This is a genomic window from Enterococcus hermanniensis, from assembly GCF_001885945.1.
Lineage (GTDB): Bacteria > Bacillota > Bacilli > Lactobacillales > Enterococcaceae > Enterococcus_A > Enterococcus_A hermanniensis.
Genome location: NZ_JXKQ01000003.1, coordinates 230,686 through 288,356, shown reverse-complemented (window position 1 = coordinate 288,356; position 57,671 = coordinate 230,686). Strand labels below are relative to the sequence as shown.

At 38.9% G+C, this 57,671-nt stretch carries 58 protein-coding genes, 1 pseudogene and 1 other annotated feature (1 of these 60 running past the window's edge); of the genes and pseudogenes, 38 read left to right on the top strand and 21 right to left on the bottom strand.

Annotation, left to right across the window (positions count from 1 at the left end):
- The first annotated feature begins 12 nt into the window (after positions 1 to 12).
- Positions 13 to 247 (top strand) — a binding site (T-box leader).
- Positions 248 to 397: 150 nt separating this feature from the next.
- The 5 genes from RV04_RS05325 to trhA all read left to right on the top strand — a co-directional run bounded on the left by RV04_RS05325 (position 398) and on the right by trhA (position 4,161).
- Complete coding sequence (locus RV04_RS05325; RefSeq protein WP_071857429.1) at positions 398 to 1,222, top strand: MetQ/NlpA family ABC transporter substrate-binding protein; 825 nt, start codon at positions 398 to 400, stop codon at positions 1,220 to 1,222.
- Between the two features lie 92 nt (positions 1,223 to 1,314).
- A complete protein-coding gene (locus tag RV04_RS05320) occupies positions 1,315 to 2,325 on the top strand; it encodes a methionine ABC transporter ATP-binding protein (protein WP_071857428.1) in 1,011 nt (336 codons plus the stop codon).
- A 47-nt stretch (positions 2,326 to 2,372) separates the two neighbouring features.
- Positions 2,373 to 3,035, top strand: coding sequence for a methionine ABC transporter permease (locus RV04_RS05315; RefSeq protein WP_071857427.1), 663 nt, complete (start codon positions 2,373 to 2,375; stop codon positions 3,033 to 3,035).
- A 113-nt stretch (positions 3,036 to 3,148) separates the two neighbouring features.
- A complete protein-coding gene (locus RV04_RS05310; RefSeq protein ID WP_071857426.1) occupies positions 3,149 to 3,436 on the top strand; it encodes a hypothetical protein in 288 nt (95 codons plus the stop codon).
- Between the two features lie 89 nt (positions 3,437 to 3,525).
- Complete coding sequence (gene trhA / locus RV04_RS05305) at positions 3,526 to 4,161, top strand: PAQR family membrane homeostasis protein TrhA (RefSeq protein ID WP_071857425.1); 636 nt, start codon at positions 3,526 to 3,528, stop codon at positions 4,159 to 4,161.
- 35 nt (positions 4,162 to 4,196) lie between these two features.
- Here the strand turns inward: trhA and RV04_RS05300 are convergent, their stop codons facing one another.
- Positions 4,197 to 5,372, bottom strand: coding sequence for an AI-2E family transporter (locus tag RV04_RS05300; protein ID WP_071857424.1), 1,176 nt, complete (start codon positions 5,370 to 5,372; stop codon positions 4,197 to 4,199).
- Between the two features lie 128 nt (positions 5,373 to 5,500).
- Here RV04_RS05300 and RV04_RS05295 point away from each other — a divergent pair, with 128 nt between their 5' ends.
- The 3 genes from RV04_RS05295 to fghA all read left to right on the top strand — a co-directional run bounded on the left by RV04_RS05295 (position 5,501) and on the right by fghA (position 8,218).
- Complete coding sequence (locus tag RV04_RS05295) at positions 5,501 to 6,043, top strand: acyl-CoA thioesterase (protein WP_071857423.1); 543 nt, start codon at positions 5,501 to 5,503, stop codon at positions 6,041 to 6,043.
- Between the two features lie 221 nt (positions 6,044 to 6,264).
- The gene (locus RV04_RS05290) at positions 6,265 to 7,383 is read left to right on the top strand and encodes an S-(hydroxymethyl)glutathione dehydrogenase/class III alcohol dehydrogenase (protein ID WP_071857422.1); all 1,119 of its coding nucleotides are present in this window, start codon (positions 6,265 to 6,267) and stop codon (positions 7,381 to 7,383) included.
- A 1-nt stretch (position 7,384) separates the two neighbouring features.
- Complete coding sequence (gene fghA / locus RV04_RS05285; protein ID WP_071857421.1) at positions 7,385 to 8,218, top strand: S-formylglutathione hydrolase; 834 nt, start codon at positions 7,385 to 7,387, stop codon at positions 8,216 to 8,218.
- A 297-nt stretch (positions 8,219 to 8,515) separates the two neighbouring features.
- On the opposite strand, the gene RV04_RS05280 is transcribed toward fghA, so the two are convergent.
- Complete coding sequence (locus RV04_RS05280; protein ID WP_071857420.1) at positions 8,516 to 11,209, bottom strand: 5'-nucleotidase C-terminal domain-containing protein; 2,694 nt, start codon at positions 11,207 to 11,209, stop codon at positions 8,516 to 8,518.
- Between the two features lie 309 nt (positions 11,210 to 11,518).
- Between RV04_RS05280 and RV04_RS05275 the strand changes: the two genes are divergently transcribed.
- A complete protein-coding gene (locus tag RV04_RS05275) occupies positions 11,519 to 12,184 on the top strand; it encodes a hypothetical protein (RefSeq protein ID WP_071857419.1) in 666 nt (221 codons plus the stop codon).
- A 283-nt stretch (positions 12,185 to 12,467) separates the two neighbouring features.
- Positions 12,468 to 13,616: a hypothetical protein gene (locus RV04_RS05270; RefSeq protein WP_071857418.1), complete on the top strand. Its 1,149-nt coding sequence runs from the start codon at positions 12,468 to 12,470 to the stop codon at positions 13,614 to 13,616.
- A gap of 130 nt (positions 13,617 to 13,746) precedes the next feature.
- Here the strand turns inward: RV04_RS05270 and RV04_RS05265 are convergent, their stop codons facing one another.
- The 4 genes from RV04_RS05265 to RV04_RS05250 form a co-directional block, all read right to left on the bottom strand.
- A complete protein-coding gene (locus RV04_RS05265; RefSeq protein WP_071857417.1) occupies positions 13,747 to 14,835 on the bottom strand; it encodes an iron-containing alcohol dehydrogenase family protein in 1,089 nt (362 codons plus the stop codon).
- Positions 14,783 to 15,772: a bile acid:sodium symporter family protein gene (locus tag RV04_RS05260; protein ID WP_071857416.1), complete on the bottom strand. Its 990-nt coding sequence runs from the start codon at positions 15,770 to 15,772 to the stop codon at positions 14,783 to 14,785. The genes RV04_RS05265 and RV04_RS05260 overlap by 53 nt, the downstream gene beginning before the upstream one ends.
- 554 nt (positions 15,773 to 16,326) lie before the next feature.
- Entirely contained in the window at positions 16,327 to 17,202 is an 876-nt protein-coding gene (locus RV04_RS05255; protein WP_071857415.1) for a cation diffusion facilitator family transporter, read from the bottom strand.
- A 130-nt stretch (positions 17,203 to 17,332) separates the two neighbouring features.
- Positions 17,333 to 18,055, bottom strand: a complete 723-nt coding sequence (locus RV04_RS05250) for a hypothetical protein (protein WP_071857414.1) — start codon at positions 18,053 to 18,055, stop codon at positions 17,333 to 17,335.
- 485 nt (positions 18,056 to 18,540) lie between these two features.
- Here RV04_RS05250 and RV04_RS05245 point away from each other — a divergent pair, with 485 nt between their 5' ends.
- The 3 genes from RV04_RS05245 to RV04_RS13205 all read left to right on the top strand — a co-directional run bounded on the left by RV04_RS05245 (position 18,541) and on the right by RV04_RS13205 (position 19,920).
- Positions 18,541 to 18,933 carry a hypothetical protein gene (locus tag RV04_RS05245; RefSeq protein WP_071857413.1) on the top strand — a complete coding sequence of 131 codons (393 nt, stop codon included), beginning with the start codon at positions 18,541 to 18,543 and terminating at the stop codon, positions 18,931 to 18,933.
- A 355-nt stretch (positions 18,934 to 19,288) separates the two neighbouring features.
- Positions 19,289 to 19,729 carry a GNAT family N-acetyltransferase gene (locus RV04_RS05240; protein WP_071857412.1) on the top strand — a complete coding sequence of 147 codons (441 nt, stop codon included), beginning with the start codon at positions 19,289 to 19,291 and terminating at the stop codon, positions 19,727 to 19,729.
- 29 nt (positions 19,730 to 19,758) lie between these two features.
- Positions 19,759 to 19,920 carry a hypothetical protein gene (locus tag RV04_RS13205; protein ID WP_169818186.1) on the top strand — a complete coding sequence of 54 codons (162 nt, stop codon included), beginning with the start codon at positions 19,759 to 19,761 and terminating at the stop codon, positions 19,918 to 19,920.
- A 65-nt stretch (positions 19,921 to 19,985) separates the two neighbouring features.
- On the opposite strand, the gene RV04_RS05235 is transcribed toward RV04_RS13205, so the two are convergent.
- The 5 genes from RV04_RS05235 to RV04_RS05215 form a co-directional block, all read right to left on the bottom strand.
- Positions 19,986 to 20,393 (bottom strand): hypothetical protein, encoded by a 408-nt coding sequence (locus tag RV04_RS05235; RefSeq protein WP_084405529.1) that lies wholly within the window; start codon positions 20,391 to 20,393, stop codon positions 19,986 to 19,988.
- Positions 20,394 to 20,564: 171 nt separating this feature from the next.
- A complete protein-coding gene (locus tag RV04_RS05230) occupies positions 20,565 to 21,569 on the bottom strand; it encodes an RnfABCDGE type electron transport complex subunit D (protein WP_071857411.1) in 1,005 nt (334 codons plus the stop codon).
- Positions 21,559 to 22,884: an electron transport complex subunit RsxC gene (rsxC, locus tag RV04_RS05225; protein WP_071857410.1), complete on the bottom strand. Its 1,326-nt coding sequence runs from the start codon at positions 22,882 to 22,884 to the stop codon at positions 21,559 to 21,561. Before rsxC ends, RV04_RS05230 begins: the two co-directional genes overlap by 11 nt.
- 106 nt (positions 22,885 to 22,990) lie before the next feature.
- The gene (locus tag RV04_RS05220; protein WP_071857409.1) at positions 22,991 to 23,503 is read right to left on the bottom strand and encodes a Gx transporter family protein; all 513 of its coding nucleotides are present in this window, start codon (positions 23,501 to 23,503) and stop codon (positions 22,991 to 22,993) included.
- A 12-nt stretch (positions 23,504 to 23,515) separates the two neighbouring features.
- A complete protein-coding gene (locus tag RV04_RS05215) occupies positions 23,516 to 23,902 on the bottom strand; it encodes a NusG domain II-containing protein (protein ID WP_071857408.1) in 387 nt (128 codons plus the stop codon).
- A 93-nt stretch (positions 23,903 to 23,995) separates the two neighbouring features.
- On the opposite strand from RV04_RS05215, the gene RV04_RS05210 reads away from it, so the two are divergent.
- The gene (locus RV04_RS05210) at positions 23,996 to 25,021 is read left to right on the top strand and encodes an FAD:protein FMN transferase (protein WP_071857407.1); all 1,026 of its coding nucleotides are present in this window, start codon (positions 23,996 to 23,998) and stop codon (positions 25,019 to 25,021) included.
- Positions 25,022 to 25,070: 49 nt separating this feature from the next.
- On the opposite strand, the gene RV04_RS05205 is transcribed toward RV04_RS05210, so the two are convergent.
- The gene (locus RV04_RS05205) at positions 25,071 to 25,370 is read right to left on the bottom strand and encodes a YrhK family protein (protein WP_071857453.1); all 300 of its coding nucleotides are present in this window, start codon (positions 25,368 to 25,370) and stop codon (positions 25,071 to 25,073) included.
- Between the two features lie 140 nt (positions 25,371 to 25,510).
- Positions 25,511 to 26,860 (bottom strand): MATE family efflux transporter, encoded by a 1,350-nt coding sequence (locus RV04_RS05200; protein WP_071857406.1) that lies wholly within the window; start codon positions 26,858 to 26,860, stop codon positions 25,511 to 25,513.
- A 144-nt stretch (positions 26,861 to 27,004) separates the two neighbouring features.
- On the opposite strand from RV04_RS05200, the gene RV04_RS05195 reads away from it, so the two are divergent.
- Both RV04_RS05195 and RV04_RS05190 read left to right on the top strand, forming a co-directional pair.
- Positions 27,005 to 27,646 carry a TetR/AcrR family transcriptional regulator gene (locus RV04_RS05195; protein ID WP_071857405.1) on the top strand — a complete coding sequence of 214 codons (642 nt, stop codon included), beginning with the start codon at positions 27,005 to 27,007 and terminating at the stop codon, positions 27,644 to 27,646.
- A gap of 169 nt (positions 27,647 to 27,815) precedes the next feature.
- Positions 27,816 to 28,202 (top strand): ASCH domain-containing protein, encoded by a 387-nt coding sequence (locus tag RV04_RS05190; protein WP_071857404.1) that lies wholly within the window; start codon positions 27,816 to 27,818, stop codon positions 28,200 to 28,202.
- A 189-nt stretch (positions 28,203 to 28,391) separates the two neighbouring features.
- Here the strand turns inward: RV04_RS05190 and RV04_RS05185 are convergent, their stop codons facing one another.
- Complete coding sequence (locus tag RV04_RS05185) at positions 28,392 to 29,072, bottom strand: hypothetical protein (RefSeq protein WP_071857403.1); 681 nt, start codon at positions 29,070 to 29,072, stop codon at positions 28,392 to 28,394.
- Between the two features lie 187 nt (positions 29,073 to 29,259).
- On the opposite strand from RV04_RS05185, the gene RV04_RS05180 reads away from it, so the two are divergent.
- The 11 genes from RV04_RS05180 to tnpA all read left to right on the top strand — a co-directional run bounded on the left by RV04_RS05180 (position 29,260) and on the right by tnpA (position 37,538).
- Positions 29,260 to 29,517 carry a type I restriction-modification system subunit M N-terminal domain-containing protein gene (locus RV04_RS05180; RefSeq protein ID WP_245791049.1) on the top strand — a complete coding sequence of 86 codons (258 nt, stop codon included), beginning with the start codon at positions 29,260 to 29,262 and terminating at the stop codon, positions 29,515 to 29,517.
- A gap of 20 nt (positions 29,518 to 29,537) precedes the next feature.
- Entirely contained in the window at positions 29,538 to 29,798 is a 261-nt protein-coding gene (locus RV04_RS13520; RefSeq protein WP_071857402.1) for an SHOCT domain-containing protein, read from the top strand.
- Positions 29,788 to 30,039: a hypothetical protein gene (locus RV04_RS13515; RefSeq protein ID WP_071857401.1), complete on the top strand. Its 252-nt coding sequence runs from the start codon at positions 29,788 to 29,790 to the stop codon at positions 30,037 to 30,039. Before RV04_RS13520 ends, RV04_RS13515 begins: the two co-directional genes overlap by 11 nt.
- Positions 30,036 to 30,344, top strand: coding sequence for a recombinase family protein (locus tag RV04_RS13510; protein ID WP_071857400.1), 309 nt, complete (start codon positions 30,036 to 30,038; stop codon positions 30,342 to 30,344). The genes RV04_RS13515 and RV04_RS13510 overlap by 4 nt, the downstream gene beginning before the upstream one ends.
- Positions 30,345 to 30,497: 153 nt before the next feature.
- On the top strand, positions 30,498 to 30,821 hold the full coding sequence (locus RV04_RS13505; RefSeq protein WP_071857399.1) for a recombinase family protein: 324 nt from the start codon (positions 30,498 to 30,500) through the stop codon (positions 30,819 to 30,821).
- Positions 30,749 to 31,165, top strand: coding sequence for a hypothetical protein (locus RV04_RS13500; protein WP_245791053.1), 417 nt, complete (start codon positions 30,749 to 30,751; stop codon positions 31,163 to 31,165). Before RV04_RS13505 ends, RV04_RS13500 begins: the two co-directional genes overlap by 73 nt.
- Before the next feature lie 118 nt (positions 31,166 to 31,283).
- On the top strand, positions 31,284 to 32,564 hold the full coding sequence (locus tag RV04_RS05150; RefSeq protein ID WP_245791048.1) for a DNA cytosine methyltransferase: 1,281 nt from the start codon (positions 31,284 to 31,286) through the stop codon (positions 32,562 to 32,564).
- Positions 32,557 to 33,795 carry a DNA cytosine methyltransferase gene (locus tag RV04_RS05145; RefSeq protein ID WP_071857397.1) on the top strand — a complete coding sequence of 413 codons (1,239 nt, stop codon included), beginning with the start codon at positions 32,557 to 32,559 and terminating at the stop codon, positions 33,793 to 33,795. The genes RV04_RS05150 and RV04_RS05145 overlap by 8 nt, the downstream gene beginning before the upstream one ends.
- A 111-nt stretch (positions 33,796 to 33,906) precedes the next feature.
- Positions 33,907 to 35,691: an McrB family protein gene (locus RV04_RS13390; RefSeq protein WP_071857396.1), complete on the top strand. Its 1,785-nt coding sequence runs from the start codon at positions 33,907 to 33,909 to the stop codon at positions 35,689 to 35,691.
- Positions 35,692 to 35,702: 11 nt separating this feature from the next.
- Positions 35,703 to 36,938: an LlaJI family restriction endonuclease gene (locus RV04_RS05135; protein ID WP_071857395.1), complete on the top strand. Its 1,236-nt coding sequence runs from the start codon at positions 35,703 to 35,705 to the stop codon at positions 36,936 to 36,938.
- A 156-nt stretch (positions 36,939 to 37,094) separates the two neighbouring features.
- A complete protein-coding gene (tnpA, locus tag RV04_RS05130; RefSeq protein ID WP_071857394.1) occupies positions 37,095 to 37,538 on the top strand; it encodes an IS200/IS605 family transposase in 444 nt (147 codons plus the stop codon).
- A gap of 125 nt (positions 37,539 to 37,663) precedes the next feature.
- On the opposite strand, the gene thyA is transcribed toward tnpA, so the two are convergent.
- The 3 genes from thyA to RV04_RS05115 form a co-directional block, all read right to left on the bottom strand.
- A complete protein-coding gene (gene thyA, locus RV04_RS05125; protein ID WP_071857393.1) occupies positions 37,664 to 38,539 on the bottom strand; it encodes a thymidylate synthase in 876 nt (291 codons plus the stop codon).
- 213 nt (positions 38,540 to 38,752) lie between these two features.
- The gene (locus RV04_RS05120; protein WP_071857392.1) at positions 38,753 to 39,547 is read right to left on the bottom strand and encodes an alpha/beta hydrolase; all 795 of its coding nucleotides are present in this window, start codon (positions 39,545 to 39,547) and stop codon (positions 38,753 to 38,755) included.
- Entirely contained in the window at positions 39,516 to 41,111 is a 1,596-nt protein-coding gene (locus RV04_RS05115; protein WP_071857391.1) for a PucR family transcriptional regulator, read from the bottom strand. The genes RV04_RS05120 and RV04_RS05115 overlap by 32 nt, the downstream gene beginning before the upstream one ends.
- 120 nt (positions 41,112 to 41,231) lie before the next feature.
- Between RV04_RS05115 and RV04_RS05110 the strand changes: the two genes are divergently transcribed.
- Genes RV04_RS05110 through RV04_RS05090 form a run of 5 tightly spaced genes read left to right on the top strand, consistent with a single transcriptional unit; the run spans position 41,232 to position 48,717 of the window.
- The gene (locus tag RV04_RS05110) at positions 41,232 to 44,237 is read left to right on the top strand and encodes a bifunctional FdrA/YlbE family protein (protein WP_071857390.1); all 3,006 of its coding nucleotides are present in this window, start codon (positions 41,232 to 41,234) and stop codon (positions 44,235 to 44,237) included.
- A gap of 16 nt (positions 44,238 to 44,253) precedes the next feature.
- A complete protein-coding gene (arcC, locus tag RV04_RS05105; RefSeq protein WP_071857389.1) occupies positions 44,254 to 45,186 on the top strand; it encodes a carbamate kinase in 933 nt (310 codons plus the stop codon).
- Between the two features lie 32 nt (positions 45,187 to 45,218).
- Positions 45,219 to 46,574, top strand: coding sequence for a citrate transporter (locus RV04_RS05100; protein WP_071857388.1), 1,356 nt, complete (start codon positions 45,219 to 45,221; stop codon positions 46,572 to 46,574).
- Between the two features lie 44 nt (positions 46,575 to 46,618).
- On the top strand, positions 46,619 to 47,842 hold the full coding sequence (locus RV04_RS05095; protein WP_071857387.1) for an amidohydrolase family protein: 1,224 nt from the start codon (positions 46,619 to 46,621) through the stop codon (positions 47,840 to 47,842).
- 17 nt (positions 47,843 to 47,859) lie between these two features.
- Positions 47,860 to 48,717, top strand: coding sequence for an oxamate carbamoyltransferase subunit AllH family protein (locus RV04_RS05090; RefSeq protein ID WP_084405528.1), 858 nt, complete (start codon positions 47,860 to 47,862; stop codon positions 48,715 to 48,717).
- 133 nt (positions 48,718 to 48,850) lie between these two features.
- Here the strand turns inward: RV04_RS05090 and RV04_RS05085 are convergent, their stop codons facing one another.
- Together RV04_RS05085 and RV04_RS05080 are read right to left on the bottom strand one after the other, a co-directional pair.
- Positions 48,851 to 50,176: a sensor histidine kinase gene (locus tag RV04_RS05085; RefSeq protein WP_071857386.1), complete on the bottom strand. Its 1,326-nt coding sequence runs from the start codon at positions 50,174 to 50,176 to the stop codon at positions 48,851 to 48,853.
- Between the two features lie 4 nt (positions 50,177 to 50,180).
- Complete coding sequence (locus RV04_RS05080) at positions 50,181 to 50,855, bottom strand: response regulator transcription factor (RefSeq protein ID WP_071857385.1); 675 nt, start codon at positions 50,853 to 50,855, stop codon at positions 50,181 to 50,183.
- A gap of 243 nt (positions 50,856 to 51,098) precedes the next feature.
- Here RV04_RS05080 and RV04_RS05075 point away from each other — a divergent pair, with 243 nt between their 5' ends.
- The 3 genes from RV04_RS05075 to RV04_RS05065 all read left to right on the top strand — a co-directional run bounded on the left by RV04_RS05075 (position 51,099) and on the right by RV04_RS05065 (position 53,733).
- Entirely contained in the window at positions 51,099 to 52,616 is a 1,518-nt protein-coding gene (locus RV04_RS05075) for an ABC transporter permease (RefSeq protein ID WP_071857384.1), read from the top strand.
- Between the two features lie 116 nt (positions 52,617 to 52,732).
- Entirely contained in the window at positions 52,733 to 53,392 is a 660-nt protein-coding gene (locus RV04_RS05070; protein ID WP_071857383.1) for an ABC transporter ATP-binding protein, read from the top strand.
- Positions 53,393 to 53,409: 17 nt separating this feature from the next.
- Positions 53,410 to 53,733 carry a hypothetical protein gene (locus tag RV04_RS05065; protein ID WP_071857382.1) on the top strand — a complete coding sequence of 108 codons (324 nt, stop codon included), beginning with the start codon at positions 53,410 to 53,412 and terminating at the stop codon, positions 53,731 to 53,733.
- 149 nt (positions 53,734 to 53,882) lie between these two features.
- On the opposite strand, the pseudogene RV04_RS05060 reads toward RV04_RS05065, so the two are convergent.
- Both RV04_RS05060 and RV04_RS05055 read right to left on the bottom strand, forming a co-directional pair.
- A pseudogene (locus RV04_RS05060) lies at positions 53,883 to 54,440 on the bottom strand (YitT family protein); the annotation flags it as partial.
- 122 nt (positions 54,441 to 54,562) lie between these two features.
- Positions 54,563 to 54,916, bottom strand: a complete 354-nt coding sequence (locus RV04_RS05055; RefSeq protein ID WP_071857380.1) for a DUF488 domain-containing protein — start codon at positions 54,914 to 54,916, stop codon at positions 54,563 to 54,565.
- Positions 54,917 to 55,080: 164 nt separating this feature from the next.
- Between RV04_RS05055 and RV04_RS05050 the strand changes: the two genes are divergently transcribed.
- The 3 genes from RV04_RS05050 to RV04_RS05040 all read left to right on the top strand — a co-directional run.
- Positions 55,081 to 56,229, top strand: a complete 1,149-nt coding sequence (locus tag RV04_RS05050; RefSeq protein WP_071857379.1) for a cation:proton antiporter — start codon at positions 55,081 to 55,083, stop codon at positions 56,227 to 56,229.
- Between the two features lie 245 nt (positions 56,230 to 56,474).
- On the top strand, positions 56,475 to 57,212 hold the full coding sequence (locus RV04_RS05045) for a WxL domain-containing protein (protein ID WP_071857378.1): 738 nt from the start codon (positions 56,475 to 56,477) through the stop codon (positions 57,210 to 57,212).
- Positions 57,213 to 57,281: 69 nt separating this feature from the next.
- A protein-coding gene (locus tag RV04_RS05040; protein ID WP_071857377.1) for a WxLIP family cell surface protein crosses the window boundary here: on the top strand, positions 57,282 to 57,671 show its 5' end (the start). Its footprint extends 696 nt past the window's final position; the window shows 390 of its 1,086 coding nt (coding positions 1-390); the start codon lies at positions 57,282 to 57,284; its stop codon lies off the right edge, out of view.

Genomic DNA, 57,671 nt, shown 5'->3' with positions numbered 1-57,671 from the left:
TTTGCTAAACAAAGAAACGTAATGAAGAGAAAAGTATAGATCTTAAAACATTAAAGAGAGTCCGTAATAGGTGAGAGCGGATATGTAGAAGGGTTTAGAAAATGGTCTCTGAACGGGATTGTCGATAGGTAGACAATGACGGGGCAGCGCTCGTTAACAACGCTCAAGTATATTTAGTACTTGTAAAGGCAATAGTTGTGAGATTATTGTAAATAAAGGTGGTAACGCGAGTAAGCTCGTCCTTTTCTGACACATTCAGTGTTGGAAAAGGGCGAGCTTTTTTCTTTGTCTAGATGCTTATTGATAGGTCCTGGTTTTTCATTTGAAAAATCAGGACTGCTTTACAGCCATTATAATTTTAAGGTCAAAAACAAAAATGTAAATTAGGAGGAATAAAATGAAACGATTGGGCAAAGGAATTTTATTAAGTGTTATAGCGTTAAGTGTTGGGGGACTATTAGCAGGCTGTGGTAGCAAAAGTGAAGCCAAACCATTAGATGAAAAATCAGTAACGATTGGTGTGACTTCTGGACCGCACCAACAAATTATGGAAGAAGTAGCGAAACAAGCAAAAAAAGCTGGCATCGATATTAAGATAAAAGCTTTCGATGATTATAATACACCAAATACAGCCTTGAATGATGGGGACTTAGACGGGAATAGTTATCAAACCTTATCATTTTTAAAACAACAAATAGCTGATAAGGACTATAAATTGGAATCAGCGTTTAAAACGGTAGCTTTCCCATTAGGGGTTTACTCTAAATCAATCGACAATTTAAGTAAACTTCAAAACGGAGATAAAGTTGGCGTGCCAAACGATCCAACAAATGAATACCGAGCATTGAAATTATTAGAAAAAGCTGGTGTATTGAAATTAAAAGCTGGGGTTGAAGTGAAAGCAACTAAAAATGATGTCGGTGAAAACCCTAAAAATATTGAAATTGTTGAATTAGAAGCTTCGCAAATCCCATCACAATTAGGTGAATTGTCTGCAGCAGTAATCAATACGAATTTTGCCTTTGGTGCGGGGTTAACAATCAATGAGGATGCAATCTACCACGAGCCGTTAGAAAACAATCCAAATTTTAACGTATTTGCTGTTCGTACAGAAAATAAAGATGACAAGATCATCAAAGAAATCAAAAAATATTATCAATCAGATGAAACGAAAAAGTTTATTGAAGATACCTTTAAAGGTTCTGTTGTTCCAGCTTTTTAGGAGATCAGCGTGATCTACCGGCTCTGTTACTGGTCATTTAAGTAAGAGAGCTGGCAGTAAAAATGTAATCGTAAATAGAAGAGGTGAGCCGAATGATCGAATTAAAAAAAGTTTCAAAAGTGTATCAACAAAAAAAGCGGCGGATCGAAGCAGTGAAAGAGGTCAGTTTAAAAATTGAAAAAGGGGAGATCTTCGGTGTTGTAGGGTATTCAGGAGCAGGAAAGTCAACCTTGATTCGAATGATCAATTATTTAGAGCCGCCCACGACCGGTGAAATCTTAATCAATGGTCAAAATCTAAAAGGACTTAACAAAAAAGAATTATTGTTAACTAGAAGGAAAATCGGCATGATTTTTCAAGGCTATAATCTGCTTTCGACAGCAACGGTTTATGAAAATATTGCTAAACCGTTAAAACTAGAAGGTGTTTCAAAAGATGTAATCAAAGAACGAGTAGCTAAATATTTAGCATTGGTGGGTTTAACCGATCGGAAAGATAATTATCCGGCTCAACTTTCTGGTGGGCAACGTCAACGGGTCGCTATCGCTCGAGCTTTGGCGCATGAACCCGAAATTTTATTATCGGATGAAGCAACAAGTGCCTTAGATCCTGAAACAACTGAATCGATTTTAACGTTGTTAGCGAAAATTAATCAAGAATTGGGAATCACCATCTTTTTGATCACCCATGAGATCGATGTCGTTCAACGAATTTGTGATCGAGTCGCAGTGATGGAAGACGGTCATATCGTTGAAGCCGGCCCGGTGATTGAGATATTTACTCAACCAAAAGAAGAAACGACGAAACGATTTATTGGTGCAAACGATAGTTATGGCGTTCCAGAGGAGGTATTGTCAAGTTACCGAAATACTGGTCGATTAGTACAACTGCAATTTATTGGCGAGGAAGCCACTGAACCGGTCCTATCAAAAGTCGCAAAAGAATTTCCATTAAGTCCAAATATTTTAAGCGGTACGATTGGCTATCTGAAAGAACAACGCCATGGACAATTATTGGTGCAGTTTTCTGGCGGCAGTCCAGAAGATTTTGCAGCGGCAAAAGAATATATCAAATCACAAGGCATTCTTATAGAAGAAATTTGATAGAATGCTTTATAAAAAAATGACAAATGAAAAAGGGAGGATATGAAATGAATGCTTTTTGGAGTCAATGGGGAAATGTTATTATCGAAGGATTAGGTCAGACATTGGTGATGGTTTGTATTGCACTAGCATTATCGATCGTGATTGGAATTCCGTTGGGTGTGTTATTAGTGATCACACGTCCGGGTGGATTAAATAGTAACTTTCCCTTCTATACAGGGTTAAATAGTATCATCAATGTTTTACGTTCGTTGCCATTTATTATTCTACTATTTCTGATTTTGCCATTAACAAAAGTTATTATGGGCACGACCATCGGAGTTCAGGGGGTCTTATTACCATTGATCATTTATACAGCACCGTATTTGGCACGTTTGGTCGAAACTTCTCTATTAGAAGTTGACGGTGGTGTAATCGAGGCTTATCAAGCTATGGGGATCAGTCATTTTCATATCATTTGCAGTGTTTTATTAAGAGAGGCTCGTGGTGGGATCATTCGAGGATTGACGATTGCCATGATCGGATTGATCGGTGCAACGGCGATGGCTGGGTTGGTTGGAGCAGGCGGCTTAGGAAGCATTGCTTATCAATATGGCTTTTTAAGAAATGAGCCGACGATTATGTATACTACGATTATTTTATTGATTATTTTAGTTCAAGTCGTCCAGTCATTAGGGAATGGGATCGCAAAAAGTTTAGATCGTAATTAAAAAGCAAGTGATGGTGTTGGAAGCATAGATTTCCAATACATCATTTGCTTTTTGTTATACTTAAGGTAGAAGGGCTAGACTGATAATCTCAACAAGTAAGGGAGTCTAAAAAGATGAAAGCAAAAGATTTACTGACGGCGATTCAGGTAGATTCAGCCGGTGAATTAAAACAATTATCTTCTTATCAATTTGTTTTTATAAAAGAAGGAGAGCAAGAAACAAATCATTTGGCAGCCAAAATCGAGGCTGATAAAATTATAGTACAAAAAAATTCAGCTGAAAGTTTGCGGCTGAACGGGTTCATCAATTTATTGAATGAAGCCAAGGAGGCAGAAATCTATATCGAAGAAGAATTAGTCTTTGGCTATCGATTAGTGGAGCGAGGAATCATTTTAGGATAAAAATATCCATCTAGTTACGATAACTAGATTGTGTTATTTTGTTAATCGTGATATATTGTCTTTAGAAAGTAATATGAGGTGATAAACGAATGGAAGCACAATTTAGTCGGAAGTATCTAATTACAAATGAAGTGTTGAATGCGGTCACACATGGTGTGGGTGCGCTGTTGAGTATTGTAGGTATTGTTCTGTTGTTGCAAAAAGCGGATAGCCGCTTGCATTATATTTCATTTGTCATCTATGGTGTGTCTTTACTGATGCTTTTTCTAGCGTCGACGCTTTACCATAGTTTGATTTTCACCAAAGCCAATAAAGTGTTTCAAGTCTTTGATCATTGCTCGATTTATCTTTTGATTGCAGGAACGTACACACCGTACTGCCTGTTATACATTCAAGGTGCTTTCGGGATTGTACTACTATCGGTTATCTGGCTGTCTGCGATTGCCGGAATTATTTATAAATGTTTGACGTTAACGAAACAAACATCTGTCTCTAACATTTCGACGATTCTTTATAATATCATGGGCTGGGGCGTAGCGATCGCATTGCCGGTGCTTTATCAAAGTGTCGGTTTAAAAAGTTTACTTTTACTTTTGTTTGGTGGGATTGCTTATTCTGTGGGGTCGCTTTTTTATAGTATGAAAGATCGACGCTTTATGCACGTGGTGTGGCATCTATTCGTGATGCTGGGAGCATTGTTGATGTTCCTATCAATTTATCAATAAGAAAAAGCTGTCCTTTTCAAAAAGGACAGCTTTTTTTATAGGTAATCGTCTTCAGAAAAGCCGGTCTTGCGATAGGCACCTTCATCAGCAAAGTATTTATTGTAACGCTGTTTGAATTTTCGGAAGGTAAAGACGATGAGTAACTTGATCATCGAATAAATCGGAATACCAAAAATAACACCAACTAGACCAAGTAGATCCCCCATGACTAATAGAACAACTAAAATCGTAATTGGATGGATTTTTAATCGGTCACCCATTACCCGAGGAACGACTAGGTCGCCATGCAACAGTTGAACCACAAACCAAGCGATCACGAATTTGACCACCATAAAAGTTGAATCTTGAAAAGCAATGAATAGTCCCGGAAGAAAGGCCAAAAATGAACCGATATAAGGAATAATACTTAAAATCCCTGCTGCCAAAGCAATGACTGTGGCATATTGCAAACCTAGTAGCAAAAAAACACCCCAATAAATCAAGCCAAGTAATAAAGATGCGATGACCTGTCCTTTCAAGAAAGCCCCTAATTGTTGGTTAGCAATCTTGATCAACGCGCTAGAATCTTTTCGGAAGCGTGGGGGGATCATTTCCATGACTGCGTTATACAATTTTTGTGGACTTTGGATCAAGAAGAAGGCGATGATCGGTCCAGTAAATAAGGTGATCGCAGTGCTAGAAACAGCAGAAAAAAGGGTTCCTAATCCTTTTGCCCCATCTTGCCAGTTGTTTCCTAAGTAATTCAACGCTTCTTTAGTTAGCTTATCAATTGAGTTCAGCGCTTCATCCGAAGAAGAGGCAAACGGAGTCGCATCTAAAAAATTTTTGATGGTTTGTTGAAAGTCTGCTACATAAGCAGGAAATTGTTTGACCAAATCTTGGGCTTGGTCACGAATCACGGGGACTAAGCGTGCACCACCGAAAAACATGATCGCTAAAATCACGATATACGTTAGAGCAATACTAATCGTACGAGAGAGTCCTTTTTTGCTGATAAAATTCACAATTGGATTCAACAGATAATAAATCAACAAGGCGAAAATCATCGGGGGTAATACGGTGGAAACCACCACAACTAACGGTTTAAAAATGAATGAGACCGTATTTAATAAATAAATAGCTAAAGCACTTAAAATAATCAAACCAATTAGATAGTAGGATGTTTTACCACCAAAAAACTGAATGAGTTTTGAGGGTTTTTCTTTTTCCATTAGGTGAACCTCCTTTATAAATCAAGTATACAGAATGTACAATCAACTGTATACTTTTGTGGATTTTTGAAAAAAACCTTGTAAAATGAGATAATCAATCTAAGACAAATAATAGAAAGAGTGATATTTTGACTGAAACGAAAACTTGTCGCGAATCGCGTGTGATTCAGACGCACCGTATATTTCCCTTTGACTTAAATCCCTTTGGTTTTTTATTTGGAGGGAAACTAATGACATTGATCGATGATGCGGCTTCGATCTCGATTTCGAGACATTGCCGCAGAGGAGCAGTAACGGCGTCACTAGACAATCTAAATTTTTTGCAACCGCTACATGCCAACCATTCTGTTTGTGTAAAAAGTTATGTGTCTGGTAGCCACAATAAATCGATGGAAGTCTTTGTCAAAGTGATTGGTGAAAACTTATCCACAGGGGAACGCTATTTAGCAGCAACATGTTTCACAACATTTGTGGCCGTACCTTCGCATATGAATGAAGAAACAGAATTTATTGTACCCGCTGTGATCCCAGAAACGGCAGAAGAAAAAATGGTCTGTGACGGGTATCAACAACGCCGTGATCATCGCTTAAAAGAACGAGACGACTACAAAAAATTTGCTGCTTTATTATCAACAGATCTTCCTTGGTCAGATGAAGGAACCGGAGACTAATTGATTATTTTAAGTACTTCGCCGATGGCGGAGTACTTTTTTAGTGAAACATTTTTATGAAAGAGTATTTAGTGAACGTTTTTGCTCAAGTCGATGTTGTTTGGTTCATTTAATTGTATTAATTAGCTAAGCCCCAGTATACTTGAAAGGAATGAATCGAAGCTTTGTTCGAATAAAATGTAAGATAATCAGTACTTGCAACAGAAAGAGGGAATGTGGAAATGAAGAGTAGAGCAGCAGTGGCTTTTGAAGCCGGAAAACCTTTAGAAATCGTTGAGATCGATGTGGCGGATCCAAAGCCAACAGAGGTCATGGTAAAAATAATGTATACTTCTGTTTGTCATACAGATGCTTTTACTTTATCGGGTGATGATCCTGAAGGTGTCTTTCCAGCGGTCCTTGGACATGAAGGGGCTGGCATCGTCTATAAAGTCGGCGCAGACGTCACGTCTGTCAAAGTCGGGGACCACGTGATCCCTTTGTATACTCCAGAATGTGGAAAATGTGAGTTTTGCTTATCTGGAAAAACCAATCTATGTTCGGCTGTCCGTGAAACACAAGGACAAGGATTGATGCCGGATGGAACGACACGTTTTTCTTATCAAGGAAAACCGATCTATCATTACATGGGAACCAGCACATTTAGCGAATATACGGTCGTCAATGAAATCAATTTGGTAAAAATCGATGATATGGCGCCGTTAGATAAAGTTGCTTTATTAGGGTGCGGTGTCACGACTGGTCTAGGAGCAGTTGAAAATACAGCTAAAGTAGAAGATGGAGCCGTAACCGCTGTATTTGGGTTAGGCGCGATTGGTTTAGCGGTGATCCAAGGATTGAAAAAAGCACACGCAAAACGAATCATTGCCATCGATACGAATCCTGATAAATGGGCATTGGCTAAAAAAATGGGGGCGACGGATTTTGTGAATCCGAAAGATTTTGAGCGTCCGATCCAAGAAGTTATCGTTGAAATGACGAATGGCGGTGTGGATTACAGTTTTGAATGTATCGGTAACGTCGACGTTATGCGCTCGGCGCTTGAGTGCTGCCATAAAGGGTGGGGCGAAAGTATTATTATTGGTGTGGCTGGAGCAGGAAAAGAAATCCATACGCGTCCTTTCCAATTGGTGACAGGACGAGTGTGGCGTGGCTCTGCTTTTGGTGGTGTAAAAGGTCGCACACAATTGCCTGGTATGGTAGAAGATTTTATGGTGGGGGCAATCGATCTGGATTCGTTTATTACGCATCACTTAGATTTCTCTCAAATCAACGAATCGTTTGACTTATTGCATCGTGGAGAATCGATCCGAACGATGTTGACATATGGAGACGCCTAATATGACAGTTGAAATAATAGAAAAACATCAATCTTTTGGTGGTCAGCAAATCAAATATCGTCATGATTCGACAACTTTGAAGTGTGAGATGACATTCAGTTTGTTTTTACCACCAGAAACCAAGACAGCTATGCCTTTGATCTGGTGGCTATCGGGACTGACCTGTACCGATGATAATTTTAGCCAAAAGGGCGCTTTTCAAGCTTATGCCGCCAAAAATCGCGTCGCTTTTGTGATGCCAGACACTTCTCCCAGAGGCGCCGTTGCAGACAGTGACGATTGGGATCTAGGGCAAGGGGCAAGTTTTTATCTGAATGCGACCCAAGAACCTTGGCAAACAAATTATCAGATGTATGACTATTTGACCCAAGAACTTCCTGCGATCGTTTATTCATTGCTGCCTAATTTTTCTGGTAAAGAAAGTATTATGGGTCACTCGATGGGTGGACATGGAGCATTGATGCTCGGATTAAAAAATCCACAGCGTTTTTCCGCAATTTCAGCCTTTGCGCCGATCTCAAATCCGATGCAAGTACCGTGGGGAAAAAAAGCCTTTACCGCTTATTTAGGAACTGCCACAAAGACATGGAAAGAATGGGATGCGACTGAGTTGTTGAAAACAGTCGGAACCAAGCATGCTCCGATACTGATCACTCAAGGAACGAATGATAATTTTTATGAAGTTCAGTTGAATGAGCAAGCCTTTTTAGCGGCCGCAGATGTTGCGGATGAAACAATCAATTATCGTAAAGAAATTGGGTATGATCATAGTTATTATACGATTGCTACTTTTATCGAGGAACATATCGCATTTCATGTTTCCCATTTGAAATAAATAAAAACGCCCTTTAAATTCGACGTCTGATCGAACTTAAAGGGCGTATTTCATTGCTATCAATTTTTAGTCATTATCATATAAGGTCACTTTTATGCAAAATATTCCTGTTTTCTATTCCAATAAAAATGACTTTATATAATCCTGTAATCTTATATTAACGACAATAAGATCTATCCGAAGAATATCAAAATAAATGAATGACGAAAAGCATTTTCGATATTAACAAATGCTATTTTCGAATAGGAACGCTGTAGTTAAAAAAAGCATTGCTCAGTAAATGAGCAATGCTTAGAGCTAAAATCCTGCTTTTAAGACTGTCCATAAGGAACTAGCTTTGGATTCATCTCGCCATCCCGCTTTAACAACATTTTTATGCTCTGCAAGGTCGGTTGTAAAATTATGACTTCCTGCAGTTCGGTTGTTTGGATTAAATTCACGGTATACTTTGACCTCTCCGTCTGAAACCCATGTGTAATCTTTGTTTGTTTCATGACGCCAACCTTTTTTGACTGCCGCATCTGCTTCAGATTTATTGGTTGTATAGAAATGTTCGCCGCTATTTGGGTTATAGATACGATAGACTTGTTTTTTGCCGGCGCTGTCTGCTTGGACGGGAACGTAGAAAGCTGCTTGACCGTATTCTTTTTTAGCATTGGTTTCTAATTTCCAACCTTTTGCTACGATCGCATTTTTTTCATTTTTGTTTTTAGTTAATAAATGATCGCCATCATTTGCGTTGTATAAACGATAAACAGCTGTGCCAAATTTAGCGGTAAAAGTCGTATCTTGATTGATGACGACTGTCTTAGGATTTACGATTTTCCCGTTTTGATACCAATCTAAAAAATAAATATCTTCTATATTATTTTTAGCGGCAATTGGTTTAGGAAGATTCGTCAACTTTGTTCCTTTGGCAACTGAAAGTGTGGTATTCCCTTGTAATGTACCGCCTTTTCCAGTGTTGAAGGTTACTTTGATCATGTTAGCTGCTTTTTCTTTGATCGTTAAATTGACGTTTTTTATTTTTCCATTTTCTGCTTTTAATATAACTGGATATGTTCCAGCTTTAGTAAAATCAACTTTGGAAAAATCAACAGTGACAGCAATTGACTTTCCAGTTGTATCTGTAGCAGAGGCTTTAAAATTTTCTGCAGTGGGCTTTGGATCGCCTAAAGACATCGTATAGTCAGAACCTTCAATCGTAGATAAATCTTCCGATGGATCTATGATCACACGCCGACCTTCGATACCGGCGGAGATTGTTTCTCCTTTTGCCTCAAGATCTTCGATGTAACCAATAAATGTTTCAGTATCTGGATCAATCGCTCCAATTAAAGTTGCTTCAGTAAATGCTGAGAATCCATCACCACCACCGTATAGAAAGTCATTGATGATTAGCTTATAAGTTGTATTATCTTCAATCTTCGTGCCATCGTTTTTTGTTAAATCTTTTACTACATAGGGATAAGTAGCACTTTTAGCTGTATCAGTATTAGGAACTAAAGTATATTTCATGCCTGAAGCTTGTAAGAAATAATTAGTAGCACCACCAAAAGTTTGTTGATTTAATGCAGCTCGGATCTGAGCACCAGTCATTTCAACAACTTGCATAATATTTCCAAATGGTTGAACAGCTTGGGCGGCACCCCAAGTGATTGTTCCGTTTGCTTCAACTTTTAAGTCTGCACGAATCCCACCATTATTGGTTAAGGCAAAATCAACATCTTGACCAGCTTTTTTTGCCATGTAGACTTGGCCATCTGTGATCAAATTACCAACAGCGGATTCCCCAAAAGTATTCGCTTCTCGAGTAATATCCGTATTAACTGCTGCTGTTCCGATTTTATTTTCAGTGACTGCCTTTACTCGAGTTGAAGCGTCATCGACGATTGCTTTGACATCAGAGTCTGCTTCAACGCCTTGGGTAGGATCTACTGGCTTCACTTCAGCATTCGGGATATCGGTGAAATCACCAGTATTGGTATCGTAATTTCCTGTTAAATTAATATAACCTTTACCTTGTGAAGTTGATTGAACGACCCGTGTATTCTCGACAATCGCATTTGTGTAGACATGGTTATGCCCAGCAAAGTAAGCATCGACACTGTTGTCTGGATACAATTGATTGACTGTATTGATGATCGTGGCTGTCTCACCGCTCGCAGTATCACCGGTACCTTGCACAGAAGGTGTATGTCCTAAGACGACGATGGCTTCAACACCAAGTTTTTTTAGTTCTTTAGAACTATCTGCAATTGCTTCAGCTGGGTCAGTAAAATTATAATCTTGATGATACTGTGCCAAAACTAGATTGGGGATCTCGGTAGTCACAACTCCGATGAATCCAATTTTGATTGTATTTTCTCCGACTTTTTTTTCTTTGATCACATAATCCTTCCAGCCAAATGGATTTTGCCCAGTCAGTTTATCTTTAACATTGGCAATCGTCAAATCAAAATTTCCTTTTAATTGATTTTGAGTGTAATCAGAATTATATTGATTAACGATATCATAAAATGAATTGCCTTCTGCAGGTTTTTCGCCAGTTAAAATGCGATTATATTCCGCAAGTCCTTCGTCAAATTCGTGATTTCCTAAAGTACCAACATCAAATCCCATAGATTGTAAAACACGCATTGTCGATTGATCTTGCAGTAGACTGGAATTGGCTGGACTCGCACCGACCATGTCACCCGCCTGTACGCGATAAGAAACTCCAGAATTGTTTGTTGACGTATTAAAATTAGTGGATGCTTGATTAAAATAACCAGCTAAGAGAGGAGCTGTTCCAGTATTGCTAACTTTGGAACCATCGGGACCGTAATAACTCCCAGTAGTACTTAAAGCTCCATGAAAATCATTGATACCTAACATTTGTACCGGGATTTCATCAGCCTTCCCATGATCTGATATAAATAATCCCATTACCCCTAACCCTATAACCGTTGAAAATTTGAAAATAGTATTCATTCGTTTCTTTTTTTTCACTATTCTTCCTCCTTTACATTTTAAAAGCGGTTACAAAAACAATGATAACGTATGCGCGGATTATATACAAAGTGTTTTTTTCGGATTTATACATCGCATTTCTTTTTTTTTTTTTGCAACATTGTTTATTTTATTTATGCTAAGCACTGTACTTTTGACATTTTCCATTGTATTGGGTTGTTTTTAGCGAAATTTTTATTTGGTTTTTCCATCAATGAAATATAGTTTAAAGGGTAGAGAATAGAGAAAAAATACACTATAATAAAGTCCTATTTAGAAGGAATAGTTTCAATTTAAGGGGGTAATAAAATGAAAAAAAATTTTAAAATGCTATTTTTAATATCATTACTAGCTGTAGCGGGAAGTATCATAATAGCTACAGGACAGGCAGAGGCTTCGACATTATATCGTGGCTATAATCCAAATACGGGAGAACATTTGTATACTCAAAATTCAAATGAAATTCCAAGTATTGTAAAATTTGGCTGGAAAAATGAAGGATTGGCATGGAGTGCACCAGACAAAGGCATTGCGGTTTATCGATTGTTTAATCCTAATAATGGTGGCGATCATTTCTATACATTAAATACGAATGAGCGCGATCATTTGAAAAAAAGTGGTTGGCGTTATGAAGGGATTTCATGGTTCTCTGGTGGAACTGTTCCTGTTTATCGATTGTATAATCCAAATGCAAAATCTGGAACGCATCATTATACGGTTTTAGCAAGTGAACGTGATGTTTTAAAACGAGCAGGTTGGCGCGATGAAGGTATTGGTTTTTATGCCAATAAATTAGTTCCAGAAGGTTCGTGGGTAAAAGCGTTTGAAGCCAAATTATATGCGCAATATAAAGTAACGACTCAAAAATATGAATACATTGGAAATAATAGTTGGGAAGTCTGGGTCAATGAATACAATACAGGCAATCAATCCTATGTAACAGTCAATTCCGCTACTGGTAATTTTCATGGATAAATAAGTCTGAAAAAACTCTATAGAAATTTCTATAGAGTTTTTTTTGGCTACTAAACAGACAATCAAACGCTGTTTCTTCACACTGAAATTATGTTTTATGTTTAATTATAGTAACGAATGTCAGATTGTGTTTTACCCGAATGATTGCTATGATTGTTTTGAAAAGAGATAACAAGCATTATATTGTAATACTGATAAAATAGTCATTAAGTAGCGGTTTTATTTAAGGGTATAGGTTAGTGTAGTGAGAGTGAATCATAAAAAATAAAGGAGGAGTCAGGCAATGAGATTAAGGGGAAAGTTAATTGTTGGTCTTGGATTATTGTTGGGAATAGGTGGTTTCACACTAGTTGGATCTACAAAGGTTGAAGCGAGTCAATTGTATCGTGCATATAACCCAAATACTGGGGAACATTTGTATACGCAAAATAAAAATGAGATTCCATTCGTCGTTTCACATGGTTGGCGAAATGAGGGAAATGCTTGGGAAGCACCGAATAGCGGAGCTCAAGTTTATCGCATGTATAATCCTAATTTTGGAGGCGATCACTTTTATACATTGAACGCCAATGAACGTGATCATTTAAAAAAAGTTGGGTGGAAATATGAGGGCGTCTCATGGTACTCGGGAGGAAAAGTTCCTGTTTATCGTTTATACAATCCGAATGCCAAATCAGGGTCTCATCATTACACAGTGTTAGCAAGCGAACGTGATCATTTGAAAAAAGTTGGTTGGCGCGATGAAGGGATCGCTTTTTATGCAACGGATGATACCACTAACCAGACAAACAATTCAAGTGTCACACCAAAACATGTGGACGTCAACACAACAGGTATTGGAGGTCAAGAACAAGCGGTTGGCGGTTCTTACCGCTTGTTGTATTCAAATAAAGCTTTTGATAATGCGACATTATCTTCTCCGGTGATCGAATTTTCTGCAGATGTTGCAATGACAGGCTCATCGAGTGATTATGAAACGCAGTTTGTGATTGCAGGTAACGGAGAGGGGAATGGTCAAATCGGTGTAGGTATCCACTACCAAGCGGGGTCTGATGCCAATTTTGCTCAAGGCCGCATCAATACCACAAACATTAATTTCCCATCGGGCTCAGGTACAAAGGGCCAGCAATATTATTCAGTAAATACGAAGGCACCTCGTATCGCAAATGGACAATCAGTAAAATTACAAGCTAAGTATTATAGTTCTGGTTATATGCAAACGTTTGTGAATGGGACATTAGTTGGTCAATACAAAACAAAATTAGTGCCAGGCAGCGATGCTTATATTTTGCATATTAATTCAAATGCGACAGTTAAAATACGTAATATAAAAGTGTTGCGAAATGGATCCGACGTAACTAAGAAAGGTCGTCCATCATTTACGAATACATCCTTTGATTTTAACAATAGTGTAGTATCAGGCGCTTATTAAAAAAGTATTCTTTAAATTTTGCTACGTAAAAATCGGTTGGAGTGATTCATCTATTTCTTTATACAACTAAATAGTAGTTCTATGATAAATCAAAAAAAGCCCCAATTCTTTATAGAATTGGGGCTTTTTCCTATCCGATCTTGACTTTTTCGTCTACTTTATGGGTTTCCACAGCCATAATGGCTTGTTCGAACATGGCTCGAGTGATTTCATAAGGACTGTGAACGATGTCATTAGTCGTCATTGCTTTGTCTAAAATAGCGCTTAAATCTGAAGTTGTATTTAGCTTCATTTCAGCTAAGGAGACGGGCAGTTTATTTTCTTGCATGAATTGATAAATGCGTTCAAAAAGTTCTTCTTGTTGATCGAGTTTCAGTAGGGCTAAGACGCCGTAACTGACAGAAGCTCCGTGTAGGTATTCTTCCATTTTTTTCAAGACGGTCGTCCCGTAATAGAATGAATGAGCCAAGGAAGAATTGTAATCATTGACTACTAAAACAGAGACCAATCCCGTCGTTACAATGATCTCAGAAACAACTTGCTCAATCGCATAGGACGATTTTCCTTCGGCACTGTCTTTTAATGCTTGGGTTCCATAGTCCAACAAGCGGTCAGTGCACATTTTTCCGATTTGAATCCCTAAGCCATCCGTATGGTTCAGTTGATCGCCCCGAGCAGAAAAACTTGATTCGACTTGTTTTGAAAGAGCGTCACCGATACCAGCCCATAGGTATTTATCAGGAGCTGCGGCAATAATTGCAGTATCAATAAAGGCATGTGTCGGTGGTTTAGATGGGAAGAAGAGACCTTGCATTTCACTTGCTTCGGTATACATAACACATACGGCAGTTACCGGTGAACAATTTGAACCGATCGTTGGAAAAGTAAAAACGGGTTTTCCAATTTTTTCGCCCACGACTTTAACGGTATCACAGACACGCCCACCGCCGACTGCAAATAATACATCGGCTGTTTGGACTGCTTGGGAATTGGCTAACGTATCAACATTCTCATACGTCGAGTTGCCGCCGTACCAAAGGGTATCGGTTAATTCAATACCTGTTGCGATGGCGGATGTGATTTTTTGTTCTGCTGCGGCCAAGGCTTTTTCTCCGCCGATCATAACGGCTTTTTTTCCGTAGGATTGAACGATTTCAGTGATGTGATTATAGGCGTCTGTACCGATAGTATAGCTTGGTAAAAAGATTGTTTGACTCATATACTTTTCCTTCTTTCTTTGCGACTAGGTTAGCGAGAATCGGACCAGTGATTTGATGGATCACCATGCCCACAGCAGCGGGCGTGACAGCAGCAGGAATGGTAGCAAAATGAGCGGTGGCGAGTGAAATCGCTAAGCCGGTATTTTTCATTCCTAATTGGAACATGATCGAACGGGCTTGTTTGGCACTGACACCTAGCAGACGGCTCAGGCCATATCCAGCACCATAACCGATCAAATTATGGATCAAGACTAGTAAGATCAAAATCAATCCTGATTGAACAATGACAGAACCATTTTTAGCAACAGTTCCCGCAACGATCAACAAGATACTGACGGAAGAAACTAAGACAAATGTTTGGAGCCATTGTTCAATGTATCGGCCAATTAGTTTATGCACGATGACGCCTAAAACGATCGGAACCAAAACCATCTGTAAAACAGACAGCAGCATTTGCACAAATGAAATGTGTGTGTATTTTCCTGCCAAAATAAAAGTCAAAAATGGAGTGACGACAGTGGCTAATAGGGTCGAAACAGTCGTCATGGAGACGGTCAAAGCAACATCGCCTTTTCCGATGAAAGTCATCACATTGCTGGCTGTTCCGCCAGAAACGGAGCCTAGTAACACGAAGCCGATGATCAAGCCAGATGACAGCCCAAATAGTTGAGCTAATCCATAAGCGACTAAAGGGCTGATCGTGAATTGGAAAATCACACCGATGATAAAGGCTTTAGGTTGGACGATAACCATTTTGAAGGCAGCAAAATTTAAGGTCATTCCCATACAAAACATGATGATACTCAACAAATTTGTTGTACGAGCAGGAATCCATAGAAACGGCTGAGGGAAAAAATAAGAAACGATCATCAATAAAATCATAATGTAAATCAGGTACTTATTGACAAAAGCAGCAATCGCATTAACGGTTTTCATATGAGGTTTCTTCCTTCCAAATCTTGTTAGCCGTAGAAGAAATGACTAGGCCAAAAGAATCGATTTTGTCGTGGTGCAATAAGAGAATGTTCAATTAATTTGTCTAAGCTCCAAAACGTGTAATCAAAATTGGGTATAAAAAAAACATTCCATCAAAGAAGTAAGTTCTTCTTTTCGATGCAATGTGAATAGGGACTTTTTGATTGATCACTCAAAAAAGTCCCTAACATAATAAAATAATGACGGCTACGGATTGATTTCTAGTACATTTCATAGTCTTGACCTCCTTGTTCTGAATTTTCGGAATATTTAAATTAATTTCTTATCAGTCTACAGACGGACAAGGACTTTGTCAACATCTTATTCATAACTTTTGTCATTTTTTCTATAAAATGACAAAAAACCACGAATGATGATAATGGTCTTTCTATATAATGTACGGCGAAAAGACCGGGAATAAATAAAAATAGAAAACAGTAAAATATCAATCCAAACCTAGTCTTAGGTGTAAATCATAACCTCAATATAATCAATGAAAAAGAGCCCTTCGAGTCTTAAGGCTCGGAGGGTTCTATGTGTACATCGGTCTCAAAAATTTGAAACTCTTCTTGTAATAGGTATTCGATTTGATCTGCAATATCATGGCTTTCTTTGACGGTCAAGGCAGGATTCATCGTGACAGTGACATCCAAATAAATGTTTGCCCCGTAGCTTCGTCCTTTGATGCTTTTTACTGTGCGAATTTCCGGTAGTTGCTCGATCGCATGCGTATAGTGAGCCAATTGTGTTTGATCAAATCCATCTGAAAGTGAGAAGACACTGTCACGGAAAATATCGATCGCGGTTTTTAAAATCAATAAGGCAACGACAATAGCAGCGACACTATCCAACCAACCTAAATTGAACGAAGCGCCGAAGACGGCAATAGCCGTCCCAATACTTGTCCAAGCATCACTGCGGTTGTCTTTGGCAGCAGCTAGTAAACCAGAACTTTGGACTTCTTCGGACAAGCGTTTGTTAAAGAAATACACACCGTACATCACAATTGCAGAAAAAATTCCTACGATTGCTGCAGTCATATCTGGTGATTCTGTTTGATGGTGGATCACCGAGAGCACTGAGCTGTATAAGACTTCTAATCCTACCAACAACATGATGAATGAAGTCACTAAACTAGCCACATTTTCAGCTTTCCAGTGACCGTAACGATGTTCGGCATCCGCGGGTTTACGAGAAATCCGTAAACCGATCAAGACTGCGATCGAAGCCAAGATATCTGTAAAGTTATTCAAACCATCTGCGCGTAAGGCTTCTGAATGTGCCAGATCAGCCACCGTCAGTTTTAAGATCGAAATTAAAATGTAAGCTACGATACTGACGATCGCACCCAATTCTGCTTTTTTTAATTGTTCATAGCGATTATTTACCATAGTTTTAAACACCCCAAAAATTAAAATGTTTTACCACTATACACTTTTTGATTGGGTGAAAACAAGTATTTTGACAAACTGTAATTATTTTGGGGCAGCTAAAATAAAGCCTAGGACGGCATATTTTTTTTCACCATAAAGACCAATTAATTTCTTGCGGTTCTTCTTCCAAGTTTTCATAGCGTGACAGAAAAGTAACTTTTGTATAGTGACGGGTAAAAGCGGTGATGGGATGAGTGAACTGAGACAAGAGGGGACGTTTAGCTAACAAACGAGCGAACGGCGTGTTAGGTAATTCTAGATAGGCTAAAGGCGTGTCGGCTTTTTTGACAAAACGGAACAAATCCCTGCGCATCAAGGCGAGTGCATAGCAAGTATTGGCTGCGTGCAGTCGGACACTCCGCTGAAGCAGCGGCAAAACAAAGGTTGGCCCATCAGATAATTTAAGAAAGCAGCGAGAGTCAGTTTGTTTGGTCTCAGCAATTTTTAAAGGATTGATCCAGATCGTTCGCCTCGTATCTTCTAGTGGCAACAAAGCAAAAAATGGACAAAGCCACGGTGTTTTATAGTGAGTTCCACAACCCAAGGCATTCAGAGTGCGATGACTATCTTTATACAGAGGAAAACGATGAGCACTTGAAAAACGATTCAAAACAGTCAAACCATTTTCATCACTATGATAAAGCTGTTTGTCCGTAAAAATCAGAACACCACTATGTTCAGGTATCGGTATAATCACATTGATTTCATCGACCATCAATGGATCAAATGGTGTTGCTCGTTGAAGCGCAGCTGACCAAAGATCGGACCACTGTCTGTCATCTAAATACTCCGTTTGAACAAATGCTTTCATAAATGTTTCCTCCTTCAAAATGATAATTTCATCTTCACTATAATTCATGCGATAAAAAACGACACGACTTCTTTTTTATTGGCAGATTAATAAAATCAGCTTTTTATCTTTGAGACTGTTCCACTTTTTTTCAACTATCCATAAAACTTGTTTTTTCTTGAAAAATCTGAATAACTAAAGAAACTCTTATTTGTAGAAAATGATCACAAAATGAAAATATAACTCTTTTTTATTTATCTATAATTGTTATTTTTAGTTTTTTTATCGGGCATTGCAGTTTTGATAAAACAGATCGAATAAAGATAGCTGTTTTTTTATTTTTACTTTGTTGCAGCAGACTGTCTGTGAAGTGAGCAAAAAATTTTTTCAGTTTGAAACTCGAAAAGCAAAATTATTTGCTTTTTTTTTCGTATATGAAACTTTTTGAATACAGCATTTAGCAGTTTCGTTAGTTATTGTGAAGAAAAAAGAAAGGAGTCGGACCGATGAATAAGCATCCCTTTACGATGCGTCAATTGTTTCATTTGAAACCTGAAACATTAGAAAAACGAATCACTATCTTTTATGCAGAAAAACAAGATGCTGAAACACTGCTCCGATTAATCATTGTGTTCCAAGTCCGCGCAGCATTAGGGACTGAGGGGATTGAAAAGCCGTGTTGCGAGTTGGTCCGCAACCTTTATATACAGAAAGAATATCGAAGCGTCCCGGCTTTTAAACGGTTTTATTATCAGTTTGAAGGCTATTTTTCGCAAGCAGAATGGCAGGAGATTTTACAAGAACTTTTCCCATTTTTGCCCAAGTATATTGCTTGGAAGGTCGCCCAATTATTAGTTCGAATCGATATAGCTACTATGCATCGAGGAACGGTCCCTTAATGCGATTGGTGAACAGTTTAGATAAAAACTGATAGCATTATATTTAGTCATATGTTTTTTTATAAATTTTTTTAAAATGGTTAAATAGATAGTTTTCGATTTTTTATTTAAATAAAATTATTTATTGACAATGTTTAGGTACCGAAGTATACTAAGAATAGGTTGAATGTTAGGTACCTAAAAAATAGGTACCGAATCGAAAGCTGACTAAGGAAACTTTTTCAAAATAACAGTTATCGATTTTGATGCTTCTTAGTATATGAGTCAGGAGCATTTAGCGGATTAGAGAAAGCAAAAATTATTTTTCTACGCTATCAAAGGTGGAAAATTTCTAGGAATACGGAGGACGTTTGCGATGAAGATTGAACAGGCTGAATTATTTAGCAAGGAGCATACGGCCGCCCTAAAATTGCGCAAACAACTTTTAGGCGGAAAAATAGATTGGGATCAAGAAAGAAATTTGATTGTTTTTGTAGCGATTGAACAAGGAGAAGTCGTGGGGACGGCCGCGATACAACTGTATCCATTTGGAATCGCTCGTATTCGGCAAGTCGCGGTCTCGCCAGAATATCAAGGCAAAAAAATAGGTGATCAGTTAATGAGCCAATGTGAAGATCTTGCTCAAGAGCAAGGACATTATCGGATTGTTTTGACCGCGCGTAAAACCGCTCAAACTTTTTATCAAAAAAGAAAGTATAAACCCATTTTTTGGGACTTCAAAAAACACACGATCGACTTCGTTTGGATGACGAAAGTAGTATCGCTTGAATCAGCACCATTATTTTCACAACAATAATCCAATTGACTTTCAGGGAGGAAACAGCTATGAAAAAAATCTTTGATAAACAAGCCAAACAAACTACCGCGGCTAAAAAGAAACACACCCTTTCTGAATTTGAAAAAATCCAGATCGAATTAGCAGCTAAATCACGACTATTCACGACCACATTGGGAATGGTGAATTATCAAACTTATGGTAATAATTAAAAAGATCGAACCCTGAATTTTCAGGGTTCGATCTTTTTTTGATTATCCTCATGAAATAGCTGACGTTAGAAAATCGTATCAAAAAAGACGCCGTGGAAAAAAGACAAGCTGAGAAAAATCAAAAACAAAGCAGTCAATTGGATCGGCCAACCGGCTAATATTTTCGGAATCGGAGCGATCGCTATGCGTTCCTTGATTCCGCTGAACAATCCTCCGCAAACAAAGAAGAAGAGCAGTCCGAGATTGTATTGATAGAAAAAAGTATTCGCTGAAAAAATCGTGGGTAGCAATGCCAGATTCAGAATGAACGGCAAAACTAATAAGACTGCGTGCATCTCTGATGGAATCCATGGGCGACTGATCAGCCAGACGATAGCGGCTATTATTAAGGTGCAACTACCAATCATCGTCGGAAAAGTCACGACTTGGTTGCCGAAATCACCGATAATGGAATCAAAAAACCAAAATAACATACCTCCTAGCCAAGCAATTCCACTGACTAGAAAAATTGTTAGTAAATTTTTAGCTAAACTACTAGGTCGTTTGCTGCCAATTTTTGGTGGCTTTTTTTCTGCATCGCTAGTCAGTCACAACAAACCTAAAAAGAATACGAGTCGAATCGTAAGTGTCATCAGTTGCTCCTCCTAGCGTTTTAGTTTGGCGTTAATGATTCGATTACCTGGTTCACCTAACACACGTCGGCGCAACAAACGATCAATCAAAGGCGTGGCACAATTCATTGTCAAAATCGCATAACTAACGCCTTCATTCGTTGGTCCTAAAAAACGAAAGACGAGGATCAAGAGACCGATTCCAAAAGCAAAAAGGCATTCGCCTAACTTATTGGCGGGACTAGAAGCATAATCTGTCGCCATAAAAACGGCGCCTAATAATAATCCACCACTGAGTACATGACCTAGTACCGTTTGCCAACTCGCCAGCCCGGTATCTCCACCAAAGAGCCAAGCGCCTAGCGCGACCGTTGCTACAATAATGACTGGAATGTGGTACTGAATAATGTTCTTTTTAAGCAATACGATAGCAGCTAAGATGATCAAAATGCTGCAAGTCTCTCCGATGCGCCCGCCAATATTGCCGAGAAAAGCTTGAACTAATTCGTGATTGGTCAAGGATTGCTGATCGTTTAACCTTGCTAACGGTGTTGCTTGTGAAACAACATCGGGGGATAACCGGTCAAACGGCGGGTTGGGCCAACTGATTTTGAACATCTCCGAAAAGAACAAGCCAACCAATAATGCGCGGCCGCCTAATGCGGGATTTAAGAAGTTATAGCCTAGTCCGCCGAAAAATTCTTTGACGACAATGATTGCAAATGCAGCGCCAATCATTGGGAAATACCAAGGGGCAGTCGGTGGCAGATTCATAGTCATCAAAACAGCAGTGACAATGGCACTAAGGTCCCAAGTCAAGGGTTTATCGGTCCATTTAAACCACAAAAGCTCACAAAGTTGGGCAGTTACAATTGCAATCAGATAAAGCAAGTACACTCGCCAACCAAAAAAGAAACCAGAGATTAAAACAATGGGTGCCAATGTGATCAAGACCCATTTCATGATCTCACGGGTAGTGGCATCTCCAATAATATGCGGCGAGCTTGTAGAAGTTAACGTCAGCGACTCATTTTTCATTGGCGGCCAACTCCTTTTTTAGTGATTTGATTTCATTTCCAGCAGCACTGATCTTAGCAGCTAGGTCGCGTCGAGCAGGGCAGACATAGGTACAACAGCCACAATTGATACATTCTTCAGCCATCAATTGATCACAAGTGAACAAATCACCGCTGCGATAGGCTAAATCGATCGATTGCGGTTCAAGTCGGACGGGGCAAACCGTCACACAACGGTTGCAACGAATGCAGGGAGATTCAGGCAACTTGCCATCATGTTCTTGATTGAAGACGATGATGCCGTTACTACCTTTAGCTAAAGGAAAATCTAAATTCGTGATCGTTTTGCCCATCATCGGTCCACCATGGATCACTCGTGAAGGGGTCCCGATAAATCCGCCACAATAATCGATCAAATCTCCGACACTGCTACCTAAAGGAAAGGAAATCACTTTTGGTTCAGCGACATCTCCGGTGATCGTCACATAACGATGCGTCAGCGATTTACGTGCATCAACGGCTTCGGCGATCGCAAAAGCAGTCGCGACATTGATCGTAAACCCACCCGTCTCGACAGAACGACCATCAATGGGGGATTCTTTGGCTAGCAGTGTTTCTAATAGTTGACCTTCGCCACCTTGTGGATATTTTACAGGTAAAGCAAAGACGAAACATTCAGGAATCGCTTTGGCCGCTTTTTTCATGGCGGCTAAGGCTTTTGGTTTGTCGGACTCGATCCCAACCAAGATTTTTTTTGCTCCGATGATCTGGCGTGCTAATTCACCGCCGCGTAAGATTTTGCGACTTTCATAGCGCATCAAGTAGTCATCTGAGGCTAAGAAGGGTTCACACTCGGCACCGTTCAAAATCACGGCTTCGATCTCGATATGATCGGCCGGATCGAGTTTGATATGCGTTGGAAACGTAGCACCGCCTAGACCAACGATCCCAGCATGACGCACCGCGATTTCGGGCGCTAAATCTGCTGGGATCAACTCGGGCAAGGTTTTCTCATTTGCACATTGGATCTTAATCGCACGTTGGGTCTCACCGTCAAAAGTCGGGACTTCTAAAATTTCTAACACGGTTCCGCTGACTGAAGAGTGGACATGTCCACTGATATCGGCACTGCTTTTGGCAATGATCTGTCCTTGCCGCACGTTGTCACCGATAGTGACAACCAATTCGTTGGGGGCACCGATGTGTTGATCAAAGGGGATCGTGACTGTTTTTGGTTCAAATATAAAAACGTTCTCATTTTTTACAGCGAATAATTTTTTCAATTGTTTCGTTGAAGGCTCAAAAAAGAAACCACCAGAGAAATCATGGATTTTCATCACGTGTCCTCCTAACCTTTTCTTTTATCGTAGCATATCTTGACAGTGGGACAAAGGAATATCCTGAGTACAAAAAGGACCGCCAGCAACTGAAGTGCTGACGGCATTATGATTTATGTGATAAATGGGGCCATTTATCTAAGAGCAGTTTGGCTAATATTCCCGATAAAATACCGGAAACAATCCCGATACTTCCTAACACTGGTAGATACAACAAAATCGTCCACGTCTTAGCTAACAATGCTGCAACGACTAATTGGCCTAAATTATGTAAGAAACCACCGGCAGCACTGATCCCCACCACACTAAAATGAGGAGCAGGAAGACGTTTTAACAAAAGCATTCCCCAAAAACTCAATAACCCACCGACCGTTGCATACAATAACCCCATGACCGTTCCACCTAATAATGTCGCTAGCAATAAGCGCAGCACCACTAAGAAAAAACTATCTTTTGTCGACAGAGTATAAAGTGCGATAATGATCACGACATTGGCTAAACCGATCTTAGCGCCCGGAGCGAAAGCAAAGACGGGGGGAATCAGTCGTTCGATCAAGCTCAATAAAATTGCTTGGGCCGCCAATAAAGCGATAAAAACATGTTTATGTAAAGTATTCATCAGAAAGACAGATCAATAAATCGATCCGTGCTTGTCACCTCCAGTTTGGATTTCAAGCACTAGTTGGTGCGGGAGACAGACGATTGTTTGTCCCGGCTGATCGATCCAGCCGACCGTTTCACAAACATGGTCGCGACAATTTGCTTCTTTGATCCGAATCCGCCGATGATTGATCTCGATCAGATTCGATTCCCCATTCTCAGACTGATAATGATAAGTCTCCCCAGCCGACTTGGTTAAATCAAAGCGCTGAATTTCTTGACCGTGGACTTTGAGCACAGCGATGACTGACGGATTAGTAGGTTGACGAAAAAAGAGTAAAGGAATAAATGAACACAGAAACAGGCCTAAAATCAGACAAAGGTCTTTCCAGTTAAAATAACGTTTCAAATTTTTCATAATCCAGCCTCCACCTTCATTTTATCATAGGATCTTGGTAATTATTGACCAGACGCGTTATGATAAAAGAAACAAATTAAAAAGGAGGCAGTGATGAAAAAAATTCTTGCAGGACTGATATCTTTAAGTATTTTGCTTTTGAGTGGTTGTCAGAAAACGGTCATGGATACTCCGGATGAACAATCGGACTTTTTCTTCGACACGCCCGTCACAATAAAAGTCTATGATCGCGGGAAAAAAGCGGCTCTAAGCGAAGCCTTCGAAGAATTGGAAAAATTGCACACTCAATGGGATCTTGCTGATCCAGCCTCTGAACTGAGTAAAATCAATGCAGCCGCAGGTATAGAAGCGGTTCCAGTGGCGCCCGAGACCTATGAACTGTTAGCGACGGCGAAACAATTCAGTCAAACCTATGAAAAATTTGATTTGACGATCGGACCGGTGACCGAACTTTGGGGAATCGGTTCAAAAGCAGCCAAGACCCCGAATGCGGAAGAAATCAGTGCTGCTCGCGCGTTAGTAGACGATAAAAAGGTACAATTAGATCCAAAAAAACAAACGGTTTTTCTAACTAAAAAAGGCATGCAGCTAGACATCGGATCGCTAGGAAAAGGGTATGCTACAGACAATATCGTCAAATTATTGAAGCAAGCAGGCGTTACGACCGCGGTCTTAGATTTAGGCGGAAATGTTTACGTATTAGGCCATAGCCCTCGCGGAAAGGACCAACGGTGGCAAGTGGGCATCCGTGATCCTAAACAAGCCAATGCGATCATCGGAGAAGTGGCGACTAAAAATCAAACGATTGTTACTTCGGGTACGTATCAGCGCTATTTGAAAAATAAAGGTACGGATTATCACCATATCTTTGATCCAGCCACGGGTTATCCGATCGATAATCAGCTAATGAGTGTGACGGTCATGACCAGTTCCTCACTGACGGCCGATGCTTTATCAACTGTCGCATTTACGGCTGGTTTAACTAACGGCTTAGCTTTGATCGAAGAATTGCCCGCCACTGAAGCGATTTTTATTACGAAAGATCAAAAAATCTATCAAACTTCTGGTTTGAAAAATAATTTCAAGCAAAAAACCGGGACCGATTATCAAATGAACTAAGTAAAATTATTCCGTAAAAAAAGCAGCTCCTAAATAGGAACTGCTTTTTTTATTTCGAAGATTCTTTCCAATCATCGTAGACAAAGATGTTTTTGATAATGCGCAAAATGGGGCGGATCGTCAGAAATATCGAGCCGATAAGGTAAAAATAGAGTCCGATGCGATCGGGAATTGGTGCCAGAGCAGCAATGCTCCCGATGATGTAAAAGAACCCGGTCAAGAGATCGACGACTAACGAAAGGATCGTGTAGCGGTTTTGAAAATACAAACGGAATCGTTTCCCTTGGATCTCAATATCTTCTTCCAGCACTGATTCAACTTCATGGGACTTTCGATTTATTTTTGGCATGACAATCATCAAACCCTTCCAGAATTGTCGTAAACGTTGATTGTACTAGCAATCCACTCAAAACAGTAGCGATTCGCTTATATAACAGTCAATCTGGCAAAACGTAAAGGAAAATTAAGGAGCAACCAGTCATCATATTATTAGATCGCTCGAAAGTCTTTGCGGTAATAGAGATAAAAACCGATCCCAATCAAAAAGGCGATAAATTCAGTCACCGTAGAAGCCCAAACAAGTCCATGCAAGCCAAAGTTGTTATTCATATAAAGAATGATCGGAATGATCAGTAAACTTTGGATAATCGAGATAATAATCGTCGGTAACCCTTTGCCGGTTCCTTGGAACATTCCTAAGATTAAACCTGCAAAGCCATTGAAAATTGTGGTCGCAAGAGAGGCCGTCAAAATATATTCCCCAACTTGAATCAAGCTTGAACTGTTAGTGAATATGCCTAAAATCGGATACCGAAAAAGGTACGTTAATGAGACAAATATGAAGACGATCAAGGCAATGAAAGCACAAGCTGTTTTAAAACTAGCAGTTAAGCGTTCTTTATTTTTACTTGAATAATTATAGGCAAATAAAGGAATCACGCCAAAGAAAATTCCCATCACCAAAAATTGTGGGACTTGGACTAAACGTGTCGCAATCCCAAAACCTGCGACCACATCATCGCCATAGCGAACAGCATAGACATTTAAGAGTAAGGTGGAAATAATCATAAAACCAGAATTCATCAATTCAGAAACTCCGATTTTCAAGACTTCGATTTGATCCTTGATCGATAAAAAAATGTGCGTAGCAAAACCTTTTAAGTGTTCGCTTTTGCTAGATAAATAATAAAGATAATAGAGCATCGACGCTAAGTTAGCAACGCCAATCGCCAATGCTGCACCGATCACATGCAACTGTAAAAATAAAATTAAGAGCGGATCAAAAATCAAATTCACTCCGACATTGATGATCATGCCATACATGGATTCCTTTGCCGCGCCTTCTGAACGTACGACTTGTTCCAAGGTAAAATTGATCGTCGTGGTAAAGCCTGTGACTAACAAGGTCACGACATATTGCAGCGCATAGCTGTGCATTGCCGCATCGACACCTAATAGTTTTAATAAAGGATTGATTGCACCAACGCCGATTGCTCCCAATAAAAGAGCCACGATCAAACTCATATAGAAACCATAGCCCGCTACTTTTTTTGCTTTTGCAGTGTCTTTCACTGCAATCAAGCGGGTAATATACGTGCTCGCCCCAACCCCAAACATATTTCCAATGGCCATTAATGCGATAAATACGGGCGTGCCGATCGTAATAGCGGAGATCATCTGCGTATTGTGCAAGAGACCAATAAAATAAGCATTCACGACATTGTAGATCGCCCCGACCGATGTTCCGATCATCATAGGGACCGATAAATTCAATACCGCCTTTTTCACCGGAGCTTCTTTCAATAAATATTCATTTGAATCATCCATCATTTGTTCCATTTAAAAAACCTCTTTTCAAAATAAATCTAACACCGTTAGACTAACTAACGCTGTTAGATTATCACTTCTTAATAAAAGATGCAAGAGAAAACTAACACTGTTAGTTTTTCTGGTATAATCAAGTAGAAGGAGTGTGAACGTGGTTTGAAAAATAAAATGAATGAAACAGAAATACTAGATGTTGCCTGGAAATTATTAGCAACTGAAGGACTCGATAACTTTAGCATGCGCAAGTTATCCCAGCTATTGAATATCAAAGCCCCATCGCTATACTGGTACGTAAAAAGCAAAGAACAAATTTTTGATAAACTTGCGTCACAAGTGATCCAAGAAGGATTGAAGGAAGTGAAAAAGGCCGATCAATGGCAACAACAATTAATCTTTTATGGGGAGATCCTTTTTCAAAAATTACGAAAATACCCCTATTCCGCCCATTTACTTTTGCGGACTACGCCGAATAATCCCGAGTTATTGAAATTAAACAATGAATTATTGAAAGTCATTGATCACCAACCATTAACAGATGGACAAAAATTCACCAGCATCAATACCTTGATGAATTACATCATTTCGTTTGAGATTGACTACCTGGCCCAAAAAGAAAACCAAGTTAACGTAACCCCGGAAAGTGAAAAACAATCACTCGCCGATTATGCCTCTGACGAACCGATCGCCCGCATCATGCAAAGCGATGTCTTAGACACACTAGGAAGCAAGGAAGCTTTTGAATGGGGACTAATGATTTTTGTGGAAGGCTTGGGAGAACTGATAAAAGGAAAAGAATAGACAAAAGCCACTCAAATTTTTGAGGGGCTTTTGTTGTAAATAAAATAAGGCAAAGTATTTCTAGATATAACAATAATTGATATTTTCGGCGAGTGTTCTGCCTAATTTATTGTGACGAAATAGTATAAATGCTATGCTCAATGTATCAATGAATTAGGAGTGATAACAAATGAGAGCGTTATCTTTGAGACCGGATTACGCCTGGGAGGTCCTCACCGGTGAAAAAGTATTTGAATATCGTACTTGGCCAACGAAGCATCGTGGCGATCTTTTAATTTGTGCCACTGCAAAAAAAATCGAAGGCTTTATCTCACGACATGCGATAGTAGTGGTAGAAGTAACGGATTGTCAAAAATTAAGCGATGGTACGTATGCCTGGAAACTTGATAATATTCGCTGCATCAAACCATTTCCAGTCAAGGGACAGCAGAGGCTTTTCAATGTTGATGATTCATTAATTGAGTACCCATGTGAACAAGATATAATAGTAATTGACGGTGAAGAATATGTTACCGATCAATTTTTTGATCAGTATTATGAAGCGTTGGTGGATTAATCACCAGTCGCATCTTCTTTGAAATGAATTTTTTTTTATTTAATGAGAGCGAAAATTTACATAATTCGCATGAGTAGTTGTCTTGAAGCTAATAATTAAATTACTGATTGAAACAATCTAGAATAGAAAAACTGACGAAAGCTCAAATTAGATCTGATTTGAGCTTTCGTCAGTTTTCATTGTAAAAAATTATTCGTTGCTTTTTTCAGTAAAAGGAATAGCGATGAATGGCTCATGATCGCCATTAGAGGTAAAGGCTAAAACAATCTTTCCATCATCATTTTGATAGGCATAAATCTTTGTATCATTTCCATTAAAAGGTGTAAAGAAGTCAATGCTAGGCGTATTAACCGTGTTTTCAGGAATTTTTAATTCAGTATTTACGTTTACATTTTTAGTGACACCTTCCTCGGTTACTTGAATATTAGTAGTAGAGACGGTAGTAGTAATAAAATTTGCGACCTCTCCCATGTGAGCATCAGCCGAATAATTTCCTTTAGGACTATAGGCAATAACGATTTCGTCAGTAGTTGTATAGGTGGTTATTGCAAATTTTTGATTGTTAGTTTCTCCAAACAACACCGTTCCTCTTGGAAATTCTACTTCATAAGAAGGTATTTTACTACTGCTTGTGGTCGCATCAAAACTACTCGTCCTTGTGGAACTAATGTCGGATATTTCAGATTTAGTAGTAGCCTTTTTGGTTTCACTCATGTATGTCGGGCTAGCTGTAGTAGGTGTTCGAGGGATATGAATAAAATGGGCAGTGACAATATAAGAAATTAGGCAAATAATAATAGCAGATAAAAAAATAATTATCTTGGTTAGAGTCGAAGTGTTCTTTTTTAAAGGTTTTTGAGTTCTTTTCATAATTGATTCCTTTGTAAGTTGATTGTAATTACTATAACTTAATTTTTTTGAAGGATAAAGTTCTTTTTTATTTTCTAAGATAACAATGATTATCTGAATCAGATCTTCTCGCTGTTTTCTCCTTCATTAATGCCACTAAAATGGTAAAATAAGAAGGTACGCATTTAATGAAAAAGGAGCTTATAAAATGGGCGCAGAATTGAATCAACGTTTATTTAGTGCAGCGGATAATCTTCGTAGCAAAATGGACGCCTCTGAATATAAAAACTATCTATTAGGATTAATCTTCTATAAATACCTTTCCGATAAATTACTACAGCAAGTTGTATTATTAGCAGATGAATCGCTAGAAAAATATGACTCGGTAGAAAAACAAACGCAGCTTTTTAAAGAACTATTGTCAGATGAAGAGTCACGCGAAGACTTAGTGGCTACAAACGAATAGCCAAGCAACTGGATGTCTCAGTGGATTCAGTAAAGTCGTTCTTTCGCTCGAAGGGTTTGACTGGTAATCGTACCAACTGGAATGTCAAACAAGCGATTGAGGCAGCAGAAGTGACACAAATCAAAAGGTCAGAAATGGATTATCGGCTATCAAAAATGATGGTCGATTATTTGTATTCTTCGGGCATCATCAACAAGCGTGAGCACGCAATGGCTATTAACCGCTTGCTAAACCTTTATCAGCCTATCATTGGGCAGTTGGAGTCAGAGTATGGCAAATAAGGAAATCATAAAAATTAAACCAACCAAGTTCCCAAAAATCCAGTCAGCTACAAAGAAAATTGGCAAACTGAAGGTGGCTGCCTATGCCCGAGTATCGACTGAGAAAGATAATCAGACTGCCCGTAAACAGCATTACACCAAGCTCATCAAAGCAAAGAGGATTGAGAGTTTGCCGAGCTATTCGCTGATGAAGGGATTAGCGGAACATCTTTCAAAAATTTATATGCCTTTTAGGAGATGATTGAGAAAGCGAAGAATGGCGAGGTGGAGTACATCATCACGAAATCCACCAGCCGTTTTGCCCGCAACACGGTGGATACGCTGACGACCATTCGGATGCTGAAATCGATCGGTGTTGGTGGATGGTTTGAGAAAGAAGGAATTGACACGCTTGGTGCCAAAGGTGAGTTTGTCATAACGCTGATGTCGATTTTGGTGCGAGAGGAAAGCCGAAGTCTGTCTGAGAATGTGGTATGGGGGCAAATGAAGAGGTTCTCAAGCGGATCTTGGGCTATGACATGGGGGCAAATGGAGAATTTGTGGTGAATGAGAAACAGGCGCTTGTCGCTAAAGCGATGTTTGCCAGGGCAGTGCTCGGCTTCCCTTACTCGGATTCAGCAACGGTTGAACCAGTTGGAGATGTTGGAGATCTTAACGCTAACCGGGAAAGATTTTAGTTGTTCGATGGTTAGGTAAATTTTGGAGAACGAGAAATATAAGGGTGATGCACCCTTGCAGAAGAGTTATACGGTATACTTTTTGACAAAACGCAAAAAGAAGAAAGAAGGTGAACGGCCGCAATATTTTGTTGGAGGGCATCATGAAGCCATTGTTTCTCGAGAAGTGTTTGACTATGTGAATTCGCTAGATTTAACTGGGCGATCTACTGCAGACGTTCTGGCAAGGAAAATTATCTGTGGGAAATGTGGCTCTTGCTATGGACCAAGAACTTGGCATGCGACAAGCCCGAAAGCCAAGAATTACCGATATCGGACAAGAGTGTGGCAGTGTGCAAGCATCTGACAGCTTGCGGCACGCCTCATATCTACGATGAGCATTTAGGATTGATGCTGAGTACGGTGGTTCGGCAGATACTAATGCAACGGGAGGATATTATTGGGAAACTATCAGAGATTCTTGGAATGGAAATTGGCCAGCATCTTAATGTGTTTCGATGCGTTAATAGGGCAGACGTGGCAATGAATATTGAAAAAATCTTGGTGCGTAAAGACAGAATATTAGAAGTTCGGTTAATTGACGGGACGGAATTTAACGTTGAGATGGATGAGTGGACACCAAGTAATAGGAGATGGACCCTGAATCATTACATAGTTGATGATAGAAAAACGCTTGAAAGATTGAATTGAGAGAAAAATGTAAATATGAAGCAAAAAACGTTCCCAACGAGGTTTAATTTTGGTAAAATACCAATATTGAAAAAAAGACACTTTTTCAATATTGGTATTACTGATTGGAGGAGTTCACATGAATCATGGCGGTTCTCGCCCAGGTTCTGGCAGAAATGCCATCCAAGGGAAAGAGATAAGAATTAAGGTTCCGGATCAAGTGTTTGAGCAGCTAGATTTGTTTTTCCCTGGGAAAACTGCTCAAGAAAGAATTCGTGAGTGTTTAGAATACGGTATTAAACATAAAGGAAGAGAAAAATTGAATACGAATGACATGCAATTGAATGTGGTTGACCTCTTCTCGGGTGCGGGTGGTCTTTCACGTGGCTTTATGGATGCAAGCTTTAATGTTGTGCTTGGAATTGATTTTGACGATGCTGCCTTAAAAACATTTAAGGAAAATCACGGTGATGCAGATATCATGAAATTGGATTTATTTAACCACGATAATTTGCATCATATCACCGACTACCTAGAAGAACGAGACATAAAGGTCGATGTATTGATTGGTGGGCCTCCTTGTCAAGGATATTCTCTCGCTGGTCCACGAAACGAACACGATGAAAGAAATACATTATATGAGGCGATGGTTAAGTTTGCCAATATGACTAAGCCAAAAGTGGTCGTTCTTGAGAACGTACCTGGCTTGTTGAAACTATTTGATGGTAAAGGAGCCCAACGTATTGTAGATGACTTCACTGACCTTGGCTACAATATGCAGAAAAAAATCCTTTATGCACCTGATTTTGGGGTTCCTCAAATTAGGAAGCGAGTATTTTTCGTTGGTGTGTTACCTGAATATGGTAACTTCGAATATCCGACTCCGTTTGTAGAGCCTGAAAGTTACATCACCTGTGAACAAGCAATTGGGGATCTTCCATCATTGGAGGAAGATCTCGGAACAGAAATTGCTGAATATCCGAACGTTGCTGGAACTATGTACGAAGAACTTATGCGTGCTAACTCAGATAAATTGTATAACCATGTAGGTACTCAACATGAACAAAAAACAATTGATTTAATTGCCATGGTTCCAGAAGGTAAGAACTTTAGAGCATTGCCAGCACCATACAATACGATGTTTAAGTACAATGAAGCATTAACTCGCTACCATAGTCAAAGACCATCATTAACTATTAATACTGGTCATCGGTCACACTTTCATTATAAGTGGAATAGGATTCCCACTGTTAGAGAGAGCGCACGGCTCCAAAGTTTCCCAGACGATTTTATTTTTTATGGTAATAAATCTCAACAATATCGCCAAGTAGGGAATGCCGTCCCTCCATTGCTCGGGAAGGCAGTTGGACTTCAAGTTAAGGAATTACTTTCGAAAGTTGAGGAAACTATGAATGTCTGAGATTAAATATTTGGATTTATTTGCTGGGGCTGGTGGGTTAACCGAAGGATTTATGCAAGCTGAGAATTATAAGGAAGTAGCTGCAGTTGAATGGCTTAAGCCTCAAGTTGATACTCTTCGACATAGAATGAAGACACGGTGGGGTTATGAAGAAGCCGATGAGTCAATTTTACATTTTGATATTCAAAGAGAAGATGAGCTCTTCAATGGATGGTCAGATGCAAAGTTTGGGGATAGTAGAGGTTTAGATTACTTCGTAAACAAATCGAACGGGATTGACATGGTTATTGGAGGTCCACCATGTCAGGCTTATTCTGTAGCTGGTCGCGTAAGAGATGAGAATGGGATGCAAGATGATTATCGAAATTATCTGTTTGAACATTATTTGAGTGTGGTTAGTAGGTATCAGCCCAAGTTATTTGTCTTCGAGAATGTACCGGGGATGCTAAGTGCTCAACCGGGGGGAAGAAAAGTTACTGATTTAGTAAAATCAGGTTTCAAAAGTATCGGTTATGAGATTCTTGATGATTTGAAGAGGGCGGTGATTAATGCCAAAGATTATGGTGTCCCACAGTCTCGAAAAAGGGTGGTTCTTGTGGGTGTTCACGTTGACTCTGTTGATAATCCTGAAAACATTCAGAACTACCTTGAGGATTTTTATTCAACTATACTTCCAAGCCTAAGATGCAAAAAAGAAACAACGGTTCAAGAAGCTATTGGAGATCTTCAAAAATTTGTCCCAATTAGGGATGAAGAAAGTCATAAAAATAGAATTGCTTATGAACCAGTTGTTGATTCTGGCGCATCATTAAGTGGCCAGAAACCAAGATATCAAAATTTAAGGGATATCGGTATCTTCCACATGCTCGCGAAAGATCTTGAGGAAGGAACAGGTATTTACTCGGATAGTAAGGCATTGAGTAAAGTGTACGAGGAAAAGGTTGGTTCGAGTTCACCAATTCATCGTTATCATGTTCTCAAACCAGATAAGCCAAGCACCACTATAATTGCTCATTTGTACAAGGATGGAAATAGGTTTATCCACTATGATTCCGCTCAAAGTAGGACTATAACACCTAGAGAAGCGGCACGTTTGCAGAGTTTCCCAGATGACTTTGAGTTTGTTGGATCTCAAGGAGCAACGTATCAGATGATTGGGAACGCTGTTCCGCCAAAATTAGCAGAGGCCTTGGCACAAGCGGTTAGAATCTTTTATAAAAAGTATTTTTAGTTATACAGAAAAGGTCCAGAGACAACTGTCAATGGACCTTATAAATTTGGGTATATACTGGCTATTTTCGTGATATAATGAAAAGAAAAACGTTGAAATTAGGTGTGGATTATGATTTTTTATCACTTTACTAATGACATGCGATTTAAGTCTATTAAAGAAAACTTAGTTGCTGTTGCAAATCATCTGAAATATGGGAACTGGAATCATCCGTCACAGTCGCTAGCACAGGCAAAAAATGGCTGGTATCCTGTCTACTTGTTTTATTTTGGGTTATATAAGGGTGCCCATAATGTCGATCTCATACTCACGGGGAAATGGAATTATGTGCTTGGTGAATTTATAAAAAAATTACAATTTCCCAATCCGAAAGCTGATAAACAAAATTATTATGAGCTAGAAGTACAAAATCAACAACAGATTGCTCCGTTACGGATTTTGGTAAAGCTACTATTTTATTCTTATGAGTTTAAGGATAATGTAGGCATTACAAAGCAAGAATTCAAGAACTACATTCTTGGAAGTGATAGTACGGCGATTCAGGGAATATCCATTGGAGATTTGCATGACGCTATTAAATCTACACCGAATGTTGATTTCTTCAACACAAACGTTAACGTCAGCGGGGGGGATTCTAATAGGTTTACTAATCAATTGTTAGGTGTGATTGAGCCACTTGACTATATCGAAATTGATTCTGATACGATACGTCTTTCATTTACAGATATTACGACTGAGGATAAGGCAATACTTTTCGACATCATCACTTATGATGAGTATTGGATTGTGGATACCACATTGAGCAGGCAAGACTTAGAGATGTCGTACAAAGAATATATACAGTCTCCTGAGTTAGTTGATTGGTCTGGGGAAGAAATAGAGGAATATGGGACGGATGAATATGATTTCGTTGATCGCGCAGAAGTAGGGATGAACACCTTATTATATGGGGTTCCAGGTGCGGGTAAAAGTTATACAATCGAACACGAGTACATGCAAAAGGATTCTCCAAGAGAACGATTAGTATTCCATCCAGACTACACTTATTCAGATTTTGTTGGTCAAATTTTACCTGTGGTAAATGAGGACAAAAATGGTAATAAAAATGTAAATTATAGGTTTACTCCCGGTCCATTTACTACAATTCTAAAAGACGCGTATACAAATCCAATGGTAGAGCACTTCTTGATTATTGAAGAAATCAACCGTGGGAATGCCCCGGCAATATTTGGTGAAATTTTCCAGTTGTTAGACAGGAAAACGGAGATTGATTTATCTAATGATGACGGTTTCCCACTTCATACGAGTGAGTATGAAATCAGCAATACTGATGTAGCTGAGTATGTTTATGGTGATAAACGGCATAAGATCCGTATTCCAGCCAATCTCTCAATCATTGGTACTATGAATACCTCTGACCAAAATGTATTCACTTTGGATACTGCATTCCAACGTAGATGGGATATGCGCTTAATTGAAAATGAGTTCAAATCAGATGATGACGGGTTAGCTAATACTAAGATTCTGGATACGTCAGTTACATGGAAAAAGTTCTGTACCTCTATTAATGATATTATTCTCGATAAAAACGTTCGGATGACATCTTCTGAAGACAAGCGCCTTGGAACTCATTTTATTCATATTTCTGATTTGCAACCAACAGGAACAGACGAGCGCCATAAGCGATTATTCCCTGAAAAGGTTATCAAGTACTTGTGGGATGATGCTTTTAAGTTCACACGAGAAGAGATATTCGATGTTGCCAAATTCAATAGTTTAGAGAAAGTTATTCGTACGTTCATTGACTCCAAGAATGATGATAAATTTAATATTTTTTCAGCTTCATTGAAAGATATTCTTTTAGATAATAAAGTCACACCCGGGACTCAAGACTAGGCGGTGATTTTATGACGAGTAAAATCAGCATTGAAGAACGTTGCCATGTTAATACCAATGAAGATGGAGATACATTCGTTGGTATTAAGGCTGATACAGAAGATGCAGTAGTCTATTTCCCAGTAGGTTATCAGTTGTCCGAAAACGAGACTGAAATCCGTAGGGATATTAAAAATTTATTCAAAGTCCTTGGAGAGTATACAGAGAAAAAAGACCGTGTTCTTCAAATGAAGAAATTTGAAATCGCACAGTCGGTGGATTTTCCGATAAATGCATATCTGGAAGTAATCAACTACTATCTTAGGTACGAGTATTACACTGAAACGGAAAATATCTATATAACTTCAACTAAAGGGAAGACTGATTGGTCTAAGACATTTAAGAAACAAAAGCCTCTAGTGCAACAAAATGGTTCATTCGTCTACACTCAAATGACCGTGAAAGCATCGACTCTGAATGAGAGCAAGCTCATCACAAAAATACACAAATATTGTGTCTATGAGTGCTTTGACAAGATTGGTTGGCTTTATGTTCCCAATATGCCTGAGCAGCCAGATATTGAATTTAATAAAAGCCTGTTTGTTAATACGCTAAATGATAAACTTTCAAATACTTATAACGACAAGCATAAAGCGCTGTTTAAGGCCATGCTCGATATGATTAAGTTTATGGATGAACGTCCTAATGAAAAACAATTTTATTTTGGAACTGATCGATTTGAATATGTTTGGGAAAAATTGATTGATAGAGTATTTGGAGAAAGCGATAAAGACAGATATTTTCCTAAAGCTGAGTGGAAATTGAGACACGGGAACAATCAGGATAGTTCAGCATTACAGCCTGATACAATCATGCTGTATAAAGACAAGGTATATGTTCTTGATGCCAAGTATTATCGGTATGGTATCACTGGCATAGCAAACCATCTTCCAAATTCATCATCAATCAACAAACAAATCACATATGGGGAATACATTGATAAGCATATGGGAGTAGATTCAGATCAAATTTTCAATGCTTTTCTAATGCCGTACAATAGCAAGGAAAACAAATTCCATACTCAGAAAATATTTGAAAATATAGGTGAGGCTACTGGAAAATGGCGACAAGGAACTGATATTAAAAAGTATGATAGAGTTCAAGGTATTGTGATGGATGTTAGGACGCTAATGCATAACAGGGTTGGAAAATCGGCTAACTGCATTCAGCAATTGGCGACCGCAATCGAAGAAAGAATCAACTCATAACATTAAAGACTTTAGTCAGTTTCGTGCGAAAAGCGTACGAAACAAGAAAACTGCGCGTTTCTACGCGTGAATGAAGTAGCTTTAGCGATAAAAAACTCCTTTCGATATACTAGTGAGTGGCTATCAACCGCTCATTGTATCGAAAGGAGTTTTTTCATGTCAAATGACGATAAAAGTTTAGTACATACTCATTGGAATTGTAAGTACCACATTGTCTTTACACCAAAGTATAGACGGAAAGTCATTTATGGGCAATTACGAAAAGACATTGGAGAAATACTAAGGAAGTTATGTGAAATGAAAGATGTGGAAATCATAGAAGTACAACAATATTCATATGCTAGTTCGGGTGCGCCTAAAATGAGTATATCCAGCTTTATGGGATATCTGAAAGGTCGGAGTGCTGTATTAATTCATGAACAACATGCAAATCTCAAATATAAATATGGAAACAAATCCTTTTGGTCAAAGGGATACTATGTGAGTACAGTAGGGTTGAATCAAAAGACAATTGAGAAATATATTAGTGAACAAGAAGCGGATGATCGTATTCGGGATAGTATAGGTAAAAGAGAGTACGTATACTCATTTAAAAAATAAAGAGAATGAAATGAGCGAAGGTGAGCGGGTGGTAGTCTTTTAAAAAGCCCCTTTTAAGGGGCCGCGAGTGTAGCCCCCTTCTAGGGGGATTAAAAATCCACCCGTGAAAACGGGTGGATGGGTTATTATTCCGCGATCTCATATTTATAGACACCATTATTTTCATAATCTTCGAGTTTTACTTCGGATAATCGACGTTCAAAGAAGCTTTTTTTCTTGCCTTCTTCATCGTATTTATCCGGCAAAACGAGTGTTGGTTCGCTTGCTGGGATCGGTTTTGCTAATTGTTCTTTTAAGTTATCGATGTGGCGGTCGTAGACGTGAGCATCATCGATCGTCCAGTGCATCGTGCCTAATTCTAAGTCCAATTGATCAGTGATCAAACGGTGAAGTACCGCATATTGATACGTATTGAATGGTTGACCGAGCGCCATATCAGCGGAACGTTGTTTGACATGTAAATCTAGTACGCCGTTATTGACTTTCCAATTAGTGGCCCAGACACAGGGCTCCAATGTCATATCATCTAGATCATCAACATCCCACAGACTCGTCATGATGCGGCGAGAACCGGGATTGTTTTGTAATTGATGCAAGACGTATTCGACTTGATTGAGTTTTTCTTCATGGTCAGGAAGTTTACGGCATTTTTTGGCTAATTGATAGCCGTACGCTTTACCGATCGTATTTTGATCATCGGCCCATTCATTCCAGACTTTACATTTATGTTCTTGTAGCCAGGTCACATCGTTAGATAGTTCTTGCCAGATCCACTCCAACTCGACTAAAGGCGTTTTTTGGAAGACCCGTTTTGATTTTAAGATCGGGATGCCATCTTCTGGTTTCAATTTAAAATTGACGCCTTGGATAAAACGAGTGGCAGCGGGGCTACCGTCGGCGTATTTGGCCCGGACTAAAGCTGGATCTTGGTCCGTCCCGTTTTCTATGATATCCATGACAATGTCACGATAAATTTTGTCGAAGCCAGTATATTCAGTCACAAGAAATCTCCTCTTTTTTGCTTTTTTTAGATTCTAACATAGTTAAAGCAAATTTTTATAAAATAATCTCTTAACAGTATACCGTATGAGTTATTGAATAAAAACAAATTTTTTTGTCAAAAAGGAGCGCTTGCTGAAATTACTACTAGTTTTATCATTGTGATCAAAAATGAAGATCGTTATCAAGGATACAAATATCAAAAGATCAGTGGGTTATGCGAGCCATTTTTTAAGTTCTTGTAATAAATCAATTACTTCGGGTCTATGAGTAAGTTTTAAAAAATCATGTGGCAGATAATACACTGGTTGAAAATAACCTTCGGGAATCTGCTCACTTATTTTTTTGCTATAAATGAAGGGAACTTCCTCATCTGTCGTACTAGCTGTACTAAATGTTCGCGGAAAAGTCTGCAAGTCATGGGGACTGATCGCCAACTCAGTGGCTTGTTTTAAGCCATAGAAACAAATAAGTTTTTGCTGTTGTACAGCATAATGATAAAGTGGAAATCTTTGGAATAATGGATCGTCCCAAACAGGACTAGTTTGGTCAATATTTTTTATTTGATCAAACTGAATAGCCTGATCGATCAGTTTTCGTTTTTCGGCGTTAAACATTAAATCGGAGTAGCCATAAAAATTAATTAGAAAAGCTGGTCGTCGAGTCGTCTTGATCAACCAATTAGTCAAATGAAGCATCAAAAAGCTACCTGCAGAACGCCCACAAATACCGAGAGGATTAGTCCCTACGATTTCTAAGTATATTTGTTGAACGCTTTCCTTCAAATGAGCAATAATTTCCTCCACAGTACTGTTAGGGGCTAATAGATAATCGAGAGCCAGGATTGTATATCCTTTAGCTAAAAAAATTTGTTTGAGTTCGCTAGGTAGGTCGTTTTTTGAACCATAAACCAAGCCCCCGCCATGCAGGTACAGGACAAATTTAGTGTCAGGAGCGTTCGAATAGTGCATGACGTTACTACCGTTTGTGAGTTGGATTTGTTTTTTCAAAAGCAGTTCTCCTCATCTTGATGATATACGTTCCTATTTCATGATTCATCATTTGTAAAGGGTCATTTAAATCAATCGCCAGAAAAAGTTCAATCTTACTTAGGCGATAGCGAATCGTTTTTGAGTGCAAAAACATAGTTTCAGCAGTTTGTTTATAATTCCGATTATTTCGTAAGAATTGGTATAAGGTTTCAAATAGGTCATAATTATTTTGAGCCAAAATCAATAGTTTTTCAGGAACTAGGTCTTCGATCAATCCCAATTGATCATTCCGGATAAAATGTCTGAAAATACCAATGTCTGCCAATTCGACAACGTCGTCGTGATAAAATTGTTCGCTAAAATGTAAAATATCTAAGCATTCCATCAAAATTTCTTTTAAGTCATTTTTTTTCTTTAATTCACTGACTGCAAACGTCATCGAGGGATTTTGTTCTAGTACTGTTGAAAGAACACGTCTGATCGCGGATTTAGTAAGCGCAGTATCTTGATCAAAATTGAAAAGGATTAACGAATAATTATGATGGTCAAAAAAAATAGAATGCGTTTTCAAATGTTTTAGTAAATTAAGTACTTTATCCTTTTGGAGCTTGTTGTTGATGTCTTTGGTAGAAAAAGCGATCGCTTGATAAAACTTATGATGGTTCATATCTGCTTCTTTTAGAAGGCTATTCAACTCCTCAGGATTTTCAGGGGTATTTTGTAAAATAGCATCTGCTAAATTATTTAGGCATTCGTACCGCTCTTTTTTTAGTAAAAATTCGGTGTTCAATTTTTCTTGAAGCACATCGACTGTATTTTCAATGATCATTAAATCTGTTTCTTTTATTTCTTTGTGATCATGATAAATGAGCAATAAACAATTATTGGAGAAAGGATTGAATAAGCTGACCTCTAAGGCTTGTTGGCTTTTTCCTGTATGCTGAGAAAAAAGAGTCAACTGAGTGTAATCATTCCTTGTAAATTCACCACCAAAAAATTCGATGCGGTCAGTAACCACCTGATTGTCTGGGATTTCTCCACACGAAAAATCTAATTGCTTATCGATTATTTTTAAGCTGCAAGGGACACCGATCAATGAATGAAATTCCTCCATTATCCGTTTAAAGGAGGGAGATTGTCGTTCTAATTTAGTGAATCGCTGGCGGACATCGTAATAAGTTCGTAAAATATGTGTTTGATAATTGAGCAAGGGTTCGTAGATCGCTAAAAGAATTTTTTCATAGCTGACATCGTGGGCTATTTTTATTAAGGGAATTTCATATTTAAAAGACAATTCGATGACCCATTCAGGAATGGTCTTAATTAAACGATCCATCTTTATCACTAAACCACTAATCCCAATTTTTCGCATTTTGAAAAAAAAATCTTCCAATTTTTCTTCCGTAATCCCTTCAAATGCATAAAAGGAAGTGAGGATAAGTTGATTGGCTTTGCTCCAATGTTCTATGTCTAAAGCCTCTAACACCATGGCAGATTCAACGTCATTATCTAGACCAATTGCATCAGTCAGTAGTTTACTTGTTTTTAAATCACCTAGCGACAATAAGCTCTTTAATTTCATCGAATTCTCCTTTTTTCGCATTATAGATAAAAATAATACCATTTTTTTAGAATTATGTCCGATGTAAACGCCTTCTTTAAATTTTACAATAATTTTGTAGAAGAAAGGCAGGAGAACAAGATGCTACAAACTGTTATTTTAAAGAATAATTATCAAGATTCTATCAACCTAATGCTCTTAACCAATCGGATCAACGAGATGGAAAGTGTGAGCATGAGTCAAATTATGATGGGGACAAATGCCAATAAAGCTATTTTAGAAAATACCGGATTATTAACGGATGAAGCAAGCCAGGCCTCACCAAATGATTTGATGGTGGTGGTAGACAGTGGCAGTTCAAGAATTATGGAAAATGTTTTATCCGAAGTTGATAAATTTTTAAATGATCTCTCTTCAACTAAATCAGAAACCAAAACACGATCCTCGGAATCTTGGACAGAAGCACTTGATCATCTACCGGATGCAAATATGGCGCTCTTTAGTATTCCAGGTGAATATGGCGCCGTTGAAATGGAAACGGCATTAAAAAGCGGCCTTCACGTCTTTTCCTTTACAGACAATATCCCAATTGAAGATGAAGTAAAGTTGAAAAAACTAGCGCATGAAAAAGGCTTATTGATGATGGGACCTGATTGCGGCACGGGAATTATTTCTAGTCTGCCAATAGCCTTCACTAATGTTATCACACCCGGAAATATTGGGGTCGTCGGAGCTTCTGGGACAGGTATCCAAGAAGTTACGACTCTTATCGATCGTCTTGGAAATGGAGTTGTCCATGCGATTGGAACGGGTGGACGAGATCTAAGTGATAAAGTCGGGGCTATTACGGTTAAAGATGCAATTATTGCTTTGGAAAATCATGAGCCCACAGATGTGATTTGTGTCATTTCAAAACCGCCAGCAAAGGAAGTACGTGATGAGGTTGTTCAACTATTACAGAGTATCACAAAACCGGTGGTTGCCATTTTCTTAGGAGAAAAACCAACTGCTCATGAAGGAAAAGTATATTTGGCACATACGTTAGAAGAGACTGCTAAAATCGCGGTCGACTTGGCGAAGTCAGTGAAAATCAAACCAACATATTTTGAACCGGTTAAACAACCATCAAAAAAGCTAGCGGACGATAAAGTAATCAAGGGCTTGTATTCAGGTGGTACATTGGCTGCTGAAGCGGGAATGTTGCTTTCTGAAGCGCTGGGTTTAGAAGGCTTAGTAAAACAAGAGGGATTTATCTTGAAATCCCAGGGATATGACGTGATTGATTTAGGTGATGATAGATATACTCAGGGCAAACCACACCCAATGATTGATCCAGAAGTACGTATTAAAAAAATCAAAGAGTATTCAGCGGATAAATCTACCGGAGTAATTTTACTTGATATCGTTCTCGGTTATGGGGCACATGAAGATATGGTGGCGGCGTTACTTCCATCTATTCAAGCTGCACAACTCCAAGCTAAAAATGAAAATCGCGACATTTATTTTGTGGCAACTGTTGTAGGCACAGACAAAGATCCACAAGGTTATGAAAATACGATCCAGCGATTGCTAGATAACGACGTTTTAGTTGCTGAAAGTAATGCCAAAGCGGTTCAAACTGCATTGAGTTTAAAAGGGATAGAGCTAACCGAAGTATCAAAAGAAACCATCGTTTACAATGGTGAAAAAATAGCTGTCCCGAAAGCAAGTCCTAAAGTGATGGAATTGCTTAACAGTAAGCCACGTATTATCAATGTAGGTCTTTCTAGTTTTAATCAATCTATCTTAGATTTTGATGGTAAGTCTGAACAGTTCAATTGGAAACCTAGAGCTAGCGGAAATCAAAAGATGATCAAAATTTTGAATGCGTTAGATGACTATGAAGATCAAATTAATGAAGAAAACCATAAAGTAATAGATAAGATTCGAAATGCCCAACCTTTCTTAAGAAATGTAGTTCCAGCAAAATCGGTAATCCCTGAATTAAATGAGAGGACTAAAACATTACTTCATGCCGGCCCCCCCATCAATTGGGAGGAAATGACAGGCCCGATGCAAGGCTCGGTTATTGGAGCGGCTATTTTTGAAGGTTGGGCAAAAAATGAGAAAGAAGTCGAAGCTTTGATTGAGGCGGATGAGATACGTTTTATTCCTTGTCATCAAGTGCATGCCGTCGGCCCTATGGGGGGCATAACTTCGGGGAATATGCCGGTATTTGTTGTCGAAAACCAATTAGATGGTTCGGTAGGATATTGTACGATGAATGAAGGAATTGGAAAAGTTCTTCGTTTTGGTGCGTACTCAGATGAAGTGATCACTCGTTTAAATTGGATGAAGAATGTTTTGGGGCCGACACTTTCAAAAGCTTTACAACAGAATGAAAATGGCATAAATTTGAGTGTTCTTATTGCACGGTCAATCACGATGGGTGATGAGTTTCATCAAAGAAATTTTGCGGCATCACTAAATTTTTTAAGAGAGATTGCCCCTTCGATTGTACTACTACCAATAGATGAAAATGATAAACATGAAGTAATGAAGTTTTTAGCAGATACAGATCAATTTTTCTTAAATATTATGATGGCGGCAGGCAAATCCATCGTAGATACAGCTAGAAAAGAAGCTAAGGGAACAGTTGTAACCACATTATCTCGAAATGGTGTCAATTTTGGTGTAAGAATCGCGGAAACCGGTGATCAGTGGTTTACTGCACCCGTAAATGTGCCGAAGGGTCTCTACTTCACTGGATTTTCTGAAGAAGACGGCAATCCAGATATGGGGGATAGTTCTATTACAGAAACAATCGGTGTGGGAGGAATGGCGATGGTAGCTGCACCGGGAGTAACTCGATTCGTTGGTGCGGGCGGTTTCCAAGATGCATTGGATATTTCCAATGAAATGGCAAAGATCTGCATTAGCCATAATCCCGCATGGACGATTCCTACTTGGGACTTCCAAGGGACTTGTCTAGGAATCGATGTTCGAAAAGTAGTTGAAACAGGAATTACTCCAGTGATAAATACAGGAATTGCTCACAAAGAAGCTGGTACAGGACAGGTGGGCGCAGGAACGGTTCGTGCGCCAATAGAATGTTTTGAGCAAGCTCTAGAAGCCTATGCAAAATCACTTGGTATAAAAATAGATTAAGAAAAGGATGACAAGTATGAGTTTAAATGTCATTGCATTAGGTGGAAATGCAATATTAGATAAAGTCCCTAGTGATGAGGGACAAAAGGAAGTTGTCAGAAAAGTCGCTTCAGATATTGTTTCATTTATTCAATTAGGAGAAAAAGTCGTGATATGTCATGGCAATGGACCACAAGTCGGAAATTTGATGATCCAGCAAAAAGCGGGAGATTCTGAGCAAACGCCGATGATGCACTTGGATACCAATGTCGCGATGACTGAAGGTAGTATTGGTTACTGGATTCAGCAGGCAATTCAAAACGAATTGGCAAAGAAAAAAATGAATAAAAGTGTGATCAGTGTGATCACTCAAGTAGAAGTTGCAGAGGATGATCCGTCATTTAAAAAACCAACGAAACCAATCGGACCATTTTATAATCAGGAAGAAGCAGAGTCAAAAATGAAAAATGGAGGCGGTATCTATCAAGAAGACTCCGGTCGTGGGTATCGGAAAGTGATTGCATCGCCAAAACCAGTATCAATTGTTGAAAAAGAAGCCCTTCTTTCTTTGATCAAGGCAGAAGTGATCACGATCTGCGTTGGAGGTGGCGGTGTTCCGGTCATTAAAAATAAGCAGGGAAATTACGAAGGTGTGGAAGCTGTGATAGATAAAGATCTTTCGGCTAAAAATCTAGCCAAAGAGATAGAGGCAGATCGTTTGATTATTTTGACGGGAGTAGACAATGTATATATAAACTACAATCAACCCAATCAAAAAAAACTAGAGCATCTGACAGTTCAAGAAGCTAAACAATATATCAAAGAAAATCAGTTTCCTCCTGGCAGTATGTTACCGAAAGTAGAGTCTGCAATAGAATTCGTCGAAAGTGGTGGTGGGGAAGCGGTTATTACGTCAATTGAAAATCTTAAAAATGTTACTACAGGCTTTGGAACCAGAATCTCTTATTAAAAAATCCACGACAAAAAAAGAGGAGCTTAATTATGAAGCGAAAAATTAGAGTATTTCTGTTGCTGATATTTCTTGGTTTGACTTCCGGATTCACGGTCTTCTCAGCAGATTCATTAGGTGATGTTACTGCGCCAACGGGATTTCAAGCAATCCTAGTCATTGTTCCATTGATTCTAGTGTTGGTATTATTATTTTTAAAAGTAGATATGATTATTGCCGGTCTTGTTGCTGGGATTTTAGCAATGCTAATTGGGGGAATTAGCTTGCAAGACGCCAATGCGCAATTATTGGAGACCATTCCGTCTATGTTAAGCATTACCGTCCCGATTATCAATTCTGCTGTAGCAATGGCCGTATTCAAAGCCGGGAGTTACTCTGCAGCACTGACGTTAGCTAAAAGAGGAACAAAGGGAAAAGTAGAATATGCCTCAGCTTTCATTGTTATTTTACTGGCTGCTGCAACTTATATGTCAGGTATCGGCGGCGGAAGTGCGATGGTGATTGCACCATTGGCTTTTGCAGCGGTAGGGGTAGTCCCAGAATTGATCGCAGGTATGTCTTTAGCGGCTGCAGTTTCATTTACTACTTCTCCTGCTTCGTTAGAATCAAGTATCGTTTCTAAATTAGGCGATGTTTCCGTTGCAGATTATGTTTCGGTGATGCGACCATTTTGGTTACTATTTGTAGTATTAGCAATCCTTTTAGCCTTTTGGGGAACGAAACGCCGCAAAATCGGATTCAAAGAAGTCGAAGATGATGCATTTGATAAAAAATCAAATGGCGAATTGCTTAAACTAACGATTCCAGCAATTTTCTTATTATTTGCAGTTATTTTCGGACCAATCGTAAATGAGCTCATTGGTTTTGCGTTCTTTACGCCGTTGGTTTACATGATTTTGACTTTAGCATTAGTATTCATTTGTACTGACTTTACGATGAATCAATCGGTTGAAGCAATGGTAGATGGATCAACCTATATTTTGACCCGCTTATTTCAAGTTGGTATTTTCTTGGCCTTCATAAACGTAATAGCTCAGACAGGAACTTTTGCTGTGATTGCTGGGGTCGCACAAAATGCGCCAGAATTTATCGTGGTGCCCGTGGCAATTTTAACTGGTATTCTTATTGGTGTTCCGGCCGGTGCGTATGTAGGTTCTGTTCTAACACTGGTTCTCCCTGTTGCAGTATCGCTAGGATTTCCTCCGATAGCACTAGGTTTTGTAACGATGGGTGTGGGTCTAGGAAGTCAGATGAGTTTTGTAAACATTACGATGCAAGCGTTATCATCAGGGTTCCAAATTCCTATTTTAGATGTGGTAAAAGGAAATGTGAAGTGGCTGACCTTAGCTTCCGTAGTTTTACTAGCCATCGGATTGTTCTTTGGCTAGCAAAAAATGGAGTCATAATAAATAGTATTTAAGGAGTGGAAAAAATGGACATATTGATTAAACAAGTACGATTAAATGATGGTGAAGCGTTACAAGACATCGCGATTGAGGATGGAAAAATTATCAATATTGCTTCCGCAATTAATGATTCAGCTAAAGAAGTCATTGAAGGCGCAGGGAGAGTTCTGATTCCTGGTTTAGTTGAAAGCCATATTCATTTGGATAAGGCCCTCATCGCGGATCGAGAGCCAAATAAATCCGGTACTTTAAAAGAGGCTATTGAAGTAACTGCTAAGTTAAAACCGACCTTTACAGAAGAAGATGTTTACAATCGAGCAAAACGAGCGTTGGAAATGATTATTCGCCATGGTGCAACAACGGTTCGGACACATGCAGAATTTGATCCAGCACAAGGATTTACAGGATTCAATATGATTATGCGATTAAAAGAGGAGTACAAAGATTTGATCGATATGCAAGTCGTTGCCTTTCCGCAAGAAGGTATTTTTAAAACCCCAGGAACGGAAAAAATGATGTATGAAGCAATGGATATGGGGGCAGATATTGTCGGAGGAATTCCTTATAATGATGCACCTGCAAATGAACACATTGATTTAATTTTTAAGATTGCTAAAAAATACGGTAAAGATATCGATTTGCATCAAGATTTTGCTGACGAAGCGGATGATACTTCGATTGAGTATCTTTGTGAGAAAACGATAAAGGAAAATTATCAAGGTCGAGTTTCTGTCGGCCATCTAACCGCACTACATGCAATGTCGAAAGAACAATTAGCGCGTGTTATCAAGTTGATGGTGGCAGCAAAGATAAACGTGATGCCTTTGCCGGCAACTGATCTACATCTAGGAGCACGAAACGACGAGGTCAATGTTCGGCGTGCTGTAACACCTATTCGAAAACTACGTGATGCCGGTATAAATATATGTTTAGCGACAAATAATATTCGGAATGCTTTTACACCTTATGGAAACGGTGATTTGATGCAAATTGCGATGCTGGCAATTCCAGTTGGTCATTTGGGCGGTGCAGATGATCTGCCAACTGTTTTACCAATGATAACAGAAAATCCTGCGAAAGCATTAGGTTTAAAAGACTATGGAATAGAAATTGGGAAGCAAGCTGATTTGATTTTATTAGATACAAAAATAAAAGCCGATGCAATTATTGATCTACCCGAACGATTATATGTGATAAAAAATGGTCGGGTCACAGTCAAAGTGGATACAAAGGTAACCATTCATCGCTAAAAAAGGAGGGGGGATAAATGGGAAAAGCTGAATATTTAATGAGCTCGTACTTTTCAAAACTAAATGACTGTGGAAAAATCGGACGAGTGCACAGTACATTTACCCATTCCTTTAATCTTATCGTTGCTGGACGATTGATCCATATCACTGATTCTGACAATTATCTTTCTAGCTTTGGACTCCGAATTCCAAAGGAAATGTTTCGAAAGATAATGAATTTTTGTAAGGACGACGATATCGTAAAAATTACGGATGAAACCTTAATTTTTTATAGCTATCAAGGAGTAAAAATCGTCTCTTTGAAGTCGATCAGAAAAGTTCCACTAGAAATAATTAACCTTTCTTATGATAACCAAAGTGTGGAGCTATTAACGAAGAAATTGAAGTCCTATGAATTAGATAAACAACTAGGCATTGAGAATACAAGGCAAAACCAAAAGTATTTTGAACAACTTATTCAGCCAGAATATTCAAACCAAAAATGGGTAGAAGCTCTGATATTTTTTATTGGGCGAGGGCGAGGATTGACACCCAGTGGGGATGACATCTTATTGGGCTATCTATTTATACTTAGCATCTACCAACATCCAGCGGTGAAACAAATACAAGAAATCCTCTTAAACGGGCTTACAACTACTACAATAATAAGTGAAAATTATCTTCGGACGGCTGTCCAGGGATTCGTAAGCTCTCCGTTCATTCAGTTGAATCAATGGTTTATGTATCCTGTGCCCGAAAAACTTGATGTTGTTCTTAAAAATATTTTAGCCATCGGTCATACTTCAGGTAGAGATACTGCTTATGGAATATTATTGGGGGTAATAATGTTGTCTAATGAAAAAATAAATTTAGGTTTGAATGATAAAAATAACTAGTGGTTAGCTAATCACCGAATGAACAAAAAAACTCTTTAAACGAACATTCCGTCCTCTCTTAAAATCTAAGAGAAAGAAATCGGTGTCGTTTAAAGAGTTTTTTAGTATGATATCAAACATTTTTTGAATCCATTCAATTTTTAAGCGGCAATCGAATTTGAAAAATGACTCCTTGGGGTTGCCAGTCACGCACAGTCAGTTTGCCTTTATGTTGCGTGATGACTTGTTTAGCAATTGCGAGGCCTAGGCCATAGCCGCCGGTTTCTTTTGAACGCGATTGGTCTTCACGATAAAAGCGTTCAAAAATATGTTTTTTGTCTTCGTCGCTGATCGATGCGCCGCTATTTTTGACTTCGATCAACCAATGATCATTCGAGATCTCCGATTGCAAAATAATTTTGTCTTTGGCATCGGTATATTTCAACGCATTATCCAGTAGGATCACCAACACTTGATGGACGCGTTTTTCATCGACTAAAACCGTTTCATTGGCAAAGTTTTCTAAGACAAACCGTTTGTCTTGCATTGCAGCGATTTCTTGAAAAGGTTGGGCTAATTGTTGGATAAACGGTTGTGGATCAAGGGCTGCTTTTTGGACCAATAATTGATTGGAATCGCTCCTAGCCAAAGTCAGTAGATCGTTGGTCAACCCACTAAGTCGTCGGGTCTCATTCAAGGCTTGAGCGATTGGTTCAGATTCTTCCATGATCGTGTTTTCTGGTCGGGTGAACAATTGCTGCAAGCTGTTTTGGATGATCGCTAGTGGCGTCCGCAATTCATGGGAGGCATTTTCAACAAATTCTTGTTGCTTGCGCCATGAGCTCATGATCGGCTTCATATTCATTTTTGAAATATAAAAACTTAATCCGATCGACAATAACCAAAAGACGACCATACAAAGGATCAAGGTCGTTTCGAAGGTCTTCATCGAATCTGCGATTTGATTGGTATTGGCTAAAAATTGGACATAAGCGACTTCACTATCTTGATCGTATTTGATCGTATAAGAATGGAAGGCCAATTTTTGGCTTTCAGCGGTACTGTTTTTCAGATTCAAAGACTGGATACTATTTAAATGACTGGTGTCCAGTGAAAGATTCGCTAGCTCGGTGAAGCGGCCGCCTAAGACTTCTTTATTTAAGATCTTTCCTTCTTTTGACCATAAAATAATTTGTGTATTGAAACGATTATTGCCCTCAGGACCATTACTCATTTGCAGATCATCAGGTGTTTGTTGTTGTGACAAGAAAGGATTTCCTTCTTGGTAGCGGGTGATCTCCATTTCGATCAAACGATCATTTTTGGCCATTTGACTAAGTGAAAGGTCGGTCTGGCGATAGGCTGAACTTTGTAGCAGCTGTAAAGTGATAAAGCCCAAGAGTAGGAAGACGCCCGCAAACGCCGCCACATTGATGAAGAAAAATTTCCAGCGTTGCTTGCGTGAGATTTCGGTGTTCATAGCCTCAGTCCTTTTGTAAGATGTAGCCGACATTGCGTAGTGTTTTGAAACATTTATCGACTTCTGTGGGTTTCAAGTGTTTACGTAGATGGCTCATATAAACTTCTACGACAGTGAGCGTAGTCTCTGAATCAAAGCCCCAAATCCGATCAAAAATTTGTTCTTTCGTTAGGATCACGCCTTTGTTTTGGATGAAATAAACCAAAAGATCAAATTCTTTTCCTTGAATCGGCAAGACTTGATCCTCGACCAGTACTTCTTTGGTCGCGAGATTGCAAGTCAATTGTTTGTAGACTAATTGATTTTCAGCAAATAAACCGAGCGAGCGTTTTAGCAATGCTTTGACCCGCATGATTAGTTCTTCTCGATAAAAAGGCTTGGTCAAATAATCATCAGCGCCTTTTTGAAAACCGGTCACTTTGTCTTCTAGACTATCTTTAGCCGTTAGGATCAAAACTGGGGTATGGATATTTTTGGCCCGTAATTCGGCTAAGACTTCGTAACCATTTTTTTCTGGCAGCATCAAATCTAATAAAATTAAATCATACATTCCGCTTTCCGCTTCAAATAGACCTTCTTCTCCGTCATACGCTTGGGTGATCTCACCCAGATCCGTTAAAATTTCTTTGATATTATCCGATAGTGTTGCTTCATCTTCTATTATAAGTAGCTTTATCATCGATAAGTCCTCCAAATCTAGTTTGCCCTTTCAGTGTACCACGCTTTCCTAAAACAACCTTAAAACTTTTTGTCGTTGGTTTAAGCTTTGGTTAAGGCAAGACGATTATCTTACAGGTAGTCACATGAGCGCTGTGTGATCGATGAGTTTACGAAAGAACGTAAATTTTTGATCTGGCAGCGACCATGACGATTACATTCGTTTCTAAAAAAAGAAATGCAATCGATACGAGGGGGATACATCATGAATTTTATCAAACGGGCAGTACAAAGCCTTTGGGCGAAGAAAGGTCGCAGCATCTTATTGATCGCCGTCTTTTCTGCAATTTTAATTTTTGTTTTAGCCGGACTAACTATTAGAAGCGGCGCGGAGCTGGCAACATCTAATGCAAAAAAAAGCGTAGGAGCGACCGTCACCTTATCGGCCAACCGAGAAGCGATGTTCAAAAACCAATCTACGTCAAGTTCAGGCGATGAGAGCTCCAAACCAGACCCAGGTAGTTTTGAACAAACACCTGTTAATCTAAGTGATGCGAAAAAAATCGCAAAATTAGATAATGTAAAATCCTATTCTTTTGAAGCAAGTACTTCCGCCGATAAAAGCACGGGTATTACACCAATCTCTAGCAGCGATAGCAGTACAGCCAGCAGTAGTTCCGATGCGACCGATTCTTCAGGGGAGCAAGCCGGTGGTCAAGGTGGCCCTGGTGGAATGATGGCCAGTCAAGGGGACTTCCAAATCAAAGGTGTTTCACAAAGTAGTTCCTACACTGACTTTTCATCAGGTACAGCAACTTTAGTTGATGGGAAAGCCATCACCGCTTCTGATGAAGGAACAAACAATGTCTTGATCGAAAAAAGTTTAGCTGAAGCCAATGATTTAAGTGTTGGCGATACCTTCAAAATCAAAGATTCAGACGATAAAGATGTTGAAGTCACTATCAAAGGGATCTATAAAACGAGTGATTCTGGCGACAGTTTAGGCAATAGTTTCAATTTCTTGAATCCATCAAATACAGTCTTCTCTTCTTATACTTTCGTAAGTACATTGAGTGGCTCTGATGGCACGACCATTGATTCAGCTGTGTATAATTTGACTGATCCAAAAGATATGGACAGTTTCGTTAAAAAAGCTAAAAAATTGATCGATACAGATACATTCAGTTTAGAAACCAACGATCAAATGTATCAACAAATGTTGCAACCATTAAACAATGTTTCAAGTTTTGCTAAAAATATCGTGATCCTAGTCGCGGTAGCAGGTGTGATCATCTTGACCTTGATCATCATGATGTCGATTCGCGAACGTAAATATGAAATCGGGGTTTTACTTTCATTAGGTGAATCACGAGCAAAAGTGATTGCACAATTTTTCGTTGAAATCTTTGTCTGCATGCTGTTTGCCTTAGGTATTGCTGCAGCCAGCGGGAATCTTGTCGGAAATGCCGTTGGAAATCAATTATTGAGCCAACAAACTACCTCACAACAAACCACTACTCAAAATAACGGTGGCAGTCAAAATGGTCCTGGTGGAAATGGTGGTCCGGGACAAGGCGGTCAAGCACCAAGCGGTGGCGGACGTGGTGGCTCAAGTAGCAACCCATTCTCTTCAACGCAAGAAATCAAAGATTTGAATATCTCTGTTCAGCCAGTTGAAATCTCAAGTTTAGCCGGTATTGGTTTAGGCATCAGCCTCTTCTCGATCGTCTTATCCTCTGCTGGGATCTTACGATTGAATCCAAAGAAAATCTTGATTTCTTAATCAAATGAATAATAACGTAAGCCAAAGCGAAAGGTCGTACGGACTACGAAAGCACTCTTTCGCTGCCGCTACGTTTGTTGAGAAATATTGAATCGATTATATAGGAGGAATTTATTATGACTTTAGCAACGAAAGATTTGGGCTATTGGTATGAAAATAGCGGGCCGTTATTTGAAAATGTTAATTTGACCTTTGAAAAAGGCAAAATGTACGCAATTTTAGGCACGAGTGGTTCGGGGAAGACAACCTTTTTATCTCTGATCGCGGGCTTAGATACGCCTAAAAGTGGAGAGATTTTATACGGAGATGCTTCTCTAAAAAAAATCGGTTTACGAGAATATCGTCGAAAAGATGTCTCGATCGTCTTTCAAGCCTATAATCTATTGCCATATTTATCGGCCGTCGATAATGTCGTGACAGCGATGGAGATCGCTCAAAGTCAACAAACGGATAAAAAGGCTTATGCTTTAGCCAATTTAGAAAAAGTTGGGATCACAAAAGAATTAGCCGAAAAAAAAGTAACGTTGCTATCAGGAGGACAACAACAACGAGTCGCCATCGTAAGAGCACTGTGTTGTGAACATGAATTGATCGTCGCCGATGAACCTACCGGAAATCTAGACGATACGACGTCTCAAGAGATCGTTCGTCTTTTTCAAGAAATCGCACATGAACAACAAAAATGTATCGTCTTAGTCACTCACGAACAAGATGTCGCCAAAGCCTGTGACGTCGTTTATGAACTGAAAGATAAAAAATTCAGCCAAGTATCATAGAATAAGGAGGGATTCGAGTGAACGTATCTCAAATCAAAATAAAAGTCAGTGAATTAATCAGCGGAAAATATAGTCTCGATCGACATGCGCTCTCACTCGGTCCAGATAAAGTCATAAAATTAGAGCAAAGACGGAGAAAAAATTTTTCAACCACACGTGGTATTCAAATAAATGACCAAAATCAGACACTTCAACAAGCTTGGTATTTTGGTGCTCCATATGAAGTAAATACCTCCCGCAAAGAAAATAATCAAAAAATAAAGGCTTCTGCAATCAAAGTAAATGATGCCAGAGAAGCCAAACTGACAATTGAGTGGCAGATATTTCCAACAAGTGCCTAGATCAATGAATCGATAACGTTGATTTCATAAAAAAACTGATAATTATCTTCTCGCTCGAGAGGACAGTTATCAGTTTTTTTAATTTATACATTTGTATTAAAGACAGCTAATACTTTTTCAGTGAGTGTCGGTAAATTTGACTGGATCCGTTCAATCAAAATCATCGAGATCGAAGTGATTCCAATCGATAAAACAGCGAATAAAAAGGCTTCGAAACCAAATATATATAGGCTCATACAAACGATGATAAAGTCCGTCAGTAATAAACCGATCGCCGTGCTCAGGCCCCAATACTTTTTAAAAATCAGCGGGGGAATCGTTGTACCTCCACTTGAAGCTTTTGAATCATAAAGAAGCGCGACGCCAACAGCGAAGATGATACTTCCAGCGATCACAGACAGCCAATGATTTTCAACTAACATGCCTGTTGGAACAATCTTTAATGCAAGTGGAAATAAGAAACTACCGATCAACGTTTTGAAAAAGATTTCTTTTCCTAAAAAAATTGCAGCAAGCGTGAGGACAAGGATATTTAAAACCATCACAACTGCCGACCGATCGATTCCTAGGGAGTATTCAACTAACAGACCGATTCCGCTAGCGCCTCCTGCAGCTATGTTATGGGGACCTAAAAACAAATTGATGCTGCCCGCCAATATGACTACAGCTAATAGTATTTTAGATAATTGTTTCATTTGCTTGTACATCTTAACGCCTCCTTAGTTGTCGCTTATCACTTTAAGCGTCTTTCTTTAACTCTAATGTATCATTTAACAGTGTAGAGAATGAGTCAACTTTTTCAGCTATCTCTGAAAAAATAGTTTTCTTTTTAAAATTTAGTCAACAGCTCATATAAAACTTGAGCATTGTTTTGTTCTTCATTTTTGGCACCATAAACTAATGTGACGGTCTCATGTTGAGAAAGGATTTCTTTTAACTCTTTTAATGCTTTTTTTTGTGGATCATTTTGTAGCTCAGCCAAATAGTTTGATTTAAATTGCGTATATTTTTCTGCCTCATGATTGAACCATTTTCGTAGGTCAGTACTTGGTGCGATCTCTTTTAGCCAACAATCAATTTTTTCATTCTCTTTTGATTTTCCTCGGGGCCAAATTCGATCAACTAAGACACGATAACCATCCGTTTTATTAGGAGCTAAATAAGCTCGTTTGATTTGTAGCATTCTACTCACGTCCTTTTCTCCATTGTAACGCTCTGATAAAAAAGCTTAAATAAAACTATGTGGAAAAGTCCAATTATGCTCCAATCAGCCAGACTATCTGTTAGAATAATTTGTAGACTTTTTAATTGATTTTGATAGTTAAGGAGTAAGTTAGGGAGGTTATAATGGAATTTATCGGTATTTTATGTTTGATTTTATTTTGTACGACATTAGCGAGCCACTTCTCGCGTCGTTTGGGTATTCCGGCAGTGATCGGCCAATTATTGGTCGGTATCTTATTAGGAAATGCTGGGCTGAAATGGGTTCATCCCGATATTCTCGTGAAAGATTTTTCTGAGATTGGTGTGATCTTGCTGATGTTTTTAGCTGGAATCGAAAGTGATTTGTCTTTATTGAAAAAATATTTTCGGCCAGGAATGTATGTAGCAGTGTTAGGGATCTTGTTCCCAGTGATTCTTGGCACGGCGAGTGGTAGGCTATTTGGGATTGCATTGAATCATGCTTTTTTCTTAGGCTTGATTTTGGCTGCAACATCGGTCAGTATTTCGGTCGAAGTACTGAAAGAATTGCGCGCGTTGAATACAAAAGAAGGTTCAACGATTTTAGGTGCATCGGTAGTAGACGATATTTTAGTCGTATTGATCGTTAGTTTAAGTATGTCATTTTTAGGTGCATCAAGTAGTAACAGTGTACCATTAAGCTTTATGCTAATTGAACAAGTCTTGTTCTTTGCTGGGATTTTCTTCTTGATTCGTTGGGGTGCCCCCTATCTGATGCGACTCAGTAAAAAATTATTAGCAGAATCATCCGTAATCATCGTCTCGATTATTTTGTGCTTGAGTATGTCTTACTTAGCAGATATGATTGGATTAAGTTCAGTCATTGGTGCATTTTTTACTGGTGTTGCGATTGGACAAACCGAAGTTGGAAAAGAAGTTAAATATAATGTGGAAGCGTTAGGCTATGCGGTATTTATTCCGGTCTTTTTTGTCAGTATCGGTTTAGAAATATCATTCAATGGCATCACGCAACAATTAAGCTTGATCATTGTCGTCACATTGATCGCGATTATCTCAAAATTGATTGGTGGTTATTTAGGTGGTAAAGCAGCTGGATTTGATAATCAGAGTAGCTTAATGGTGGGTTCAGGAATGATTTCACGTGGTGAGATGGCTTTGATCATCGTACAATTAGGTTATCAAGCCCAATTAGTGACGAAAGAATATTATTCCCCATTTATTCTGGTCATTTTATTCACCACCTTATCTTCACCATTCTTATTAAAACATTTCACTAAAAAAATCTATCCTTAAACAGCATCTCTTTAAAGATTGCGTATTAAAAAAAGAAAAACTCAAAGCTATGTGCAGCTTTGAGTTTTTTTATTTGAAAAATTTATCCTGAAAGTAGTGTTAGAACTACGTATCTTATTAAAAAGCTTTCGTAAGTCTAGCGCTTTAAAATCATAAACAGCATGGAAAATACGAAGTCCCATTAGTAAATTCTTAATCAAAGTAGAAAGTAAAATAAAAATAGAGCTATAAAAAGGAGAAGAAAGATGAAAAAAATTGGTTCTTTGATGTTGGTAACAGGTATTTTAGCAAATCTATCTTTAGGGACGGTCACTACGATTGCTGCAGATGGTGGGGAATATGATTCAAAAGGTGTCATTACTTTTACACCCAATGTCGATCCGATTGATCCAGTGGACCCTACCGACCCGACAGGCCCAATCAAGCCAATTGACCCAACTGATCCAAACGGTGAGCCTAATCCAGGAACAGCGGGGCCATTATCGATCGATTATGTTTCAAGCTTAGATTTTGGTAGTCAAAAAATCACGTCTAAAGATAAAGTGTATTTGGCAAAAGCACAAAAATATTTAGACAAAGATAAGCAAGAAAAAACTGGACCGAACTTTGTTCAAGTAACCGATAATCGAGGGTCCGAAGCTGGTTGGACGCTGCAAGTAAAACAAAATGGCCAATTTAAAACAGCAGATAACGAAGAATTAGTTGGGGCTGAAGTCGTGTTCAAAAATGGGCAAGTAGTGACTACCTCTGATTCAGATAAACCAACTGGACAGACAACTATTACTACTGAAACTGATGGAACACTGCACAATGTGATGATGGCAAAAGCAGGACAAGGAGCTGGAACGTACTTGCATAATTGGGGAGATACTGAAACAGCAGCTAAAAGTATCGAATTAAGTGTGCCAGGAGCAACGACTAAGTATGCAAAAGAATATTCAACAACGTTCACTTGGGTATTAACAGATGCTCCTGGAAATTAAAGGCTGAATCAGATTACTTAGAAAGAAGGATGTTTTTACATCCTTTTTTCACTGAAAGGAATATGTCGGATGAAATGTAGAAAAGGGCAGATTTTATTTTTAGCATTTTTGGCAAGCCTAATAATAATGACTGAAGTAAAGGCTGCTGAATTTAACTTCTCAGTGGCACCTAAAACAGCTGAAAATCAAATCAACAAAGAAAAAACCTACTTTGATCTATTATTGCAACCAGGGCAAGAAGCGTTAGCAACGGTCGATTTACGAAATGATACGGATAAAGAAGTAATCATAGAAGCACAAATCAATAGTGCGACCACCAATGGCAATGGCGTAGTTGAGTACAGTGAAAATGATCTCGCTAGTGATGAAACACTCAAATATAAGGTGGAAGACTATGTAGAGGCACCTGAAGAAATCGTTTTAAAAGCAAACTCGGTAGCTGAATATAAAATGAAACTA

Bases quoted from the DNA above. Each gene is read 5' to 3' on its own strand.
- RV04_RS05325 (WP_071857429.1), top strand. From the start codon at position 398: ATGAAACGATTGGGCAAAGGAATTTTATTAAGTGTTATAGCGTTAAGT.
- RV04_RS05320 (WP_071857428.1), top strand. From the start codon at position 1,315: ATGATCGAATTAAAAAAAGTTTCAAAAGTGTATCAACAAAAAAAGCGG.
- RV04_RS05315 (WP_071857427.1), top strand. From the start codon at position 2,373: ATGAATGCTTTTTGGAGTCAATGGGGAAATGTTATTATCGAAGGATTA.
- RV04_RS05310 (WP_071857426.1), top strand. From the start codon at position 3,149: ATGAAAGCAAAAGATTTACTGACGGCGATTCAGGTAGATTCAGCCGGT.
- trhA (WP_071857425.1), top strand. From the start codon at position 3,526: ATGGAAGCACAATTTAGTCGGAAGTATCTAATTACAAATGAAGTGTTG.
- RV04_RS05300 (WP_071857424.1), bottom strand. From the start codon at position 5,372: ATGGAAAAAGAAAAACCCTCAAAACTCATTCAGTTTTTTGGTGGTAAA.
- RV04_RS05290 (WP_071857422.1), top strand. From the start codon at position 6,265: ATGAAGAGTAGAGCAGCAGTGGCTTTTGAAGCCGGAAAACCTTTAGAA.
- fghA (WP_071857421.1), top strand. From the start codon at position 7,385: ATGACAGTTGAAATAATAGAAAAACATCAATCTTTTGGTGGTCAGCAA.
- RV04_RS05275 (WP_071857419.1), top strand. From the start codon at position 11,519: ATGAAAAAAAATTTTAAAATGCTATTTTTAATATCATTACTAGCTGTA.
- RV04_RS05270 (WP_071857418.1), top strand. From the start codon at position 12,468: ATGAGATTAAGGGGAAAGTTAATTGTTGGTCTTGGATTATTGTTGGGA.
- RV04_RS05265 (WP_071857417.1), bottom strand. From the start codon at position 14,835: ATGAGTCAAACAATCTTTTTACCAAGCTATACTATCGGTACAGACGCC.
- RV04_RS05260 (WP_071857416.1), bottom strand. From the start codon at position 15,772: ATGAAAACCGTTAATGCGATTGCTGCTTTTGTCAATAAGTACCTGATT.
- RV04_RS05255 (WP_071857415.1), bottom strand. From the start codon at position 17,202: ATGGTAAATAATCGCTATGAACAATTAAAAAAAGCAGAATTGGGTGCG.
- RV04_RS05250 (WP_071857414.1), bottom strand. From the start codon at position 18,055: ATGAAAGCATTTGTTCAAACGGAGTATTTAGATGACAGACAGTGGTCC.
- RV04_RS05245 (WP_071857413.1), top strand. From the start codon at position 18,541: ATGAATAAGCATCCCTTTACGATGCGTCAATTGTTTCATTTGAAACCT.
- RV04_RS05240 (WP_071857412.1), top strand. From the start codon at position 19,289: ATGAAGATTGAACAGGCTGAATTATTTAGCAAGGAGCATACGGCCGCC.
- RV04_RS13205 (WP_169818186.1), top strand. From the start codon at position 19,759: ATGAAAAAAATCTTTGATAAACAAGCCAAACAAACTACCGCGGCTAAA.
- RV04_RS05235 (WP_084405529.1), bottom strand. From the start codon at position 20,393: ATGTTATTTTGGTTTTTTGATTCCATTATCGGTGATTTCGGCAACCAA.
- RV04_RS05230 (WP_071857411.1), bottom strand. From the start codon at position 21,569: ATGAAAAATGAGTCGCTGACGTTAACTTCTACAAGCTCGCCGCATATT.
- rsxC (WP_071857410.1), bottom strand. From the start codon at position 22,884: ATGAAAATCCATGATTTCTCTGGTGGTTTCTTTTTTGAGCCTTCAACG.
- RV04_RS05220 (WP_071857409.1), bottom strand. From the start codon at position 23,503: ATGAATACTTTACATAAACATGTTTTTATCGCTTTATTGGCGGCCCAA.
- RV04_RS05215 (WP_071857408.1), bottom strand. From the start codon at position 23,902: ATGAAAAATTTGAAACGTTATTTTAACTGGAAAGACCTTTGTCTGATT.
- RV04_RS05210 (WP_071857407.1), top strand. From the start codon at position 23,996: ATGAAAAAAATTCTTGCAGGACTGATATCTTTAAGTATTTTGCTTTTG.
- RV04_RS05205 (WP_071857453.1), bottom strand. From the start codon at position 25,370: ATGCCAAAAATAAATCGAAAGTCCCATGAAGTTGAATCAGTGCTGGAA.
- RV04_RS05200 (WP_071857406.1), bottom strand. From the start codon at position 26,860: ATGGAACAAATGATGGATGATTCAAATGAATATTTATTGAAAGAAGCT.
- RV04_RS05190 (WP_071857404.1), top strand. From the start codon at position 27,816: ATGAGAGCGTTATCTTTGAGACCGGATTACGCCTGGGAGGTCCTCACC.
- RV04_RS05185 (WP_071857403.1), bottom strand. From the start codon at position 29,072: ATGAAAAGAACTCAAAAACCTTTAAAAAAGAACACTTCGACTCTAACC.
- RV04_RS05180 (WP_245791049.1), top strand. From the start codon at position 29,260: ATGGGCGCAGAATTGAATCAACGTTTATTTAGTGCAGCGGATAATCTT.
- RV04_RS13515 (WP_071857401.1), top strand. From the start codon at position 29,788: ATGGCAAATAAGGAAATCATAAAAATTAAACCAACCAAGTTCCCAAAA.
- RV04_RS13510 (WP_071857400.1), top strand. From the start codon at position 30,036: ATGATTGAGAAAGCGAAGAATGGCGAGGTGGAGTACATCATCACGAAA.
- RV04_RS05150 (WP_245791048.1), top strand. From the start codon at position 31,284: ATGAATCATGGCGGTTCTCGCCCAGGTTCTGGCAGAAATGCCATCCAA.
- RV04_RS05145 (WP_071857397.1), top strand. From the start codon at position 32,557: ATGTCTGAGATTAAATATTTGGATTTATTTGCTGGGGCTGGTGGGTTA.
- RV04_RS13390 (WP_071857396.1), top strand. From the start codon at position 33,907: ATGATTTTTTATCACTTTACTAATGACATGCGATTTAAGTCTATTAAA.
- RV04_RS05135 (WP_071857395.1), top strand. From the start codon at position 35,703: ATGACGAGTAAAATCAGCATTGAAGAACGTTGCCATGTTAATACCAAT.
- tnpA (WP_071857394.1), top strand. From the start codon at position 37,095: ATGTCAAATGACGATAAAAGTTTAGTACATACTCATTGGAATTGTAAG.
- RV04_RS05115 (WP_071857391.1), bottom strand. From the start codon at position 41,111: ATGAAATTAAAGAGCTTATTGTCGCTAGGTGATTTAAAAACAAGTAAA.
- RV04_RS05110 (WP_071857390.1), top strand. From the start codon at position 41,232: ATGCTACAAACTGTTATTTTAAAGAATAATTATCAAGATTCTATCAAC.
- arcC (WP_071857389.1), top strand. From the start codon at position 44,254: ATGAGTTTAAATGTCATTGCATTAGGTGGAAATGCAATATTAGATAAA.
- RV04_RS05100 (WP_071857388.1), top strand. From the start codon at position 45,219: ATGAAGCGAAAAATTAGAGTATTTCTGTTGCTGATATTTCTTGGTTTG.
- RV04_RS05095 (WP_071857387.1), top strand. From the start codon at position 46,619: ATGGACATATTGATTAAACAAGTACGATTAAATGATGGTGAAGCGTTA.
- RV04_RS05090 (WP_084405528.1), top strand. From the start codon at position 47,860: ATGGGAAAAGCTGAATATTTAATGAGCTCGTACTTTTCAAAACTAAAT.
- RV04_RS05085 (WP_071857386.1), bottom strand. From the start codon at position 50,176: ATGAACACCGAAATCTCACGCAAGCAACGCTGGAAATTTTTCTTCATC.
- RV04_RS05080 (WP_071857385.1), bottom strand. From the start codon at position 50,855: ATGATAAAGCTACTTATAATAGAAGATGAAGCAACACTATCGGATAAT.
- RV04_RS05075 (WP_071857384.1), top strand. From the start codon at position 51,099: ATGAATTTTATCAAACGGGCAGTACAAAGCCTTTGGGCGAAGAAAGGT.
- RV04_RS05070 (WP_071857383.1), top strand. From the start codon at position 52,733: ATGACTTTAGCAACGAAAGATTTGGGCTATTGGTATGAAAATAGCGGG.
- RV04_RS05055 (WP_071857380.1), bottom strand. From the start codon at position 54,916: ATGCTACAAATCAAACGAGCTTATTTAGCTCCTAATAAAACGGATGGT.
- RV04_RS05050 (WP_071857379.1), top strand. From the start codon at position 55,081: ATGGAATTTATCGGTATTTTATGTTTGATTTTATTTTGTACGACATTA.
- RV04_RS05045 (WP_071857378.1), top strand. From the start codon at position 56,475: ATGAAAAAAATTGGTTCTTTGATGTTGGTAACAGGTATTTTAGCAAAT.